The organism is Flavobacterium sp. NG2 (assembly GCF_034119845.1).
Classification (GTDB): domain Bacteria; phylum Bacteroidota; class Bacteroidia; order Flavobacteriales; family Flavobacteriaceae; genus Flavobacterium.
This window is the reverse complement of sequence record NZ_CP139420.1, coordinates 97,672-155,342: the sequence shown is the minus strand read 5'-3', so window position 1 is coordinate 155,342 and position 57,671 is coordinate 97,672. Positions and strand designations below refer to the sequence as shown.

The window sequence follows — 57,671 nt, the reverse complement described above, 5'->3', positions numbered from 1 at the left end:
TTATTTCTTTGACAAACAAAAAAGGTGAAGTTATTTCATGGTCTTCAGCTGGTAAAATGGGTTTCAGAGGTTCTAAAAAGAACACTCCATATGCAGCTCAAATGGCAGCAGAAGATTGTGGTAAAGTAGCTCTTGAAGCTGGATTGAAGAAAGTTAAGGTTTATGTAAAAGGACCAGGAAATGGACGTGAGTCTGCTATCCGTTCTTTGCATAATGGTGGAATTGAAGTTACAGAGATTATCGATGTTACTCCAATGCCTCACAACGGATGTCGTCCTCCAAAGAGACGTAGAGTTTAATAAATTAATTTAAGTATAACTAGGTGGAAATAACGATTATCGAAGGATATGACCTGAATTCATAATCTCCACCTTAATAATTCATAGAAATGGCAAGATATACTGGTCCAAAAACTAGAATTGCTCGTAAATTTGGCGAAGCAATTTTCGGAGATGATAAAGCTTTCGAAAAAAGAAATTACCCTCCTGGGCAACACGGGATGGCTAAAAAAAGAGGTAAAAAATCTGAATATGCTATCCAATTAATGGAGAAGCAAAAAGCTAAATATTCTTATGGAATTTTAGAAAAACAATTCAGAGGTTTATTTAAAAAAGCATCTGCTACTAAAGGTGTAACTGGTGAAGTTCTTTTACAATTATGTGAGGCAAGATTGGATAACGTTGTTTTTAGAATGGGTATCGCTCCTTCTAGAAGAGGTGCTAGACAAATCGTTTCTCACAGACACATCACTGTTAACGGTGAAATTGTAAATATTCCTTCTTACCACCTTAAGCCAGGTGATAAAGTTGCAGTTCGTGAAAAATCTAAATCTATAGAAGCTATCGAACGTTCTTTGTCTAATTCAAGTCAAGTTTATGAATGGATTACATGGAATAATGATGTTAAAGAGGGTACTTTTGTAAGTGTTCCTGCTAGACTTCAAATCCCAGAAAACATTAAAGAACAATTAATCGTAGAGTTGTACAACAAATAATAATTGACTTAGTCGAAATTTATGGCAATATTTAATTTTCAGAAGCCCGATAAAGTTATCATGATCGATTCAACCGATTTTGAAGGTAAATTTGAATTTAGACCTTTAGAACCTGGTTATGGATTGACTGTTGGTAATGCACTTAGAAGAGTTTTGCTTTCAGCATTAGAAGGTTATGCAATTACATCTGTCCGAATAGAGGGTGTAGATCATGAGTTTTCTACTATCTCAGGAGTTGTTGAAGATGTTACAGAAATTATTCTTAATCTTAAACAAGTACGTTTTAAACGTCAGATTGAGGATATAGATAATGAATCAGTATCTATTTCAGTTACTGGTAAAGATCAATTAACAGCTGGTGATTTTCAAAAATTCATTTCAGGTTTCCAAGTTTTGAATCCAGAACTAGTTATCTGTAATTTAGATAGTAAAATCAAATTGAACCTAGATTTAACAATCGAAAAAGGTAGAGGATATGTTCCTGCTGAGGAGAACAAAAAACAAAATGCTGCAATTGGAACCATTTTTACAGATTCAATTTTTACTCCGGTAAAAAATGTAAAATATGGAATTGAAAACTTCCGTGTAGAGCAAAAAACAGATTACGAAAAATTAGTTTTTGAAATCAAAACTGATGGTTCTATTAATCCAAAAGACGCTCTTACTGAAGCAGCAAAAGTTTTAATTCACCATTTCATGTTATTCTCTGACGAAAGAATTACACTCGAGGCTGATGAAATCGCACAAACAGAATCTTATGATGAGGAATCATTACATATGAGACAATTGCTTAAAACTAAGCTTGTTGATATGGATTTATCTGTTAGAGCATTAAATTGCTTGAAAGCGGCTGAAGTTGATACACTTGGTGATTTAGTATCGTTCAATAAAAATGACCTAATGAAATTCCGTAATTTTGGAAAAAAATCTTTAACTGAACTAGATGAACTAGTAGCTGTGAAGAATTTGACTTTCGGAATGGATTTAGCGAAATACAAATTAGATAAAGAATAATTTACTTCATATTTTGCTCTCCATAGTGGATTGTAGCAAGATGAAGTTAAAATAAATTGGTCATGAGACACGGAAAAAAATTCAATCACTTAAGCAGACAAACAGCACATAGAAAATCTATGTTGGCTAATATGGCTTGTTCTCTTATCGAGCACAAACGTATTAATACTACTGTTGCTAAAGCAAAAGCGCTTAAACAATTTGTTGAGCCTTTAATTACAAAATCAAAAAATGACACGACTCACAATCGTCGTATTGTTTTTGCTTACTTACGTAGCAAGTATACTGTAACTGATTTATTCAGAGATGTAGCTGCTAAAGTTGGTGACCGTCCAGGTGGATACACACGTATCATTAAAGTTGGAAATCGTTTAGGGGATAATGCTGATATGGCAATGATCGAATTAGTAGATTTCAATGAACTTTACAACGGAGGTAAAAAAGAAGTTAAAAAAGCTAAAAGCCGTCGTGGTGGAAAATCTAAAAAAGCAGAAGAGGCTACTGATGCTCCTGTTGCTGAAAATGATTCAGAAACTACAACTGAAGCTACTGAGTAATTATGAAAATAATCATTCAATAATATTAAAAAAGGATAAACTATTTATAGTTTATCCTTTTTTTTTGACCATTTGAATGAATCTATGTTTGGATTGGTTAACTAGACTTATTTTTTACATAACTATTCAAAAATTTGTTTCCATTGTATTAATGGATTAAATTTGCATCGTATTTATCTACAAATGAAATTTGCTGTGTGAATTTCACTAGGCTATTATAATATAAATCAAAGAATGAAATATACAACAAGACAGAGCGCCATACTTTTATTAAGTGATGGTACAATTTTTCACGGGAAATCTATTGGTATTAGTGGAACAACTTTTGGTGAAGTTTGTTTTAATACAGGTATGACTGGATATCAAGAAATATTTACTGACCCTTCTTATTTTGGTCAAATAATGGTGGCTACTAATCCTCATATTGGAAACTACGGTGTTAATGATAATGAAGTGGAGTCTGCTGGAATCAAAATTGCTGGTTTAGTTTGTAAAAACTTTAGTTTTAACTACTCAAGAGTAGATTCTGCAGGAAGTTTGGAAGATTATTTTGCTAAACAAAATTTGATCTGTATTTCAGATGTTGATACTCGTGCTTTGGTTAGTTATATCAGAGAAAATGGAGCTATGAATGCTGTTATTTGTACTGATGGTACTTCTGTAGAAGATTTAAAAATTGCTTTGGCAAATGTCCCAGATATGAAAGGTTTAGAGTTGGCTTCTAAAGTTTCAACAAAAGAACCTTACTTCTTCGGTGATGAAAATGCGAAATATAAGATTTCTGCTTTGGACTTAGGTATTAAAACAAATATCCTTAGAAACTTAGCTAATAGAGATTGTTATATTAAGGTTTTTCCTTTCAACTCTAGCTATGCTGATTTGGCTTCTTTTAATCCAGATGGATATTTCTTGTCTAATGGGCCTGGTGATCCAGAACCGCTTACAGGAGCTATTGAGGTAGCTAAAGAAATTTTGAAAAATGACAAGCCATTGTTTGGGATCTGTTTAGGACACCAAGTGATTGGTTTGGCAAATGGAATTTCGACTTATAAAATGTTTAATGGTCATAGAGGAATTAATCACCCAGTGAAAAATTTAGTGACTGGTAAAGGTGAAATTACTTCTCAAAATCATGGTTTTGCTGTGAACAAAGAAGAATTAGAAAAAAATCCAGAATTAGAAATTACACATTTGCATTTGAATGACGGAACTGTTGCGGGAATGCGTTTGAAAAACAAAAACTGTTTTTCAGTTCAGTATCACCCTGAGGCAAGTCCAGGACCACACGATTCATCGTATTTGTTTGATCAATTTGTGGCTAATTTAAAAGGATAATGATATCTTAATCAAGACTTGACTTTAAAGAAGTAGTTTTGTTTTTGAGTAAATAAGATGGTGTTATTAGATTAGGTGTTTTATTTTTTTTAAAATACTCAGGTTGTTTTGTTTAAAAAATGAGCATACATCGTTTTCGTTAATAACATTCAGAATTATTTGCATTATCATTAGAATAGATAGAATATATTTGCATATTAAAATTAAAAATTAAGAAGTATGAGCATAATTGTTAAAATTCACGCAAGACAAATTTTCGATTCAAGAGGAAATCCTACTATTGAAGTTGATGTAGTAACTGATAATGGTACTTTAGGTAGAGCTGCTGTTCCATCTGGAGCATCAACTGGTGAACACGAAGCGGTAGAATTACGTGATGGTGGAAAAGCCTATTTAGGAAAAGGAGTTTTGAATGCGGTGAAAAATGTTAACACACTTATTGCAGAAGAACTTGTAGGAACATCTGTTTTTGAACAAAATACTATTGATCAAATGATGATTGATTTGGATGGTACACCAAACAAATCAAAATTAGGAGCTAATGCTATTTTAGGAGTTTCTCTTGCAGTAGCAAAAGCAGCAGCTAATGAATTAGGATTGCCTTTATATAGATATGTTGGTGGAGTTTCTGCTAACACTTTACCAGTGCCAATGATGAATATCATCAATGGTGGGTCTCACTCTGATGCGCCTATCGCATTTCAAGAATTTATGATTTTCCCAGTAAAAGCAACTTCTTTTACACATGCTATGCAAATGGGTTCTGAAATTTTCCATTCTTTGAAAAAAGTATTGCACGATAGAGATTTGAGTACTGCAGTAGGTGATGAAGGTGGTTTTGCTCCAAATTTAGCTGGTGGTACAGAAGATGCTTTAGATACAATTAAAAAAGCAGTTGAAAATGCTGGATACACTTTTGGTGATGAAATCATGATTGCTTTGGATTGTGCTTCGGCTGAATTTTATGTAAACGGAAAATACGATTACTCTAAATTTGAAGGACCTACAGGTAAAATCAGAACTTCTGCTGAACAAGCGGAATATTTAGCAGAGTTAACATCTAAATATCCAATTATCTCAATTGAAGATGGTATGGATGAAAATGACTGGGATGGTTGGAAATTATTAACTGAGAAAATCGGTGATAAAGTTCAATTAGTAGGTGATGATTTGTTTGTTACTAATGTTGAGCGTTTGTCAACTGGTATCGAAAAAGGAATTGCTAACTCAATCCTTGTAAAAGTAAACCAAATTGGTACTTTGACAGAGACTATTGCAGCGGTTAATATGGCTAAAAATGCAGGCTATACTTCAGTAATGTCACACCGTTCAGGAGAGACTGAAGACAATACTATCGCAGACTTAGCTGTAGCATTAAACTGTGGTCAAATCAAAACTGGTTCTGCTTCACGTTCAGACCGTATGGCCAAGTATAATCAATTGATTCGTATTGAAGAAGAATTGGGTGATACTGCTTATTTCCCTGGAAAGAACGCATTCAAACAAAAATAATTCTTTTAAAGAATTTCTTTAAGCCATTTACTCAAAGTAAATGGCTTTTTTTTTGAGTTTTAACAATTTCATTGGATTATTCATTTTTTAATTAATTGGAAATTCATTAGATTTGGGCATTATTAAAATAAAGATTTATTTCCAAAGTATTATGTCAAAAACAGCTATATTAGAAATTGATGGTAAAAAATATGAGTTTCCTATTTTCAAAGGAAGCGAAAATGAAGAAGCCATTGATATTAAGAAATTACGAGATTTAACTGGAATGGTTACCCTTGATCCAGGTTATAAAAATTCAGGTTCTTGTACCAGTGGGATTACCTTTTTGGATGGAGAATTAGGAATTTTACGTTACAGAGGGTATGCAATTGAAGATTTAGCTGATAATGCAAATTTCTTAGAAGTATCTTATCTTTTAATTTTTGGTGAAATGCCAACTGCAGCTCAATTAGAGCAATTCGAAAATGACATTCGTAAGCATACACTTGTAAATGAGGAAATGAAGAGTATTTTGGATGGATTTCCAAAGACTGCACATCCAATGGGTATTTTAGCTGCCTTGACAAGTGCTTTGACTTCTTTTAATCCAAAATCAGTAGATGTTGAGAATGAAAAAGATGTTTACAATGCCGTATGTAAAACGATGGGTAAATTTCTTGTAATTGCTACTTGGACTTTTAGAAAAAATATGGGGTATCCATTGAATTATTATGATAATACAAAAGGATACGTTGAGAACTTTATGCGTTTGATGTTTGAAATTCCTACTGAGCCTTATAAAGTTAGTAAGAATGTTATCGACGCTTTGGATAAATTGTTTATTCTACATGCTGATCATGAGCAAAACTGTTCTACTTCTACAGTAAGAATGGTTGGTTCTTCGCATGCTGGTTTGTTTGCTTCTATTTCTGCTGGTGTATCTGCGTTGTGGGGGCCACTGCATGGTGGTGCTAATCAAGCAGTTCTTGAAATGCTAGAAGAAATTCATAATAATGGTGGTGATACTGAAAAGTATTTAGCTAAAGCAAAAGATAAAGCTGATCCATTTAGATTAATGGGCTTTGGTCATAGAGTGTATAAAAACTTTGATCCACGTGCAAAAATCATTAAAAAAGCTGCTAACGAAGTTTTAGAAACTTTAGGAATTGAAGATCCAATTCTTGATATTGCTAGAAAATTAGAAAAAGCAGCTCTTGAAGATGAATATTTCAAAGCTAGAAACTTATATCCAAATGTAGATTTCTATTCTGGAATTATTTACAGAGCATTAGGTATTCCAACGGATATGTTTACCGTAATGTTTGCTATTGGAAGATTACCAGGTTGGATAGCGCAATGGAAAGAAATGCGTGAAAACAAAGAGCCAATTGGAAGACCAAGACAAATATATACTGGTTCTGCTCTTAGAGAGTTTAAGAAATAATATACCGATTAAACCAATTTATAGAAAAGCTTCACTGAACTAGTGGAGCTTTTTTTTTAACTTTGTGTAAATAGGAAGGAATTCATGATAAAGCTTAATGTAAATAATGAAACTTCGCGGTTAAGAGCTGTAGTATTGGGGCTTGCGGAAAGTAATGGTCCAACACCACAGGTTGAGGAGGCCTATGATCCAAAATCTTTAGAGCATATTTTAAAAGGAACTTATCCTGTTGAAAAAGATATGATTTTTGAAATGGATGCTTTCCATAAAGTACTACAAAAATATGGGGTCAAAGTGTATCAGCCACAATTGATAGAAAATTACAATCAGATTTTTACCAGAGATATAGGTTTTGTTATTGATGATGTTTTCGTTAAGTCGAATATTTTACCTGAACGGGAACATGAATTAGATGCAATTCAATACATTATTGATGAAATAGATCCTCAAAAAGTAGTGCGTCCGCCAGTGGAAGCGCATATTGAAGGTGGAGATGTAATGTTGTGGAATGATCATATATTTATAGGTACGTATAAAGGGAGTGATTATAAAAACTATATCACGGCTCGTACGAATATGCAGGGCGTTCAGTTTATTAAAGAGTTGTTTCCTAATAAGATTGTAAAGGAGTTTGATTTAATTAAATCTAAGATTGAAGCACGTGATAATGCTTTGCATTTAGATTGCTGTTTTCAGCCTGTAGGGAAAGATAAAGGGATTATTTATAAAAGAGGTTTTCGTGAGGAAGCAGATTATGAGTATTTAGTTGCTCTTTTTGGTAAAGAGAATCTTTTCCATATAAAAAGGAATGAAATGTATAATATGAATTCAAATGTTTTTTCGATTGATACCAATGTGGTGGTTTCAGAGCGTAACTTTAAGCGTTTGAATAAGTGGTTGAGAGCACAGGGTTTTATTGTAGAAGAAGTTCCTTATGCAGAGATAGCAAAACAAGAGGGGTTATTGCGTTGTTCTACTTTGCCACTTATTAGAGATTAATTATTTAGTTATTTAAAATAGAATATGAAACAAATTACCAATTCAATAGTAATGATTCGTCCCGTGGCGTTTCGTATGAACGAACAAACGGCGGTCAATAATTATTACCAAAAGGTGTTAGATGGCTTGTTGCCAGCTACAGTTAATGCTAAGGCACAGCAAGAATTTGATGCTTTGGTGGAAAAATTAACTGCAGTAGGTGTGAATGTTGTAGTAGTGGAAGATACTCTAAGTCCTGATACACCAGATAGTATTTTTCCAAATAATTGGATTTCGTTTCATGAAAATGGCGATGTTGCTTTTTACCCTATGTATGCTGAAAATAGAAGAGCGGAACGTCGTGAAGATATTTTGGATATACTGGAAGATAAAGGATTTAAAATCGAGAATATAATTGATTATACTTCAGCAGAAGAGGATGGTTTTTTTCTGGAAGGAACAGGTAGTGTTGTTTTGGATAGGGCTAATGAAAAGGCGTATTGCGCCCTTTCGCCAAGAGCTGATGAAGAATTGTTTATCGAGTTTTGTGAAGATTTTGATTATGCGCCTGTCCTTTTTGAGGCCTTTCATACCGTTGATGGCGAGCGAAAGGCGATTTATCATACAAATGTGATGATGAGTGTAGGAGATAGTTTTGCCGTAATTTGTGCTGATGCCATTGATGATAAGCAAGAGCAAAAAATGGTTCTTGATAATCTAAAGAAAGACAATAAGGAGATCATTTTAATCACTGAAAAGCAGTTGAATAGTTTTGCGGGTAATATGTTAGAAGTTTTGGGTGCTGATGATAAAAAATATTTAGTTATGAGTACGGCGGCTTTAGATAGTTTGACACCAAAACAAATTGCACAAATCGAAAACCATGCTGCCATTATTAGTTCGAACTTGGATACTATTGAAGCTTGTGGTGGTGGAAGTGCACGTTGTATGATGGCTGAGATTTTTTTGGAAAAAGAATAATGTTTGGGAGTAGTCGTTCTGCCCCAGATAGCAACGGCAGCCCCGAATGATAAAAGGCTATTTTTTACGGGAATTGCAGAGCGACCGTAGGAAGCTCCTGCAATGACCTAGTAAAAAAAGCATTTTGAGTGAGGGCTAGAGTGAATAGCTGGATTAGGCTATTATAGAAGAATGGTGTATTGAGATGATTTATGGTATAAAAGGGTTACTTTTGTACTTCAAAAAAAGTGAAAATGAAAAATAAAAAAACATTAGTTCTAGGTGCTTCTACAAAACCTGAAAGAGCATCATATAGAGCTATAACTAATCTAGTGGGAAAAGGGCATTCGGTTCTTGCTATAGGTCAAAATGCTGGTGAAGTGGCGGGAATCAAGATTCAAACCAAGGCTATTCCATTGAAAAATATTGATACAGTTAGTTTGTATATGAATGCAGCACGTCAGCGCGATTACTATAATTATATTGTAGAGGTAGGGCCAAAACGTGTGATTTTTAATCCTGGTGCTGAAAATCCTGAGCTAGCACAGCTTTTAGAGTTGAATAATATCAAATCAGAGCAATCTTGTACGTTGGTATTATTGGCTACTAATCAATTTTAAATTTTCTTATTACCTTGATATTTTAGGGTATTATTCTCAGTATACCATCGTTTATTTATTGTTTCTATGGAATTTTCTTCAAAATTAATTGAAAAAGCGGTTAATGAAATTGCGCAATTGCCAGGAATCGGGAAGCGGTCAGCCTTGCGATTGGTGTTGCATTTGTTAAAGCAGCCAAAGGAACAAACTGAGTTTTTGTCTCAAGCCTTAGTGAATATGAGGGCTGATATAAAATATTGTAGCAGTTGTCACAATATATCAGACAGTGATATTTGTGAAATTTGTTCCAATGGAAATAGAAATCATCAGATTATTTGTGTTGTTGAAGACATTAGAGATGTGATGGCAATTGAAGGAACTGGGCAATTTCGTGGAATTTATCACGTTTTAGGCGGTAAGATATCTCCAGTAGAAGGTGTAGGGCCAAGTCAGTTGAAAATTTCTTCACTGGTAGAAAAAGTAAAATCAGGTAGTGTGTCAGAGATTATTTTTGCACTAAGTTCCACCATGGAGGGCGATACGACGAATTTTTATATCTACAAGCAAATAGCGGATTCCTCAGTTGTTATGTCAACGATTGCTAGAGGAATTGCGGTAGGAGATGAATTAGAATACGCTGACGAAGTAACTTTGGGACGAAGTATTTTACACCGAATTCCATTTGAAAAATCATTTAAGAATAATTAATTCGCTTAATAAAAAATCAAACTTTTAATATAGTAAATGAAAAGCTATATTTGTTGTCTAAAATAGAAAAATGAACAAGTATATTTTCTTCTTATTCTTGAATATAAGTCTGTTATTTACATCATGTATATCAACAAGAGATTTGATTTATTTGCAAAATAAAGATGGAAAGGATGTTGAACAGACCATTTCTGCTGTTGCAGCTAAGCCTTATCGATTGCAAACAAATGATGTCTTGAGTATTAGTATTAAAGCTATTGATCCCAATTTAGTATCTATTTTTAGTACAGTTAATGAAGGGGAGGCTGGTAAGTCGGCATCAGGATTGTATTTTAATGGTTTTACAGTTGATGACCATGGTAATATTAGAATCCCAATATTGGGAGAAATGAACGTGATGGGGTATACGCTTGATGAGATACGTCAAAAGATTGAAAATCAATTATTGGCGGAGTATTTTAAGAAAGAAGCCAATATTTTTGTAACCGTAAAACTCGCTGGTTTTAAATATACTATAAATGGGGAAATCGGGAACACTGGAACGAAGACATTATTCCAAGACAGGGTTACGATAATGGAAGCTATTGCTAATTCTGGAGATATTGCTTTAACAGGTGATCGAAAGGCGGTTAGAATTATGAGGCAAACGCCTACAGGAACTCAAATGCACGATATTGATTTGACAGATATTAATGTTATGCAATCGCCTTATTATTATTTGCAACCCAATGATTATATATATATAAAGCCTTTGAAACAGAAAACGTGGGGGACAGGAAAAACATTACTAGAGTCTTTTAGTACCTTTGTAACACTGCTGTCCTTCGCAACTACTACCTTTTTTCTGTTAAAAAACTAAAATTAGAAGAATGTTAGATATAAAAGATTTTTCAATTTTTGAAAACCAAGCAAGTTTTGACTTTAAAGGTTTCTTAATTAAAATATTAAGCTATTGGAAATGGTTTGTAATCAGTTTGGTTATAACTTTTACAGTTGCTTACCAAGTTAACATTCGGAAAGAGAAAATTTATGGGATGGAGACACTTATTTCTGTAAAAGAAGAAAGTAATCCACTTTTTACTTCAAATACCAGTTTGGTTTTTAACTGGGGAGGTGTTTCAGATCAAGTTAGTACGATTTCGACTATATTCCAATCAAGGTCTCATAATGAATTGGTTGTCGAGAAATTACAGTTTTATATTGATTATTTAGAACAGGGAAAGTACAATCTGGTTGATTCCTATGGTTCGGTTCCATTTTATGTTGTGATTAATAAAGCAAAAGGGCAACTTGCCAACACACTTATTGGAATCAAGTTTATATCTGAAAATGAATATGAAATTCGTATCCCTTTTGCGGGGACTAATGCGTCTCTAATAACCTATTCTGATAACTCATACAGTAATACTTCGGTTGTTGCTGGGGAATTTGTCAAAAGATATAAAGTAGGGCAATTAGTTTCTTTGCCTTTTTTAAATTGGAAATTACAGATTAAAGACAAGCCTGGTTTTTATACAGGGAATGAGTATTTCGTAAGGTTTAACAACTTTGATGGTACTGTTTCAAGGTATAAAGGAATTAATGTTCGTGCCGATGATAAAGGTGGTTCTATACTTACCCTAAGCATGCAGGGTACTAATAAAGCACGAATGGTTGAATATTTGAATTCAACAGTAAAAATGCTTATCAAAAGACAATTAGATGAGAAAAATCGATTTGCTACTAATACCATTAGTTTTATTGATAGTACTCTAGTTGCCATGGAATCTCAACTAAGAGAAACTGGAGACGAATTGAAAACTTTCAGGAAGAGTAAAAACATTTATGATGTTGAAGCTGGAGGGGAGAAGTTTGCAGATAAAATCTTTGAATATGATGTAAAAAAAGACGAGATAACGCGTAAAACAGCTTATTATAATTCGTTAAAAGCCTATTTAAAAAATAGTGTTGATTATTCTAAATTGCCAGCACCTTCTGTAGCTGGAATTGATGACCCCAATGTGGTAACTAATATATCAAAATTGATTTCGCTCTCAACCCAACGTTCCGAAATGGCTTACGCGGTTAAAAGTGATAAGATATTTAAAGATTTTGATAACCAAATGGAAGCTGTTAAAAATGTCCTTTTGGAGAATATTGCAACGGCAAAGTCAGGTTTGCAATATGAATTGCAGTTGATTAATAACAAAATCAATCAAGCCGAAAATACGATAAAAGAACTTCCCGATGATCAACAAGAGCTGATTAAGATTAAGCGAAAATACGATTTGAGTGATAATATCTATAATACTTTTTTGCAAAAAAGAAGTGAAGCCGATATCGTTAAAGCAGCAAATTTATCAGATATTCATTTTATTGACCCTGCCAAAGATATCGGTGGAGGATTATTGGGGCCTAAAACATCAGTCAACTATGTTTTGGCTTTATTCTTAGGGATATTATTTCCTTTATTGTTTGTATTTACCATTTTCTTTATAAATAATGCGATACAAAATACCGATGACATTAATAGCTTAACTCAAATTCCGTTGATTGGTGTAGTAGGCTTAAACAAAGAAGATTCTGATTTGGCTGTTTATGATAAACCTAAGTCAGCTTTGTCCGAGTCTTTCCGGGCGATTCGGTCTTCCTTACAATTTTTGTACAAACAACAAAATCTTGATGGAGCCAAAACGCTCATGATTACTTCGTCAATTAGTGGGGAAGGAAAAACGTTTTGTTCTGTAAATATTGCTACGGTTTTTGCTTTAAGCGAGAAAAAGACTATTATTTTGGGTCTGGATTTAAGAAAACCTAAGTTAGCTGATGAATTTGGGTTGACAAATGATGTGGGAATCGTGAATTATTTAATCAATCAAAAAGGTGTAGATGATATTATAAATAAAACCCATATTCCTTATTTGGATGTAGTTTTATCAGGTCCGATACCGCCAAATCCATCTGAGTTGATTTTAAGTGAGCGCATGGGGCAACTTATGGAAGAATTGAAGGAGAAATACGATTACATTATTTTGGATACTCCTCCAGTTGGATTAGTGTCTGATGCGTTGGAGTTATCCCAGTTTTCAGATGTTACGCTATATATTGTAAGACAAAATTTCTCTAAAAAGGAGATGATTACTTTGTTGAATAATAGAATAAAACGAGAAGAGTTAAGTAATACCAGTATTATATTTAATGGTTTTGAGAATAAAGCGAAATATGGTTCTGCCTATGGCTACGGCTATGGTTACGGCTATGGCTACGGTTACGGTTCGGCCTATTCAAATGGGTATCATGATGACGAAAAACCAAAGAGCTTTATAGATAAAATAGTAAGTAAGTTTCGAAAATCAAAGTCAAGTTAAATTAGATAAGATGGAGGTAGAATTGAATATGACATTATTGATTACTGGTGGAGCGGGCTTCATTGGTTCAAATTTATGTGAGCATTTTTTAGCAAAAGGCTACCGTGTGGTTTGCTTAGATAATTTTTCGACTGGGCATAGGCATAATTTAAAAGATTTTGAGAATCATAAGAATTTCCGATTAATAGTTGGTGATATTCGCAATCAAAAAGATTGTGAAGAAGCGGCTACAGGGGTCGATTATGTTTTGCATCAGGCTGCTTTAGGTTCGGTTCCGCGTTCTATAAAGGATCCTGTGACTACTAATGATGTTAATGTTTCTGGATTTTTGAATATGCTTACAGCAGCAAGAGATGCTAAAGTGAAAAGATTTATCTATGCAGCTAGTTCTTCAACTTATGGGGATTCAGAAGGATTGCCAAAGGTGGAAGAAGTAATAGGGAAACCATTATCGCCTTATGCCATTACAAAGTATGTCAATGAACTCTATGCTGAAATTTTCAGTAAAACCTACGGTATGGAAACCATTGGATTACGCTATTTTAATGTCTTTGGTAGAAAGCAAGACCCAAATGGGGCTTATGCAGCGGTAATTCCAAAGTTTGTTATGCAACTCATGCAGTTGCAAAGCCCTGTAATTAATGGTGATGGTAATTATTCTAGAGACTTTACTTATATCGATAATGTGATTTTGATGAATGAGCTGGCTATTACAACTAAGAATGAGTTGGCCGTCAATACGGTTTATAATACCGCTTATGGAGATAGAAATACTTTAAAGGATTTGGTAGGTTATCTTAAAGAATATTTGTCAAAATATGATAGTCGAATAGCTGAAGTTGCTATTGAGTATGGTCCCAACAGAGCAGGAGATATTCCGCATTCGTTGGCTAGTATTGAAAAAGCTAAGACATTATTGGGGTACCAACCTCAGTATTCCTTACAAAAAGGATTGCAAGAAGCAGTTGCTTGGTATTGGGATAATTTGAGAAAATAAAGAGAACAGAAAGAAGGGAATAGAAAAACGGAAGAATGAAAATTACAAAAATTTGTTGTATCGGAGCGGGATATGTGGGAGGGCCTACTATGGCAATTATAGCTCAAAAATGTCCACATATACAAGTGACGGTTGTCGATTTGAACGAAAATAGAATAGCAGCTTGGAATGATAAGAATGTCGAAAAAATTCCTATTTATGAGCCTGGACTTTCTGATATTGTAGCCGAGGCTAGAGGAAGAAATTTATTTTTTTCAACTGATGTAGATGCTGCTATCGATGAAGCACAATTGATTTTTATCTCAGTGAATACGCCAACTAAAACCTTTGGAAAAGGGAAGGGAATGGCGGCCGACTTGAAATATATAGAGTTGTGTGCTCGACAAATTGCAAAAGTGGCTAAAGACAATAAAATTGTTGTAGAAAAATCTACTTTACCGGTTAGAACGGCAGAGGCCATCAAAAGTATTTTAGATAATACGGGTAATGGTGTTCAATTTCAAATTTTATCTAATCCGGAGTTCTTGGCAGAAGGAACAGCCGTTACTGATTTGTTGTTTCCTGATCGAATACTAATTGGTGGGGATACTTCTGTTGAAGGACAGGATGCAATACAATCTTTGGTTGATGTTTATGCTAATTGGGTGTCAGAGGATAAAATATTAACGACGAATGTATGGTCTTCGGAATTGTCAAAATTGACAGCCAACGCCTTTTTAGCACAGCGAATTTCTTCGATTAACGCCATGTCTGAACTTTGTGAGAAAACAGGTGCCGATGTAAATGAGGTCGCTAGAGCTATTGGAATGGATAGCCGTATTGGACCAAAATTTTTGAAATCTTCAGTAGGTTTTGGAGGTTCTTGTTTTCAAAAAGACATTTTGAATTTAGTCTATATCGCTAAATCGTATGGATTGAATGAAGTAGCCGATTATTGGGAGCAAGTGATTATCATGAATGACCATCAAAAAAGACGTTTTTCTAGTAAAATAGTCCAAACCCTTTATAATACAGTAGCCGATAAAAAAATTGCTTTTTTAGGTTGGGCATTTAAGAAAGATACTAATGATACAAGAGAATCGGCGGCTATATATGTGGCTGATGATTTGATTAACGAGCAAGCCAATATAGCAGTATTTGATCCAAAGGTAGAGGCTGATAAAGTGCTTACTGATTTGAATTATTTGGATACCAGAACTGCTGATAAAAATAAAGAAAAACTAACAGTTGTTCCAAGTCCGTATGAAGCTTGTGCTAATGCCCATGCGATTGCGGTACTAACAGAATGGGATGAGTTTGTAACTTACGATTGGATAAGGATTTATAATTCCATGCAAAAACCAGCTTTTGTTTTTGATGGTCGAAATGTGTTGAATCGTGCTGAAATGGAAAAAATAGGATTTGTTTATCAGTCTGTTGGTTCTTAGTTGATTGTTGTTGAAGAAAGTTTGTTGAGAATAATTATTAAAATGGTTCTCGATACATTTTTTGTTCCGTTTTACTACACAAAAAACACTCGAACTGACGTTGTTAATAATTACACCTAAGAAGTTAAAACAAAGATTGATTTAGATTGATTTTTCAAAACAAAAAAGAGGATGAATTGGTATGTAGTGTATACAAAACCGAAGTGGGAGAAGAAAGTTGCAGAGCAATTAGTGAAATTAGGAATTGAATGCTATTGTCCTTTGATGGTAAAAATAAGACAATGGTCAGACAGAAAGAAAAAAGTCGAAGTTCCGTTGTTTAACTCCTATGTTTTTGTTCGTTTAGATGAGGCTGATAGAAACTTGGTTTTTCAATCTGTTGGTGCCGTTCGTTATTTGTTTTGGTTAGGGAAACCTGCCATTGTTCGGGATGAAGAAATCAATACGATTAAAAAATGGTTAGCAAAACCAGATGGATTTGATATTAGTGTATTGCCATATCAAATTGGGGATAAAATAAAATTAGAGTCAGGACCTTTTTTAGATCAAGAAGCCACTATTAAAGAAGTCAATAAAACATATTGTGTTCTTGTTTTGGAGTCGTTGGGTTGTGTCTTGAAGATGGATTTGAGTACAAAAAATTAACACGGTGGATGTAATTGGTTTTATATCGAATATTGTTCTGATTGTCACATTGAGCTTGTCCAAATGTGTCTTAACAGAAGTCTTCAACAGGCTCAGACTGACATTTGCTTAATTTTGACCTTTTGGTTGTAATTGAAATCATTCTTTTTTTTGATAAATTATACCTTTGAAGGCAATATGCATAGTATATAAAATAAAAAAATAAATAAAAATGAAAAAAATACTTATTACTGGAGGGGCAGGATTTATAGGGTCTCATGTAGTTAGACTTTTTGTTACGAAATACAGTAATTATCAAATTTATAATTTGGATGCCTTGACTTATGCGGGGAATCTGGAGAATCTAGTAGATATTGAAAATGCATCTAATTATACCTTTATTAAAGGGGATATTAGTGATGAACAATTTATTTCTAGTTTGTTTCAAAAACACCAATTTGATGGCGTGATTAATTTAGCTGCGGAGTCGCATGTGGATCGTTCTATCGAAGACCCGATGGCTTTTGTGAAAACGAATGTTATTGGAACGGTTAATTTGTTGAATGCTTCTCGAGCGATTTGGGGGGATAACTATGAGGGTAAACGTTTTTATCATATCAGCACTGACGAGGTTTATGGTTCTTTGGGCGCTGAAGGATTATTTACTGAGACAACCGCCTATGATCCTAATTCGCCATACTCAGCTTCAAAAGCGAGCTCAGACCATTTTGTGAGAGCTTATGGAGAGACTTATGGTTTGCCTTATGTGTTGACGAATTGTTCCAATAATTACGGGCCAAATCATTTTCCTGAAAAATTAATTCCTTTGTTTATTAATAATATCATTAATCATAAACCATTGCCCGTTTATGGAGATGGTAATTATACTAGAGATTGGCTTTTTGTTGTAGATCACGCTCGTGCTATTGATATGGTTTTTCATCAAGGAGTGAATCATGAGACTTATAATATTGGTGGATTTAACGAATGGAAAAACATCGATTTGGTTCGTTTGTTATGTGGGATTATGGACGTTAAGTTAGAACGTGAAGCAGGAGAGTCCGAAAAATTGATTACATATGTAAAAGATAGACCGGGGCATGATTTACGTTATGCTATTGATGCATCCAAGATTAAAGAAAAATTGGGTTGGGAGCCATCAGTGACCTTTGAACAAGGATTAGAGCTGACGGTTAATTGGTATTTGAATAACACAGATTGGTTGAAAAACGTGACTTCTGGGGCCTATGCGTCTTATTATGATAAACAGTATAAGGAGGTTAGAAGTTAGAAGTTGGGAGTTGGAAGAGATTGTGAATAAAATAACGATTTTTGATTTTAGAGTTTATTAGCAAATAAAAATCTGACGATTTTCAGGGTTAAGCACATCATGAATTAAAATTCGTTAATCAAAAATCTGCAATCATTTTATAGTAATAATATATAAAACAGTATTTTCGCTTTTTTATAAAAGTGTTGATTTAAAGACGATAAAAAAACAGAATGAATTCAGAGATTAAGATTGCGGTTATTGGTTTAGGATATGTTGGTTTGCCTTTGGCGAGACTTTTTGCTACGAAATATGCTGTAGTTGGTTTTGATATTAACCAAAATCGAATTGATGAATTGCGTTCTGGTATTGATAGTACACTCGAAATTAGCAATGAGGTGCTGCAAGGGGTGCTTTTGGATAAAAATCCTTGTTTGAACGAAGAAAGTACTTTAAAGACGGGTTTGTACTGTTCGTCAAGGATTACTGATATCGAGGATTGTAATTATTATATAGTGACAGTTCCTACACCTGTAGACAAGAATAACAGACCTGATTTGACTCCTTTGTATAAGTCATCTGAAACGGTGGCTCAGGTTTTGAAAAAAGGAGATACTGTTATTTATGAATCAACAGTTTATCCCGGAGTAACTGAAGAAGAATGTGTACCGGTTTTAGAAAAGATTTCGGGTTTGACATTCAATCAAGATTTTTTTGCGGGTTATTCTCCAGAAAGAATCAATCCTGGAGATAAAGAGCATACGGTTGATAAAATATTAAAAGTGACTTCGGGTTCAACTCCTGAAGTAGGACAAAAAGTGAATGAATTATATTTGTCTGTAATTACTGCGGGGACATATTTGGCTCCAAGTATAAAAGTGGCCGAAGCAGCTAAGGTTATTGAAAATTCGCAACGCGATATTAATATTGCCTTTGTCAATGAATTGGCTAAAATATTCAATTTGATGAATATTGATACGCATGAAGTTTTGGCAGCTGCGGGAACCAAATGGAATTTTTTACCTTTTAAGCCTGGTTTAGTGGGTGGGCATTGTATCGGTGTCGACCCGTATTATTTGGCACAAAAAGCACAAGAAATAGGGTATCATCCTGAAATTATTCTTGGAGGAAGGAGACTAAATGATAGCATGGGGGAATATGTGGCTTCTCAAATAGTGAAGTTGATGATTAAAAAAGGAATCACTGTTAATGAGGCCGATTTGTTAATGTTGGGCATCACTTTTAAAGAAAATTGTCCTGATGTTCGCAATACTAAAATAGTGGATTTGATACATGCATTAAAAGAATATGGAGTTAATGTAACGGTTTTCGATCCTTTAGCAAATCCAGAAGAAGTCATGCACGAATATAAAATTCAAACAACAGCTAGTGTGCCTAATCATAAATTTGATGCCCTAGTTTTAGGGGTGGCACATACTGATTTTTTGAATATGGACTTAGTGCAGTTTAGAAAAGAGAAGTCTGTGTTGTATGATGTTAAGGGCGTATTGAAAGAAGGAGTTGATGGACGATTGTAATAATATATGACGGGGTTCTCGATACAATTTTGAAAACCGCTGTCGCTATTTTCAAAATCACTCGAACTGACGGGGTTCTCGATACAATTTTGAAAACCGCTGTCGCTATTTTCAAAATCACTCGAACTGACGGGGTTCTCGATACAATTTTGAAAACCGCTAGCGCTACTTTCAAAATCACTCGAACTGACGGGGTTCTCGATACAATTTTGAAAACCGCTAGCGCTACTTTCAAAATCACTCGAACTGACGGGTTCTCGATACAATTTTGAAAACCGCTAGCGCTACTTTCAAAATCACTCGAACTGACGGGTTATAGATAAGAGGATATGTGCGTCACTTCGAGTGTTTTGATTTGAAAAATTTTGAATAAGAGTAGGATTTTGAATAAATCAAAATGTATCGAGAAGCGCTACTTTCAAAATCACTCGAACTGACGGTGCTAAATAATACGACATATTCGTCACTTCGAGTATTTTGATTTTAATGAGAAAAAGATAATCATAATTGAATTAAGAAATAATAGGAGTCTTAGTTGAGCTAAGATATTTTAAAATTTATAAAAAGAATATGGAAAACAAAAAATCAATCACACATGTTATCCTTACAGGAGGAATAGGGAGTCGTTTATGGCCGCTTTCGCGAAAGAGTCAACCGAAACAGTATTTAAACCTTTTTGAAGGGAAATCATTGTTTGAATTAACAGTGGAACGAAACCGTGCTATTGCCGATAAGATGATGGTGGTAGGGAATGTTGATAACTGTCACTTGAGTAAAAAAGTGATGGAAAAAGCGGCAATTCCTTATGTGAATATTGTGGAATCAACGCCAAGAAATACGGCTGCGGCAATTGCTTTTGCAGCTTTTGCTTCGCAACCAGATGATATTTTGATTGTTACTCCTTCGGATCATATTATTGATGCTATGGATAAATATGAGGAAGCCATACAAGAAGCTATCGAAAAAGCAGACAATGGTTTTATCGTAACTTTTGGAATTAGTCCTACAAAGCCTGAAACGGGTTATGGTTATATTGAACGTAAAGGAGATGTGGTAATTTCTTTTAGAGAAAAACCAAACCAAATTACAGCGATGAATTTTATTGCAAAAGGTAATTTCTTGTGGAATAGTGGCATGTTCTGTTTTAAAGCTAGTGTGTTTTTGGATGAGCTAAAAGCTTTTCAGCCTGATGTGTATGAAAAATCAAAAATAGCTTGGGAAAATAATAAAGAAGGGGAGTTGGATTTAGAACTTTCGTTAAATATTCCATCCATTAGTGTAGATTATGCGGTAATGGAACGCAGTAAAAAGATTAAAGTAGTAGCTTCTTCTTTTATTTGGTCTGATTTAGGTTCTTTTGAATCGGTTTATGATTATTTAAAATCAAAAGGACATCCTGTTGATGAAAATGGTAATATGGCTATTGGGACCAATAAGTTTACGGCTTTTGTTGGAACTAAGGATACTATTTTCGTTTTTACCGATGATGCGAATTTAATCTTAAAAAAGAAATCGTCGCAAGATGTAAAATATGTTTACAATGCTTTAGAAAAAGAGCAATCGGTACTATTGAATTAATTCATGTAAACTTAACGTTAAGATATCACTTTGTTTAGTGATATTTTTTTTGCTTTGTCTTGATTCAAAGCAAGATGAAGATGGTGGTGTTTTGAAAATCACCAAGTTGTTCAAACGAGTTTGTTTTTTTTTGGGATTAACCGAGATAAACTAACTATATTTGCCGCAAAAAAAATATCCGTTTCAGCTCTTAAAAATGGGAGTGTGAACGGCGAAGCCGTGGGATTGCACAAGATGTTTGAGGTTTAACAGCGCTTTTTTTTATAATTAAAAGAGTAAGAAAACAATGAATAAAGAAACTAAAATTTATATTGCTGGGCATAAAGGCATGGTGGGTAGTGCAATTTGGAGAGCATTATCAGCCAAAGGATATCAAAATTTGATAGGAGCCTCTAGTAAAGAATTGGATTTAAGAAACCAGCAAGCGGTCAAAGACTTTATTGCTACCGAAAAGCCTGAGGTTGTTATTGATGCTGCAGCCAAAGTGGGAGGTATTTTGGCCAACAATAATTATCCGTATCAATTTTTGATGGAGAATATGTTAATCCAAAATAATTTAATTGATTCGGCTCTACAAGCAGGTATTGAGAAGTTTATTTTCTTAGGAAGTTCTTGTATTTATCCCAAATTTGCGCCTCAACCTTTGAAGGAAGATTATTTACTAACCGATACTTTAGAGCCTACCAATGAATGGTATGCTATCGCTAAAATTTCGGGAGTAAAAGCCTGTGAAGCGATACGCAAACAATTCAATAAAGATTATGTGAGTTTGATGCCTACTAATTTATATGGTATTCACGATAATTTTGATTTAACCAGTTCGCATGTGTTACCAGCAATGATTCGTAAGTTTCATGAAGCTAAGGAAAATAATCATGCCCCTGTTAGTCTTTGGGGAAGCGGAACTCCTATGCGTGAATTTCTTTTTGTAGATGATATGGCTCAAGCAGTTGTTTTTGCTTTAGAAAATAGATTGCCAGAGCACTTATATAATGTAGGTACAGGAGAGGATTTAACCATCAAGCATTTGGCTGAAACGATTCAAAAAGCAGTGGGTCATCAAGGTGAAATCATTTGGGATGCCTCAAAACCTGATGGGACACCACGCAAGTTAATGGATATTTCAAAAATGCATGCCCTAGGCTGGAAACACGAAGTAGCGCTTGACAAAGGAATTACGTTAACGTATAAATGGTTTTTAGAGAATATAGACAGGTTTAAAGAAGTGAAGATGTAGTTTTTGGGTTTATCGGTTAGGAAAAGGTTAATCGGTTAGAAAAAGGTTAATCGTTTAATCGTTTAGAGAAAGGTTAATCGTTTAGAGTTTAATCGTTTAGGGTTTAACCGATTAACCAGTTAACCAATTAACCAAATTTTAGTCTTTTAGAGTTTAATCGTTTAGAGAAAGGTTAATCGTTTAGGGTTTAATCGATTAACCAGTTAACCAAATAATCGAATAACCAATTAACCAGTTAACCAAATAACCGAATAACCAATTAACCAAATAACAACAACATGAAATATCATATCTATTCATTTGAAAAATTAGAAGTATATCAGTTGGCAAGGAAGTTTAAAATTGATATCAAAAAAACAAGTCGGTTGTTTCCAAAAGAAGAGCGATTTGAGTTGATTAGCCAAATCAATAGGTCGTCATCGAGTATTTCAGCTAATTTGGCGGAGGGTTCAGGAAGAGCTTCTAATTTTGATCAAGCTCATTTTACCAATATTTCTTATTCCAGCGGGCTAGAAACGATAGACCACTTGAATACTGCTTTAGATATGGATTATATTGAAGAAGAGAAATATACAACACTCAGAATTCAATTAGATTCTATTTTGAATAAATTGAATGCACTATATAAATATCAAATTAACAATAAAGAGGTTTTGAAGAAGAAGGTTTAACTGTTTAATCGGTTAGTTGTTTAGAGTTTAATTGGTTAATTGTTTAGAGTTTAATCGTTTAGAGAAAAGTTTAATCGGTTAATTGTTTCGGGAAAGTTTAATTGGTTAATTGTTTAGGGTTTAACCGTTTAGAGAAAAGTTTAATTGGTTAATCGTTGAGAAAAAGTTTAATCGGTTAATCGTTTAGGGTTTAATCGTTGAGAAGAGTGTTAATCGATAAAGATTTAAACAATTAACCAGTTAACCCCTTAACCAATTAACCAATTAACCAAATAACCAGTTAACCCCTTAACCCCTTAACCAATTAACCATATAACCAATTAACCATATAACCAAATAACCATTTTCAAAAACAACAATAACGAAATAAAGAAATAACGAATATGAATACCAAGCAAAAAACAGCATTAGTTACAGGAATCACAGGTCAAGATGGTTCTTATTTAGCTGAATTATTATTAGAAAAAGGATATATGGTTCATGGTGTGAAACGCCGTGCTTCCTCATTCAATACGCAGAGAATTGACCATTTGTATGTGGACCAACATGAGAATCATGTGAATTTTAAATTGCATTATGGGGATTTGACGGATTCGACGAACTTAATTCGAATTATTCAGGAGGTACAACCGGATGAAATTTACAACCTTGGGGCAATGTCACATGTGAAAGTGTCTTTTGATTCTCCGGAATATGTGGGTAATGTGGATGGTTTAGGAACACTACGTATTTTAGAAGCCGTACGTATTTTGGGTCTTGAAAAGAAAACCAGAATCTATCAAGCTTCTACTTCTGAATTATATGGAGGTTTAGCTGAAAACAAAAACGAAAAAGGTTTTTATGATGAGAACTCTCCATTTTATCCACGTTCGCCTTATGGTGTGGCTAAAATTTATGGATTTTGGATTACCAAAAACTACCGTGAAGCTTATGATATGTATGCTTGTAACGGAATCTTATTCAACCACGAATCACCAAGACGCGGGGAGACTTTTGTAACCCGTAAAATCACGATGGCAACGGCGGCTATTGCATTAGGAAAACAGGACTGCTTGTACTTAGGAAACTTAAACTCTCAAAGAGACTGGGGACATGCCAAGGATTATGTAGAGGCCATGTGGAGAATCTTACAGCAAGACAAAGCCGAAGATTATGTAATTGCTACTGGAGTAACGACTTATATCCGTGATTTTGTGCGTTTGTCATTTGCTGAGGTAGGAATGGAATTGGCTTTTGAAGGTGAAAATGAAAATGAAATTGCTAAGGTTATAGCTTGTAATAATCCAGACTATCAGTTAGCAGTAGGTACTGTAGTGGTACGTGTAGATCCTCAATATTACCGCCCAACCGAAGTAGATTTGTTAATTGGAGACCCTACTAAGTCTAAAACACAATTGGGTTGGAAACCTCAATACGATTTGGCGGGATTAGTGAAGGAAATGGTAGCTAGTGATTTGGAGATTGCTAAAAAAAATAAGTAAGTAATATTGAATAATTGTTGAATTTTTTTAGGAAGGTACAATGAGTAAAGTATTTGTTAATGTAAAGTTATGCAGTACCGATTTTCTCGGTTTTAGGATTGGTGGAGCTGGTCTAGGAAACATATTGTTTCCTTGGGCTAGAGCTGTAATTTTTGCAAAAAAAAATAATTTAGAAATTATTGACCCTACTTGGTCAACGTATAAAATAGGAACTTATATACGAGGAGAGATAGATAAACGCACATATAAGGGGATTTTTTTATCAAAGAACATTAAAGGTTTTAAGAAATTTTTGCTACTTCTTTTTTCAAAAAAAATTAAAGAGAAAGAAGTTAATTCTAATACGATTTTTGAAGGTAAATGGTGGAAAGTTATAAATTTTGAAGGTATGTCTGATCAAATGACTGACATTATTGATGATTATGAGATTGTAAAAAAGGAATTGTATAAAATTGTAGAGCCTTCTCATTTAGTAGTGGGTAGTATTAATAAATCGGATCATATTGCTGTCCATATTAGACTTGGAGATTTTTATCTTCCACAAGATGAACAAGAAATACGAGATGGAGCTTTTAGTTGTAGATTGCCCTTGCAATGGTATATTGAAATTATTGATAAAATTCGAACTAAATTTAATGAAAATTTACTAGTAAAGGTTTTTTCAGACGGTAATGAAGATCAATTAAGAGACATATTAGTATTACCAAATGTTGAAAGAGTTTCTGGTGGATCTGCTATTTCAGATTTACTGTCATTGTCACAAAGTAAAATTCTTATTGCTTCAAATAGTACTTTTAGTTTATGGGCTTCTTATTTGGGCAGAAATAATACTATATGGTTTCCTGGGACACATCGAGTGAAATTATTTAAAGATTATGAAAATGTTTTCGAGGGAGAGGTAGATTATAATGACGATTTGTCAAAAGTGTTATTTAAAAATTAATTAAACTTTACCTTCATAATATTGATGAGTACTAAATTTAATATATCAGAATATGCTTCGCAAAAATTAGATATTAGTAGAGCTGTTGCTGCTCTTATGGTGTTGATAGGGCATTTTAGGGGGAGTTATTTTATGTCATTTAATGAGCTAGAAGAAAATTCTAAAAATATATTTAATTTTATATTATTTGCTTTTACTAGAATAGGTCATCAATGTGTAATTGTTTTTTTTGTATTGAGCGGTTTTTTAGTTGGAGGGATTTCAATATCAAAAGTTGCTTCTGGTTATTTTTCCGGTTTTGAATATTTATCAAAAAGACTTACTAGGATGTATGTTGTTTTAATACCAGCATTAATTTTTGGTGGGATACTAGATTATACATACATATTAAAAAATATGAATTTAGATGTTTCTCTAAAAACTTTTATTGGAAATGTTTTTTTTATGCAAACCATACTAGTTCCAGTATATGGGAGTAATGGACCTCTATGGAGTTTAGCTTATGAATTTTGGTACTATATTATGTTTTTAATAGTAATATTATGTTATTTAAGATTAAAAAATAATATTTGTAAATATATTGTGATTATAGGATGTCTTATTCTTTTTTCTATATTAGTTCCAAAAATAATGATTCTTTTCCCTATATGGTTATTAGGATGTGTTATCCCTTTAGTGCCGAAGTATAGTATTTTGAAAAAGAATTATTTATATGTTTTTTGGATGCTTTTTTTAGCTCCATTTATTTTATTTTGTAATTATTTTGAATCTATTTTTACAGATTACCTATTGGGCTTATATTTTTGTGTTTTGATCGTTTTATGGTTAAATAGGAAGAAAAAGGTAAATAAGAATTTATATTACTTCAAAATTATTGCAGATTTTTCATTTACAATGTATGCAATTCATAGTCCTGTTATTACCTTTTTTGAAAATTACTGTAATCAGATGTTTCCTAGTCAACGATTAACTACTGCTAATCTTTATAATTGGTTGGGGCTTATTTTATTTGTTTTTTTAATATGTATTATTTCATACTTAATATATTTTTTAACAGAAAAAAATACTTCAAAAGTTAGAGGTTATGTTGTTAAAAAATTAATATTTAATTCTGTTGTACATAAATTTAATAAAAACTATTATCGTTTTTAAGTTTACCTTAATTTTTATTACCAAATAAAAAAAATGTCTATAGAAATAAAGAATAATATAAAAAAAGGAATTGTATGGACTATAATCAATTCAATAGGGAATAAAATAGTAAATATTTTTTCACAATTAGTTCTTGCTTGGATTTTATTGCCTAGTGATTTCGGTAAGATTGGATTAATGTTTACTATTACTAGTTTTATTACTATTCTTCAAAATTTTGGGTTAACGGATGTTTTAATTAAGAAAGAAAAATCTTTTGATTTGTTTTTTCAGAATTCTACTTCTATTCTTACCATTCTATCAATTATTACATTCGTTTTATGTCTTTTAGGGGGAGTGATAGGTGGTATATTATATGATGATAATGAAATTATGTATTTAATTTTTATTTTTTCATTATCTATATTTCCAAATACTTTTAATGTTTTACCAGATGCGAAACTAAGAATTAATCTTCAGTTTAAAACGTTATCTCTTATCCAAATCTATTCAAGTATTGCAACTAATCTTTTAACTATAGTTTTCGCTTTACTTCATTTTGGAATATATAGTTTTGTAATTCCAATTGTTATTATATCCTACACACAATACTTCTATTGCTTAAAATTATCTAATTTAAAATTTAATATTTCATTTAAACTTTCAAAGTGGAGGGTTATTGTAGTAAATAGTTTTTATGGTTTTGCAAATTCATTTAATCAAAGAGTTATACAACAATCAGATGTATTAATATTGGGGCTTATTGCTACTAAGTCAGTAGTAGGAATTTACTATATGGCATTTACATTCAGTATTCAAGCTATTGGATTTGTTGTAGGAAGTATAGTTCCTGTACTTTATCCAACATTAAATAAAATACCTAAAAATCAATTTGAAGAGCAAAAGAATACACTATTGATTATTCTTAAATATTTATCATTTGTTGGGATGCCTTTTGCTTTTTGGCAAATATTAGCTACAAAACCATTAATATTAATTTTTTTATCTGATAAATGGGGAGATACTATTCAATTAACAGAAATATTATCCTTTGCTATTGGGTTTAAAGTGATTTCTTCAATATGGGAAGTTGCATTGCGCCTAAAAGGAGATTTTAAATTACAAGCTAAATATTCAAGCTATAATACTCTATTATTTATTGCTTTAATAGTTCCTTTTACTTTTTTTTTAAAAGAGAAAGGTGCAGCGATAGCTGTTACGCTTCATAATGTATCTAGTATTTTTTTGATTGTGATGTCTTTTAAAAAATATAATATCTCGGCTAGAGCCGTTTTGCAACCAATAATAAAATATTTTTTAATAGGATTTGTTACAGTGTTACTGTTTTTCTACCTAAGGGAAAATGTTGAAATGTCACTCTACTTAAATTTTGTGTTTTCAGTGTTTGTATATCCAATTTTCTATATGTTGGTTATCTTTTCTTATGATAAAGCAACCGTTTTAAATTTAAAAAGATTAGTATTTGAAAGAAAGCGTGTAAAAACGATATAGGAATCAAAATAATTGTTGGTTCGTATATTTATGTGCAGTTACTTTTAATCCAATCATAATTCAGTCATAATTTTAGTAGTAATAAATAAAAAAAAATTGAAAAACAATAAGTACCAAATTTCCATTTTACTGACAATGATAAGCTTATTATTGTTGTTGTCTAATAATTTATTTTTGTATAAAATATTTGCAGTTGGTTTGTCATTCATTGTTATTCGTACTTTTATTTCTAAAATAACTCAAGAGTTTGCTGTTTTTGAAGTTATTTTTTTTGTTACTGTTCTGCAATTATTCATTTTACCTATGATGGATAAAAACCTCTCGAATTTACAAGAATATTTGTTAATAATGGGAGGGGGGATTCTTTCATTTTATTATGCATGTAATTTGGGGAGAAAAAGGATAATATTTAAGAAAAATAGCATCGTATTATTTATAGGTAATAGGAAAAATTTTCTATTATTAAAAGGAATAATGTTGTTAGGTATTTGTTTTAAAATTCTAACAACTTATAAGTCTTTTAGTTTTGATTTGATTTTAAATCTAATAACTAGTGTAGGTTATGTTTTCTCTATTGTTTTGTTATATAAAGAAAAAAAGAAATACTTAATATATCCTATTATCTATTTTTTACTTTTTTTAAATGTTGCGATTAGAACAACTGTTTTTGCTGAATTCATTTTGTCAGGAATGTTGTTATTTGTTTTTATTCCAACCCTCTTTAATTTAAATAAAAAGCAAGTTTTGTTAGTGTTAATTTTTGGTTTTTTTGTTATTAGTTTTTTAAATACGGTAAAAACAGCTTACAGGTCTTTAGTATGGGTTGGTGATTCAAGAGGTTTTAGTTTGGAGCTTTTTATTGATTCGGTATTCGAAAATGAAAGAGAAAATGATGGGTATTCTTTTAGTGAAAGAGCTAGTGCAGGTTCTACCATTGCACAAATATATGATTATGTTCCTGACCACTATCCACATACTTTTGGGACGCAGTTTCTTTCTGACTTTACAAATTCAATAGTTCCTAGAGTACTTTTTCCAAGTAAAAAAGATATTGATACTCATACTAATTATACCCGTTATACTGGAAATTTACTTCCAGAAGATGTTTCTGTAGGGATTAATCCTTTTGGGATTGCCTATGCTGAATTTGGTGTTTTTGGTTCTTGGGTGTTTATGTTCTTGTTTGGTCGTGCATTATGCTTGCTAAATAATTATTTATATAAAATGATTAGTGAGCAAGGGAATACTCTTGTTTTAATTTTATATCCTTTATTTTATATTTCTTTTATAAAAATGGAAGAGGAATTTGTAGGGCAATTAAATGGTTGGATTAAAGGGATGTTATTTTTGTTATCCTTTGTCTATATGTATAAAATATATAAATTTAAATTAAATATAAAAAATGCTTAGAATTTTGTCTATTGGTAATTTTTCTGATTATGGAAATTCTAATACAGCTTTACATCGTCAAAATGTATTGTGTGAAATTGGAGAGGTTGAAAGTATAGATACTGTAATTCGTTTTAGTTTGATAAACCGAGTAATAAATTTAATTTTTAAATTTGGCATTAAAATTCCGTATAGGCATACCAGTGTATTCAATAATAAAGTTATACAAACTGTAATTAAAGGGACGTTTGATCTAGTTTGGATTGATAAAGGGATGGGGATTAAAGCCAAAACTTTAAAACGAATAAAAGAATTCAATCCGAATATTAAAATCGTAGGTTATTCACCTGACGAAATGACTCAAAAACATAATCAGTCCTATGATTTTATACATTCATTACCTTATTATGATGCATATGTTACTACAAAATCATATGCAGTTAATGATTTAAAAAAACTAGGTGCAAATAAAGTTTTGTTTGTCAATAATGCTTTTCAGGATGATTTTCATTATCCTAGAGAAATTACTGTTAAAGAACAGGATGTTTTAGGAGGAGATATTGGTTTTATAGGATCTTGGGAGGAGGATAGAGCTCGAATAATTCTTTATTTAGCCAAAAATGGTTTAAAGGTGAGGGTTTGGGGAACGGGATCTTGGATCCAGTACAAAGATAAATTTCCTAACCTTACTATAGAAGGTAAAGGGTTGTATAGTGAGGATTATTGTAAAGCATTAAAAGCGTTCAAAATTAATTTATGTTTTTTGAGAAAAATGAATCTGGATTTGCAAACTACTCGAACTATGGAGATACCTGCATGTGGAGGATTTATGTTAGCAGAAAGAACTAATGAACATTTAGCTTTATTTGAAGAAGATAAAGAAGCTTCATTTTTTTCTAGTCCTGCAGAATTACTCGAAAAATGTAAGTTTTATTTAGAGAATGAAGAAACTCGCAAAATGATTGCTGAGAATGGATATCAACGTTGTAAGAGTTCGGGATATTCAAATATTGAGACAATAAAATCAGTTATTCAATTAGTAATGTGTGAAAAATAATTTAAAAGGTGAAAGTTACTTATTTTTATAGACCAAAGAATGAAAGTGCTAATAGTATAGAGGCTGTTTTTGATATTATAAAAAAAAGTATGCCTTCGGATGTATGGCACACTGACTTTATATGTACACAAAAATTTAAAAGATTCCAGTCTTATTTTAAAGCGAGACATTTCCAAGGAGATATCAATCATATTACTGGTGACATTCATATTATTGCTCTCTTTTTAAAGTCAAAAAAAACAGTAGTAACAATTCACGATTTAGGACCTATTGATAGAGGATTCGGTGGAAGTGTCATTAAAAGAAAACTCTTTAAATTTTTTTGGCTTACTTTACCTTTTAAAAAGGTTGAACAAATTACAACCATATCTGATTTTACTAAAAGAAAAATTATAGAAACGTGTAAAATTAATCCAGATAAGATAGTAGTGATTCCTAATCCTGCTCCCTTAGATTTTTATTACTGTCCATATACTTTTAATGTTACTAATCCAATTATATTGCAAATAGGGTCTGACGATACAAAAAATTTGAATAGATTGATAGAGGCCATTAAAGGGACTTCATTCCAATTATTATTATTAAGAAGTCCAGATGATTCTATTAAAAAGAAATTAGATGCTTATAATATTAGTTATGAATGGAGATTTAATTTGACACGTGAAGAAGTTTTTGAATGTTATAAGAAATGTGATGTTTTATTTTTTGCCTCTGAGTACGAGGGGTTTGGAGTGCCTATTTTGGAAGCAAATGCAGTAGGGAGACCAGTTGTTACAAGTAATATAGCTTCAATGCCTTACGTTGCAGGGGATGCTGCAATATTAGTTGATCCGTATAATGTTGAAGAAATTAAAAAAGCTCTCAAAGAAATAAAAGACAATGCTCATCTTAGAGAACAATTAATAGAAAGAGGAATTCAAAATGTAAAACGTTTTTCTCCAGAAGAAATTGCTAAAAAGTATTATTCTGTCTACAAAACTATTTTGAATCAGTAATTAATAAAATATGGATTATATTTTTTGGCAAAACATATTGAGTATTCATCAGTCTGCATTCATTAGAAACTTGTCTATAAATAATAAGGTAGTTCTAGTGGTTGAGGAAAGTCTTAATGTAGAAAGACAAAAACATGGTTGGTTAGTTCCAGATTTTGGTAATACTAAGGTTATTGTTAGTCCACAAGAAGTACAAATAAAAGAATTATTAGCAATAAAAGGAGCAATTCACGTTTTTACTGGGATTGATTCTTTTCCCTTGCCTGCCAGTGTTTTTAAAATTGCTATTGGTTTAAGCTTAAATATTGGTGTTATGTTAGAACCCTTTAATACTTTAGGAATTAAAGGGAAGTTAAGATTTATTAAATACAAATTATTAGCCATTAAATATCGAAGTAAAATTGATTTTATATTAGCAATTAGTGATAATGCAATTGACTGTTATAAGAAAGTTGGATTTAATTCAGATATTATTTTTGATTGGATTTACTTCACTGAAAATAATACTTCTTTTGAGAAAATAAAAAATATTAGGACAAAACCAAAATTGTTATTTGTAGGTAGTATTGATATTCGCAAAAATATATTACCAATAGTTCAAGATGTTTTACTTTTAGCGGATAAAATTGATAGTTTTGAAATTATAGGAATTGGTCCATTAGAAAATGATCTAATGAATTTAATAAAAAATAATAAAATAATTAAATATATTGGGGGAGTTCCAAACCAAGATGTAAATAAGTATATTTTTGATGCGGATTTACTTATTTTACCTAGTATTTTTGATGGATGGGGTGCAGTAGTGAATGAAGCTGTACATGTTGGGACTCCTGTTTTGGTAAGTGAAAATGCAGGTGCTAGTTGTTTAATTAAGCCTCAAATAGGGAGAGTGTTTAGTAACCAAAAGAATAATTTTAAAGAGGTTTTAAATGATTATTTAATTGAGTTGCCAATTGATAAAACCAAAAGGATGGGGATTAAAAGTTGGGCAGATGTGAGTTTATCAGCTAAGAAAGGAAGTGATTATTTCTCTAGAATAATGGGACATATTTATGAGAATCAAAAGAGACCCATTGCACCATGGAAATTAACTTAATTGAAAAACAGTCTTTTGATTATAAAAAAAATTGTTTTTAGAGTTCTTTGTAAAATATATATAATAGAAGTGAATTTTTACTTGTCGTATTTTTAATATGAAAATAACACATTGCATATCTTCAATAGATAAATCAACGGGTGGACCTGCCGAGTATATACGTTTATTATTAAATAGACTAAGTAAAAATCAAAATGTTGAATTAACACTAGAGACATTGCAATCTGAGTTACCATATGATTTTAATTCAAAAGTAAAAGTTAAATTCCATTTTTTTAATAAAATAGGATACTCAAGGAGTTTAAAAAAAAGTTTAAAGAACTCACTTACTCACCTTTTTCATGGGAATGGATTATGGGGGCTTTCTGTACATCAGATGGCGAAAGTGGCTAGAATGAAAAAAATGCCCTATGTCTTGTCTGTACATGGTTGCCTCGATCCTATTTCATTAAACAATAAGTCTTATTGGAAAAAGTATTTAGCTTTAAAAATTTATCAACATAAAGATTTGAAATTAGCTACATGTCTACATGCTACAGCAAAAAAGGAAATGAATAATTTTCGAGCTTTAGGATATACTAATCCTATTGCAATTATTCCAAATGGAATTGATTTAAATGAATATCCATTAAAGAATAACAGTGTAATAAAAGGTAAACGAAAAGTTCTTTTTTTGTCGAGAATTCATGAGCAAAAAGGTATAGAATATCTAATTAAAGTGTGGGCTCAAATAGATTCAAATATTAGACAGAATTGGGAACTAGAGATAGCAGGTAATGGAGAATTAGTCTATATTGAACAACTAAACCAAATTATAAAAATACAGAGTCTACAAAAAGAGATTAAGATTGTGGGACCTAAATTTGGAAAGGATAAAATTGCAACTTATCATAGTGCTAGTTTGTTTGTATTGCCATCTTACAGTGAAAATTTTGGAATAGTTGTGGCTGAAGCTTTAGCTTCAGGTCTTCCGGTTATTACAACTATGGGGACACCCTGGGAAGAATTAGAAACGTATAGTGCAGGGAAATGGATCGAGCTAGTTGATGAAAATCTACTAGATTCTATGACTTTGTTAATGAAAATGGAAGAAAAAGAATTGCAGGAAATTGGAAAAAGAGGAAGAATGCTTATTGAGAAAAACTATTCTATTGATTCAGTGGGCGATAAGTTTTTGAAATTATATCAGTGGCTTTTACACAAAGGAGAAAAACCAGATTTTGTATATTTAAAATAATGGAAAATAATTTAATAGATTTATCGAAGTATCAAAATGCTATTAGTAGAAAAAACCAACTAGCACGTTTATTATGGTCTATAACTTGGATGTTACTGGCAAGACCATTACCTAGAAGCTTTTGCAATTCTTGGAAATTATTTCTATTGCGGTTATTTGGGGCTAAGGTTCATAGAACGGCTGTAGTATATTCAAGTGTTAAAATCTATATGCCTTGGAATTTAGAAATGGATGCTTATTCATGTTTGGCTCCGGAAGTTGATTGTTATAATGTTGATAAAATTAGAATAGGAGCTCATTCAACTGTTTCTCAAAAAACTTATTTGTGTTCCGCCTCTCATGATGTTCAATTATCTCATAACCCCTTAATACATGCTCCTATTGTTATTGAAGACCAAGTTTGGATTGGAGCAGCAGCTTTTGTTGGGATGGGAGTTACCGTTGGTCAAGGAGCTGTTGTTGGGGCTAATGCCTGTGTCTATAAGAATGTTGAAAACTGGTCAATAGTTGGGGGTAACCCCGCAAAATTTATTAAAAAAAGAATACTTAATAATGAATAATACTCCATCACTAACGGCGATTATTTTGACCTATAATGAAGAAATTCATTTACAACGCTGTATCAATTCAATAAAAGATGTATGTGAAAGAATTATTATTGTAGATTCTTTTTCAACAGATGGAACAGAACAAATAGCTAAGGAAAATCAGGTTGATTATTTTTCCAATAAATGGATTAATTATGCAACACAATTTAATTGGGGATTAGGTAATTGTAATATTACTACTGATTGGGTATTGAGACTAGATGCTGATGAATATTTATTAGAAGGCACAAAACAGGAATTAATAGACAACTTAGAATTATTAAAACCTGAAACCACAGGTGTCGAATTACCATTAAAGAGGGTTTTTATGGGTAGGCATATGAAGTATGGTTTAGGGCAAATATTTATGCTAAGGATTTTTAGAACTGGTAAAGCAAGATCGGAGAATAGATGGATGGACGAACATATTGAATTATTTGAAGGGAATTCAGTAAAGTTTGAAAATGGTTTTGCAGATGATAATTTAAATTCAATTGCATGGTGGACAACAAAACATAATGGTTATTCTATACGTGAAGCTATTGATTTGTTGGATATTGAATATAATTTGATTGGAGCTAGTCAGGAAGTTAAATTATCGAATCAAGCTTCTGTGAAAAGACGTGTAAAATTAAAATATGTTAAATCACCTCTTTTTCTTAGATCATTCACCTACTTTGTTTATAGATACGTTTTTAGATTAGGATTTTTGGATGGTAAAGAAGGTTTTTTATGGCACTTTCTACAGGGTTGGTGGTATAGAACTTTAGTTGATGCTAAAATTTATGAAATAAAAAAACATTGTGGCTCTGATGTCGACAAAATGAAACAATTTATTAAAGATGTTTATCAGATTGATTTAATAAATAATTCCTAATTGTATTAGAAAAAAATGAAAATCACCATCATAACGGTTTGCTACAACAGTGCGGCAACCATCGAAAAAACCATTCAATCAGTAGCCAATCAAACCTACAAGGATATTGAATATATTATTGTTGATGGAAAATCCAAAGACAATACCCTTGCAATAATTCAAGCTAATGAATCCATTATTACCAAATGGGTTTCAGAACCTGATAAAGGTCTGTACGATGCCATGAATAAAGGAATCGCTATGGCGAGTGGTGATATTATTGGTATTTTAAATTCTGATGATACTTTTCATTCGAATACCGTGTTGGAAGAAATAGCTGCTGTTCATCAAAATAATGTGATTGATGCTTCTGTGGGGAACATCATTCAGCACAATACTAAAGGCAAAATCATTAGGTTGTATTCGTCAAAAAGTTGGAAACCCGAAAAGTTGAAAATTGGCTTTATGCCTCCTCATCCTTCCATCTTTTTTAAGAAATCGTTGTTTCAAAAGTATGGTGATTACACACTAGATTTTAAAATTGGAGCCGATTACGAGTTGATAACGAGGTTCTTTTTGAAAAACAATATCAGTTGGAAATATTCGGGTATTACCACTACAGCTATGCTAGTAGGTGGGTTGAGTAGCTCAGGGACATCTTCTTATAAATTGATTACCAAAGAGATTCAAAAAGCTTTAGGGATGAATGGACAAACGTTTTCGCCATTCAAAATACAAACCCGTTTTATCTGGAAGAGCTTAGGCTTTTTAAAAATATAATGAAAAACATCTACATCACAGGTATCACAGGTTTTGTAGGGCAAAATCTGAACCATTTTTTAAAAAAAGACTATCAATTAAAAGGGATTTCAAGAGTAACAAGTCCTGAAAGTTTATCCTATACTGAATTTTTTCAAGGTAATAATTCCTATGATGCGATAGTGCATCTAGCTGGAAAAGCCCATGATTTAAAAAAGACAGCTGATGATGCGGCGTATTATGAGGTCAATTATGAATTGACCAAAAAATTATACGATCATTTTGTACAATCAACGGCTCAAAAATTCATTTACATCAGTTCTGTAAAAGCTGCGGCAGATGAAGTTGAAGGTATTTTGGACGAAAATGTAGTGCCTAAGCCTGTAACAGTTTACGGAAAATCGAAGTTAAAGGCCGAAGAATACATCATGCAAAATCTGCCTGAAGATAAGGAAGTGTATATCTTACGTCCTTGTATGATTCACGGCCCAGGGAATAAAGGAAATTTGAATTTATTATATAGTATTGTCGCCAAAGGGATTCCTTATCCTTTAGGTGCATACAAAAATGAACGCTCTTTTTTGAGTGTTGATAATCTTTGTTTTGTGATCGAACAGTTATTGCAAAAAAAAGTTCCTTCAGGGATTTACAATATAGCAGATGATTTTTCGTTAGCAACAACCGATATAGTAAGTCTGGCAGGAGAGTCGTTGGAGAGAAAAGCCACTATTTTGGCTGTTCCACAATTAGTTATTAAGGCTATTGCTAAACTGGGTGATATAGCACCATTACCGATTAATTCAGAGCGTTTGCAAAAACTCACTGAAAATTATGTAGTTAGCAATGCTAAAATTAAAAAAGCATTAGGGATTGAGTTGCCTTTGTCTTCACGAGAAGGGTTGATAAAAACGTTTCAGTCGTTTAGGAAGTAGTTCTCTGTTCTCGGTTCTCGGTTCTCGATACAATTTTGAAAAATGCTGTCGCTTTTTTCAAAATCACTCGAACTGACGGGTTCACGTTAAGATGATACGTTCGTCACTTCGAGTGTTTTGATTTGCAAGATTTTGAATAATGGCAGGATGTTCAATAAATCAAAATGTATCGAGAAGCGGTTCTCGATACGATTTTGAAAACCGCTAGCGCTACTTTCAAAATCACTCGAACTGACGCGTTCTCGATAATACGATATATTCGTCACTTCGAGTGTTTTGATTTGCAAGATTTTGAATAATAGCAGAATATTCAATAAATCAAAATGTATCGAGAAGTGGTTCTCGATATAATTTTGAAAAATGCTGTCGCTTTTTTCAAAATCACTCGAACTGACGGTGCTAAATAACACGACATGTTCGTCACTTCGAGTGTTTTGATTTGCAAGATTTTGAATAATGGCAGGATGTTCAATAAATCAAAATGTATCGAGAAGTGGTTCTCGATACGATTTTGAAAACCGCTAGCGCTACTTTCAAAATCACTCGAACTGACGGTGGTTTAATGATAGTTTGTTCGTCACTTCGAGTGTTTTGATTTGCAAGATTTTGAATAATATCAGCATGCCCAATAAATCAAAATGTATCGAGAAGTGGTTCTCGATACGATTTTGAAAACCGCTAGCGCTACTTTCAAAATCACTCGAACTGACGCGTTCTTGATACGATTATGCGTTCGTCACTTCGAGTGTTTTGATTTGCAAGATTTTGAATAATATCAGCATGCCCAATAAATCAAAATGTATCGAGAAGTGGTTCTCGATACGATTTTGAAAACCGCTAGCGCTACTTTCAAAATCACTCGAACTGACGGTGCTAAATGACACGACATGTTCGTCACTTCGAGTGTTTTGATTTGCAAGATTTTGAATAATGGCAGGATGTTCAATAAATCAAAATGTATCGAGAAGTGGTTCTCGATACGATTTTGAAAACCGCTAGCGCTTTTTTCAAAATCACTCGAACTGACGGTGCTAAATAACACGACATGTTCGTCACTTCGAGTATTTTGATTTGCAAGATTTTGAATAAGAGTAGGATTTTGAATAAATCAAAATGTATCGAGAAGTGGTTCTCGATACAAATTTTCAGAAAAAGCTATTCGCATTTTCTGAAAATTCACTCGAACTGACGGTGCTAAATAACACGACATGTTCGTCACTTCGAGTGTTTTGATTTGCAAGATTTTGAATAAGTGTAGGATTTTGAATAAATCAAAATGTATCGAGAAGTGCTACTTTTAAAATCACTCGAACTGGTGTAATTTGATTCATTTATTATAATAACCATTGAATAAAAAAAAAATATACCATTTCTCTCAAAATCTAATTTCCTTATTTACAGTAAAAGGATTGGAATTAGCATTGACTTTAGGGTTGATTCCTTATCTAATATTCAAGGTAGGGGTAGAGAATTATGGAAAATATGCTTTTGCGATGGCAATGGTATTGTTTTTCGTTAATTTCCTGAATTATGGTTTTGATTTATCGGCTGTTCGGGAACTGGCAAAAAACAAAAATAATTTAGAAAAGGTTGAACAATTGTTTAACGAAGTTTTCTCTGTAAAACTCTTTTTGATAGGGATTGCTTATTGTATTATTTTTATTCTAGTACTATTTATTCCTCGATTTGAGGAAGCTCGAAATTTGTTCCTTTTGGCTTCTTTGTTGTTAATTGGGGATTTGTTTTCACTACGTTGGTTCTTTTTGGGTTTGGAGAAAATGAAGTTTATTACTCTTATTAGTTTTCTTTCGACTTTGATTTATGTTGGGTTAGTTATAGTGTTTATCAAGCATAAAGAAGATTTTATATGGATTCCAGTAGCTGAGGCTATTGGGTTATTTGTAGTTTCAGGACTATCGTTTGTAGGGGTTCTAAAACAATTTAAAATCAAAGTTCAATTACTTTCATTTAGGGAAATTGGAGTTTATCTAAAGTCTCATTTTAATTCCTATATCAATTTATTGTTACCCTCTACAACAGGTGTTATCATGGTTTTTTTAGTAGGTTTATTTGGATTGCCTAATACTGTTGCACTCATGCAAATTGGGGTAAAATTTACCAGTGCTTTTTCGACAGTAAATACTATTTTAACTACGGTGTTTTATCCCATGGTGAATAGGGAACAAAGAAATATTAAAGCGTCCAGAATGGTTTTGTTAGGGATTGGATTTTGTTTGAGTTTGGTGATGTTTTTTGGGAGTCCTTTTTTGATTGCGCATTGGCTTAAATTGAAATCTGTAACCGATTTTGAGAATACAATTTATATCATCAAATATTTGAGTCCGATTCCTTTTTTGATGGGCGCAATTTCAGGTTATGGTGTTAATGGCTTACTAGTCTATTTTGAAGATCAATTATATAGTTGGATTACCATTGTAGCAACCTTATTTATGATTGTTTTAGGATGTGTTTTGATTCCAGTTTTAACTATAATTGGAGGGGCTATTGCCTTTGTGTCGGGTAGGCTATTATATGCTTTGTTGTCGTATTATTTTTTTAAATTAAAAGTAAGTGAAGTTCATTAAGGAAAATTATTTTTTGATGATAATGATGCTGTTTACATTTGTTTATACTTATGTAGATGTAGGAATACGATATAATTTCTTCCTACTGAGTCTTTTTTTAGGGATTGGGTTACTTTCTTTATATGGACTTTTCTTATCCGTTGATACCCATCCTATTTCATTAAACAAGACTTTTTGCCTTTTTAATTATTTTTTCTTTTCAATTGCTCCTACAACTCAGTTCAAACATAATTTGGTCTTTTTTGATAGCGTTAAGTCAATCAATGATACTCTTTATATCAAAGGAGCTACTCTATTATTAGGGATTTTGATTCTTTATTTGATTCTTTATCGTTTCCTGTATGTTTATTTTGACAAAATAAAATCTGAAGTTCAAAACAATGGTAAAGCAGTTTCTAAATTTGAGAATGGAATTTTACTCATTGGAATATCAGCAGTTTCAGTAGTTTTTTATTTGTATTTAATTAAATTCAATTGGGATTTATTAATTACGAGACCTTTTATATTTAGATTAAAGTATAATACTAATTTAGGATTAGTGGGTTATGCTATTTTATCAGTGGTACAGCTTCTCCCATTTGTTTGTTTTATGTATTATAAATTGAGAAATCCTATTAATGATAAGAAAACGTATATTTTATTGTTTATGATTTTGGTAATTTGTTTTCCTACATCACTTTCAAGAGGTATATTAGCGACACTCTATATTCCACTGTTTTTGGTGTTCATTCCTATTTTAAACGAGAAAAGGTATTATATTAAAATGTATTTATTTGGATTATTAGTCTTGTTTCCACTCTTTAATAATTTTAGAGATGTGTATAAAGGAAGCTATGATTTTAATTTTCATTTATTTAACACTGGACATTTTGATGCATTTCAAAATTTTGTGTTTTTATTAGACGAAAAGGTTGTAACTAATGGTAGGCAATTGTTAGGGAGCATTTTCTTTTTTATTCAAGAATCACAATGGAATAATCGTCCCATGGGAACAGGAACTTTAATCGCACAAAAACTTGGCTATAATTATACAAATGTATCGATGCCCTTTTTTGGAGAAGGCTATGCTAATTATGGGTATTTTGGCATTCTTTTATTTTTAATAATAATAACTTTTTTTAATGCTTTTTTAGATAATCGTTATGCTAAGGGGAGAATATCGTCCTTACTAAAGTTGATTTTTTATATTTTTTTGGGATTTGAGTTTTATCTTTTGAGAGGGGATTTATATAGTAGTATAAAGATACTCTCTAGTTTTGGTTTAGCACTTCTTATTATAGAATTGTTGAATTATTATAATAAAAAGGGGGCAAAAGTCTATGAATGAGAAAAAAAAAATATTGATGGTTGCCAATGTTGATTGGTTTTATATCATGCATAGACTTAGTATTGGTAAAAAAGCAAAACAAGAACATTATGAAGTTGTTGTAATTGCTAAAGATACCGGTAGGGCAAATGAAATTAAAGATTCAGGACTTGATTTTGTTAATATTGATATTTCTCGTTTTAGAATTAATTTTTTTCTTGAATTGAAATTGATTTTAAAGATTTTCCGTTTATACCAAACACAAAAACCATCCTTAATATATCATGTAACGATGAAACCAGTGATTTATGGTTCTTTGATAACAAGGCTTTTAAATATTAAAACGGTTAATGCAATTTGTGGATTAGGATATAATTTTTCAAAAAAAGGAGGTGGATTAGTGCAGTATATAATGGTAAAATTGATGAAAATTGGTTTTAATACTAAAAATAGTCATCTACTTTTTGAAAATAAGGAAGATTACAAAGAGCTCTGTAGGCTAGGTGTGATAAGTTCAAAAAACAAAATTAGTTTCACCAAAGGTATTGGTGCAGATTTGGAGAAATTTAAACCCCAAGAAATAGTTAATAAAGATAAGTTGGTAGTTGTTTTGCCAACAAGAATGCTATGGGACAAAGGAATTCGCGAATTTGTAGAAGCGGCTAGACTTTTAGAAGCAAAGTATTTTGGAAAAGTATGCTTTAAGTTAATAGGTATGGTTGATAATGGAAATAAAGACTGTGTTTCTGAAACCTACCTAAAGAGTATTGAAAAAGGTGATTATCTTAAATGGGAGGGATTTCATTCGGATATGGTCGAAGTTTATAAAAATGCTGATATTGTTGTATTGCCATCCTATTATAAGGAAGGTGTGCCTACTGTTTTGATAGAAGCCTGTGCCATGGGTAAACCTATTGTTACCACGGATGCCAATGGATGTAGGGAATGTGTTGAAGAGGGATTAAATGGTTATAAAGTACCTGTTAAGTCTGTCCAAGAACTAGCTGATGCCATCGAAAAACTGATTAATTCCCCAGAAGACAGAAAAAGAATGGGAAACTACTCGAGAATAAAAGCAGAAAAAGAATTTGACCAAAAGGATTTTCTCAAACTTCATATGAGTATTTTCGACTCTATGTTGAATGAGATAAGGTAGGTGTAAAGGAGTGGTTCTCGATACAAATTTTCAGAAAAAGCTATTCGCATTTTCTGAAAATTCACTCGAACTGACGGTGGTTTAATGATAGTTTGTTCGTCACTTCGAGTGTTTAGATTTGAAAGATTTTGAATAATAGTAGGGTGCTCAATAAATCAAAATGTATCGAGAAGTCTTATTGTTACTGTAATAGATATATTGAAAACAGATTATAATGAAACAGTCCTATGTTTACATATTAAAGTGTTCTGATGAGAGTTATTATGTAGGTGTGACTAGTGATCTAACAAATCGATTGTTTAAACATAATACAGGCTTTTATCCTACTTGTTATACTTTTAATAAGAGACCACTTGAATTGGTTTTCTATGCTGAATTTACCGATATAACTTTAGCAATTGAAAAAGAAAAGCAAATAAAAAAGTGGTCAAGAGCTAAGAAAGAAGCGTTAATCAATGGAGATTATGACTCCTTAGTAAATTTGGCTAAGAAAAACTTTGAATGACGATTATAGTTCTCGGTTCTCGATACAATTTTTAATAGTAAAGCTGTCGCATACTATTAAAAATCACTCGAACTGACGCGTTCTCGTTCTCGATACGATTTTGAAAACCGCTAGCGCTACTTTCAAAATCACTCGAACTGACGGGTTCTCGATAAGACTATACGTTCGTCACTTCGAGTGTTTTGATTTGAAAGATTTTGAATTATGGCAGAATGCTCAATAAATCAAAACGTATCGAGAAGCGCTATCGCTATTTCAAAATTACTCAAACTGACGGCTTTCACGATAATACGTCATGTTCGTCACTTCGAGTGTTTTGATTTGAAAGGTTTTGAATAAGTGTAGGATTTTGAATAAATCAAAATGTATCGAGAAGCGCTAGCGCTACTTTCAAAATCACTCGAACTGACGGCGTTCTTGATAATACGACATGTTCGTCACTTCGAGTGTTTAGATTTGAAAGATTTTGAATAATAGCAGGGTGCTCAATAAATCAAAACGTATCGAGAAGTCTTATTGTTACTGTTATAGATATATTGAAAACGGATTATAATGAAACAGTCCTATGTTTACATATTAAAGTGTTCTGATGATAGTTACTATACAGGTGTAACTAGTAATTTAACGGATCGATTGTTTAAACATAATTCAGGCTTTTATCCTACTTGTTATACTTTTAATAAAAGACCACTTGAATTGGTTTTCTATGCTGAATTTACAGATATAACTTTAGCAATTGAAAAAGAAAAGCAAATAAAAAAGTGGTCAAGAGCTAAGAAAGAAGCGTTAATCAATGGAGATTATGACTCCTTAGTAAATTTGGCTAAGAAAAAGTTTGAATGATGATTATAGTTCTCGGTTCTCGATACAATTTTTAATAGTAAAGCTGTCGCATACTATTAAAAATCACTCGAACTGACGCGTTCTCGTTCTCGATACGATTTTGAAAACCGCTAGCGCTACTTTCAAAATCACTCGAACTGACGGCGTTCACGATAATACGTCATGTTCGTCACTTCGAGTGTTTTGATTTGAAAGATTTTGAATAATAGCAGGGTGCTTAATAAATCAAAATTTATCGAGAAGTGGTTCTCGATACGATTTTTAATAGTAAAGCTGTCGCATACTATTAAAAATCACTCGAACTGACGGGTTCACGTTCTCGATACGATTTTGAAAACCGCTAGCGCTACTTTCAAAATCACTCGAACTGACGGCGTTCACGATAATACGTCATGTTTGTCACTTCGAGTGTTTTGATTTGAAAGATTTTGAATAATAGCAGGGTGCTCAATAAATCAAAATGTATCGAGAAGTGGTTCTCGATACGATTTTTAATAGTAAAGCTGTCGCATACTATTAAAAATCACTCGAACTGACGGGTTCTCGTTCTCGATACGATTTTGAAAACCGCTAGCGCTACTTTCAAAATCACTCGAACTGACGGCGTTCTCGATAATACGTAATGTTATGTTCGTCACTTCGAGTGTTTTGATTTGAAAGATTTTGAATAATAGCAGGGTGCTCAATAAATCAAAATGTATCGAGAAGCGCTACTTTCAAAATCACTCGAACTGACGTGTTTTCTTTAGCCAACATAATTCTATTACACAATACTATAATTTTAATAAATGATTTATTTAGTTGTTTTTGCACTCCTATTAATTATGGAGTTGGTTTTTTTTAAAGTTGCTGATAAGTACAATATCATTGACAAACCCAATCATCGAAGTGCGCATACTGAAATTACCTTGCGTGGTGGAGGTATTATTTTTTGGTTTGCGGCGTTGTTGTATTTCACCCAACATTACCAAGAGAATTATCTGTTTTTTATTGGGATAACGGCTGTTAGTTTGGTTAGCTTTTGGGACGATATTCAAAGTCTATCTACCAAAGTTCGTTTTTTTACTCATGTATTAGCGATTTCGATTCTGTTTGTCGATTTGGATATTTATGCCCTTTTTCCTTGGTACGGTGTTTTGTTTGCCTATTTCTTTTTTGTGGGTACTATTAACGCCTATAATTTTATGGATGGGATTAATGGAATTACGGGTTTGTATACTTTGGCTGTATTAGGTTCGCTTTGGTATGTAAATGAGAATATTCAAACTTATGTAGATTCAGATTTTATTATTTTTCCAATGATTGCGTCCTTTGTTTTTCTTTTGTTTAATTACAGAAAAAAAGCCAAGTGTTTTGCTGGGGATATCGGAAGTATTGCAGTTGCTTTCTGGATTGTGTATTTACTATTGAAGTTGTTTTTAATAACTCAATCAATAGTTTGGGTTTTGTTTTTAGTGATTTATGGTGTCGAAACGAGTTGTACTATTTTGCACCGTATCCAATTGAAAGAAAAATTGTCCGAAGCGCATCGTTGGCATTTTTATCAAATCTTATGTAATGAATACCAATTAGACCATCGATTAGTTTCTTTTATATATGCCGCATTGCAAATTGCAGTTTCAGCTTTTGTGTTTTGGGGATACCAACGCATTCCTGATATTGCTTTAATCGTTATGGTTTTAATTCCATTATTTGCACTCTATACCGTTAAGTTTTATTTGTTAAAAAGGGTCAGAAACGTTTAGCGATTTAATTGGTTTTTTATTTGAAATTTGTTGTAAAAAGGGACTTCGACAAGCTCAGTCTGACAAAGAGGTTTTTATTCAGGATTTGTTGTTAAAGGGGACTTCGACCCTTCGATACACTCAGGGCAGGCTAAGCACAGTCTGACAAAGAGGTTTTTATTTAGGATTTGTTGTTAAAATGGACTTCGACCCTTCGATATACTCAGGGCAGGCTAAGCTCAGTCTGACAAAGAGGTTTTTATTCAGGATTTGTTGTTAAAGGGGACTTCGACCCTTCGATACACTCAGGGCAGGCTAAGCTCAGTCTGACAAAGAGGTTTTTATTCAGGATTTGTTGTTAAAGGGGTCTTCGATAGGTAGAAGGTTTTTGTTTGTTAAGAAATTATTCCACTATTGTCACACTGAGCTTGTCGAAGTGGTTTTGGAAATGGACTTCGAGCTATCGATACACTCAGGGCAGGTTAAGCTCAGTCTGACAAAGAGGTTTTTATTAAGGATTTGTTGTTAAAGGGACTTCGGTAGGTAGAAGGTTTTGTTTGTTAAGAAATAATTCCACTATTGTCACACTGAGCTTGTCGAAGTGGTTTTGGAAATGGTCTTTAATCCATGGACGGTGTCCAGTTGTATTCAATATAATAGTAAAAATAATGAATGTTCAAGTTATTCAAGGCGATAGATTTGAAGACTATCGTGGTTCGGTGGCATTTGTAAATGATTTTAAATTTGATGGAATTGAGAGATTTTATGTGATTACCAATTCAGATGAAAATCCCGTTCGTGCTTGGCAAGGTCATAAGCTAGATTGTAAAAATTTTTATTGCGTATCAGGTTCTTTCCAAATTGGTTTTGTGGCAATTGATGATTGGATGAATCCTTCTAAAGATTTAAAAGTAGAATCGGTTGTGTTGCAAGCCTCCGAATCTAAGGTTTTGCATATACCAGCAGGCTATGCTAATGCGATTGTAGCTTTGGAGAAAGATTCCAAATTAATTTCATTTTCTACTTTACCATTAAGTAGGGTAAAAGAAGACGATGTTCGTTTTGATAAAGATACTTGGCAATTAAATGAATAAATCTAGGATCTATCTTTCCACCTCACATCAAGGAGGAGCCGAAAACGGTTATATTCAGGAGGCCTTGTTGCAAAATTCAATTTCGACAGGAGGGGAACAAGTAAATGGATTTGAAGAAGACTTGGAACAGTATTTAGGACAAGGTTCCTTTGTCGCAGGCTTAAATTCGGGTACTTCAGCCATTCATTTAGGATTGGTTTTGCTTGGAGTCCAAGCCGGTGATGAGGTACTATGTCAAAGTTTTACTTTTTCGGCTTCAGCCAATCCCATTTTATACCAAGGAGCCACTCCTGTATTTATAGATAGTGAAGCTGAAACCTGGAATCTATGTCCCAACGCTTTAGAAAAAGCAATCAAGGAGAGGATAGCAAAAGGTAAAAAACCAAAAGCCATTATTGCAGTTCACTTATATGGGGTTCCATACCACATAGAGGCCATTCATAGAGTAGCTAATGAGTATGAAATCCCAGTTTTGGAAGATGCGGCCGAAGCTTTAGGAAGTAGTTATAAAGGCCAACTTTGTGGTACTTTTGGAGCTTTAGGAGTTTTGTCTTTTAATGGCAATAAAATTATTACGACTTCTGGTGGCGGTGCTGTCATTAGCAAGTCCAAAGAAATAAAAGAAAAAGCAGTTTTTTACGCTACTCAATCTCGTGATCTAGCGGCTCATTATCAGCACAGCGAAATTGGATATAATTATAGGATGTCTAATATTTGTGCGGCTATAGGAAGAGGTCAAATACAGGTGTTGGACAGGCATGTAACTTTACGTCGTAAAATGCATGAATTTTATGTGTCTTTGTTTGCTGAAATTCCTTCAGTAACTGTTTTTACTGTTCCGAATGAAGATTTTCATTCAAATTATTGGTTGACTACTATACTAGTAGAACCTAATCCCGAATTAGGAATCAGTGCAGAAGGATTGCGGTTGGTTTTTGAACAAGAGAATGTTGAATCGCGTCCGTTATGGAAACCGATGCATTTACAACCCGTTTTTGAAAATTATCCTTATTATGGGAATGCAGTTTCTCAGTCTTTATTTGAGAAAGGCTTATGCTTACCCTCTAGTTCAAATTTGACAGTTAATGAAAAGGAAAGAATTGAAAGGGTGATTAGTAGTTTTTTTAGGGTGGATTAGGATTTGTTTTTAGGTAATTTAGGACAAGTTCAGCTTAGCCTGACAATAGGCATTTGATTTGTTTTTTTGTAAATATGGACTTTTACCCTTTGATACATTCAGGGCAGACATAGTTCTATTTGATAAGATGACGTCATTTTCATTCCTTTTTTGAGCTAAAAATTCACATCCCAAGCGGATAATTTATTTAAAATCACATTAGTTTTAAATTTAATAGGACAAATAGCATTATTTTAGATTAATTTCGCAGCAGGGTTTAATAACGAACAATAAAAATGAATTTAGAAACTACCGATATTAAAGATTTAGTAATTTTAACTCCAACCGTTTTTGCCGACGAAAGAGGATATTTTATGGAGTCTTTTAATGCTAATAAACTAAAAGAATTAGGGATTAATTTTGATTTTGTTCAGGACAATCAATCTTTTTCTCAAAAAGGAACATTAAGAGGGCTGCACTATCAAAACCCTCCTTATGCTCAAACGAAATTAGTTAGAGTATTAGAAGGTGAAATCCTAGATGTGGCGGTTGATTTACGCAAAGACTCACCTACTTACGGACAATCGTATAGTATTGTTTTAACAGCAGAGAATAAGAAGCAGTTGTTAGTTCCCCAAGGCTTTGCGCATGGTTTTTCGGTTTTGAGTGATACCGCTATCGTGTTGTATAAATGTGATCAGTTTTATCATAAAGAAAGTGAAGGTGGTATTCGGTTTGATGATTCGACCCTAAATATCGATTGGGGAATGGATTTAAAAGATGCCATTGTTTCTGAAAAAGATAAGGTATTGCCAAGTTTTGCAGAATGTAACAGTCAGTTTTAATGGAAAAGATTTTAGTAACAGGAGCCAATGGGCAGTTGGGGTCTGAGATACAAGTTTTAGCATCTCAATATTCTGATTTTGAATTTGTATTTACGGATATTGTTGATTTTCCTTTGGATGATGAATCTGTGATTATAGCTAATTTCGAAAAAATTCAGCCCAATATTGTTATCAATTGTGCAGCCTATACTGCAGTGGATAAAGCGGAAGAAGATAGCGTAACTGCTAATGTTGTGAATCATTTGGCAGTAGCTACTTTGGCGAAATTATGTCATGATAATCAATCAAAACTAATCCATATTTCCACCGATTATGTTTTTGATGGAAACTCTCCTATTGCTTATACCGAAGAAGATGTGCCGAATCCTCAAAGTGTTTATGGAGTTACCAAGTTGGCAGGAGAGCAAGCTTGTGCTTCTCTTTGTCCAGATAGTATCATTATTCGAACGGCATGGGTGTATTCAGAATTTGGTAATAATTTTGTGAAAACCATGTTGCGATTAATGAGAGAAAGAAAAGCAATTGGAGTGGTCATTGATCAAATAGGTGCACCAACCTATGCCGCTGATTTAGCCCAGGCCATTTTTACCATTTTGAATAGTGGGAAATGGGAATCAGGACTCTATCATTACTCTAATGCAGGAGAAATCAGTTGGTATGAATTTGCCAAAGATATAAAGGAAATTGCGCAACTTTCTTGTGAAGTTAATGGAATTCCAACTTCTAGTTATCCTACACCAGCACAAAGGCCTAGTTTCTCATTAATGGATACTTCCAAGATAAAAGAGAAATATGCTGTTCAGATTGTGCCGTATAAAGAAAGTTTAAAGAAAATGATGGCCAAATTATAATAGTAGAGATATGAAAGGAATTATTTTGGCAGGAGGTTCAGGTACACGATTACATCCTTTGACTCTTGCAATGAGTAAACAGATGATGCCTGTATATGATAAACCAATGATTTATTATCCTTTGTCAACATTAATGATGGCTGGGATTAATGAAATATTAATTATATCAACACCTCATGATTTACCGAATTTTAAGAGATTATTAGGGGATGGTTCAGCTATTGGCTGTAAGTTTAGTTATGCAGAGCAACCTATTCCAAATGGATTAGCACAAGCCTTTGTCATTGGAGAAGATTTTATTGGTAATGATTCTGTAGCTTTGGTATTGGGGGATAATATATTTTTTGGGTCTAATATGCATGAATTGTTGCAGTCCAATACCAATCCAGAGGGAGGTGTGGTTTTTGCATATCATGTGTCTGATCCAGAACGTTATGGTGTGGTAGAATTCGATAAGGATTTAAAAGCTGTTTCAATTGAAGAGAAGCCTTTAAAACCTAAATCGAATTATGCCGTGCCTGGTTTGTATTTTTATGACAATTCCGTTGTATCAATTGCTAAAAAAATTCAACCCTCTGCTAGAGGAGAATATGAAATAACAGATATAAATAAAGCGTATCTAGAACAAGGCAAACTTAAAGTAGGAATTTTAAGTAGAGGAACCGCTTGGTTGGATACGGGGACTTTTAACAGTTTAATGCAGGCTGGTCAATTTGTACAGGTGATTGAAGAAAGACAAGGATTGAAAATTGGCTGTATTGAAGAGATTGCTTGGAGGCAAGGTTTTATTAGTGATAAGGAATTGAAACTCCTAGCAGAGCCATTAAAAAAATCAGGTTATGGGGAATATCTGTTAAGTCTTTTTAAGAAATAATGAAGGTTTCTTATGGAATTGTTTTTTTGTCTGTTAAAGAGATAAGGAATGTAATTTTTTTAGGATAAAACATTGAAAAATTGGTAGTTAACCTGAATAATTGTGATGTTTATTCCATAAGTCAACTTTATTTGTATTTTTGCTAATCAGGAAAAAAAATTAATTAATAATAGTAATAACAATTTGAAGACAACTACTAATTCTAAATTAGAAAATTACTTTTCTAATCTAAGTTTGCGATTCAGAGTTTGTAACTTAAGTTATCTGCCTCGATGGATTATCGTGCTTTTTGATTTGTCGGTTTTGATTGCTGCCTTTTTAGCGACTTATTTGTTGTTTAAAGGGATGGGGTTGCGCTATATTAAGATTGATTCTGAATTAAGTTTTGTAGGTATTTTGCTTTTTACAAATCTATTTTTCTTTTGGGTGTTTCGAACCTATTCGGGAATTATTAGACATTCGTCCTATATAGATGCCGTGAAGCTTTTATTCTCACAATCTTCAGTATTGATATTATTTCTTGTGTTTAATTATACACATGAATTTGTATATGGTACTAAAGCATTTTTAAATACGTCTTTCTTTATTAATATCGTATTGTCATTTTGTGGTTTATTTTTGTACCGAGTAATTGTTAAGCAAACTTTTGAACTTTATTTTTCAGAAGGGAATAAAGAGGGGTTAACAAGAGCTGTAATTTATGGGGCTGACGCTAATGCTATTTCGGTTGCCAATGCTTTGAAGTTTGAGTCTCCTTCCCGTTTTAAGATTGTTGGTTTTATAGATAAGAACAAACAAAATGGGACTAAGAGGATGTTGAACCTTCCTATTTTGATACAAAAAAAACAAATTCCAACCATCATGCGTAGTGTTGGGGCACAGGGTTTAATTTTTGCCGATAAGAGTTTGTCAAAGCAGGAGCAATTAATTATTGTAGACCAATGTCTAGAATACAACTATAAGGTGTATAATGTGCCTGTGATTTCTGATTGGGAAAACCAAAAAGAGATTTCTCAAAAGATAAAGAAAATTCAAATTGAAGATTTATTAAATAGAAATCCCATTGTTCTAGATAATAAGGCTATTTCAAACCAATTGAAAGATAAAACAATTTTGATAACGGGAGCTGCTGGTTCTATCGGTAGTGAAATCACGCGTCAAGTATTAGGGTTTAATCCTAAAAAGGTGATTATTTTAGACCAAGCAGAAACTCCTTTGCATCATTTGAACTTGGAGACTGACACTTTAAAGTTGAAATCTAAAATTAAAACAGTTGTTGCAGATATTAGAAATTTCGCTGCTTTAAAAAGGGTTTTTAATAAGTATCATCCCGATGTAGTTTTTCATGCTGCGGCCTATAAACATGTGCCTTTGATGGAGAAAAATCCTTCGCAAGCCATTCATACTAATGTACAAGGAACTAAGAATTTAGCTGACTTATCCTGTGAATTTAAGGTTGAGAAATTTGTAATGATATCAACCGATAAAGCAGTTAATCCGTCTAATGTAATGGGAGCAAGTAAACGAATAGCAGAAAAGTATGTGCAATCCTTACATTTAAAAAATAAGGCGATAGGTGTTGCGGGGACTAAATTTATTACTACTCGTTTTGGTAATGTTTTAGGTTCTAATGGTTCAGTTGTTCCCTTGTTTACTAAGCAAATTGCCGAAGGAGGTCCGATTACGATAACTCATAGAGATATTATAAGGTATTTTATGACCATCCCAGAAGCTTGTCAACTGGTTTTGGAAGCAGGTGCGATGGGGAATGGAGGTGAGATTTATATCTTTGATATGGGAAAACCAGTTAAGATTATCGATTTGGCTAATAAAATGATTAAACTAGCGGGTTTTACTCCTGGAAAAGAAATTGAAATTCAAGAGATAGGATTGCGACCTGGAGAAAAATTATATGAGGAACTGTTGAATGACACCTCTAAGACTTTGCCTACTTACCATGACAAGATAATGATTGCTCAGGAAATACAAGAAGAATACACTCTTTTGCATCAGAATATTGAGGAATTAATTCAAATTGCTAATTCGTTTGACAATAAGAATATTGTTGCCAAAATGAAGTTCATCATTCCTGAATATAAGAGTATGAATTCTAATTATGAGGTCTTAGACAAAATTAGCTGTTAAGTTTTAATTAGAAAGAGCTTTTTAATTGGGATATTTATCCCTTAGTGAAAGTTTTTTTTTATATTCGCATTCGAAAAAAAAAAGTTATTTAATGAAATATTTATATCTAATAAAAAATAATTTAGTTTTATTTTTTATTTGTTTGTTCTTCTCATGTGGCTCCAAACAGGAAGTAGTGTATTATCAAAATAGTGATAATCTTGGGAAAGTTGAAAGTGTGAATTCCTATGAAATTAAGATTCAAGCCGATGATTTACTGATGATTATCGTTTCCGCTGAGGACCCAGAAGTAGCCGCTCCTTTTAATTTGAAGGCTATAAATGTTGTTAGTCCTACTGCTCAGGATTTAATAGGGCAACAATCTTCACAATTGTATTTAGTAGATTCTCAAGGTACAATTGATTTTCCTGTCTTAGGAAAGCAAAAAGTTAGTGGTAAAACGAGAACGGAAGTAGTTAGTATGCTTACTAAAAAAATCGCTACCTATATCAAAAATCCTATCGTAAATTTACGCATCATGAATTTTAAGGTTTCTGTACAAGGAGAAGTAGTAGCTCCAGGAACTTTTACTATTAATTCGGAGCGATTGACGTTGTTAGAAGCCTTAAGTATGGCCAAAGATTTAACTATTTACGGAAAAAGGGATAATATCTTAGTGATTAGAGAAGTTGATGGTAAAAAAACTTTTAATAGAGTAGATTTAACCAAAGCTGACATTGTGAATTCGCCTTTTTATTATTTGGCTCAAAATGATGTGGTCTATGTAGAGCCGAATAGGTCCAAAATAAATGCTTCAAAAATTGGACCTGATACAGGAGTGATAATTTCTGCTACTTCTATATTGGTTTCCTTAATTACCTTAATTATTTCTATTACAAAATAATCTTTTCATGCAAAATAATCTGTTAAACGAAGAAACGGAGAATGATTTTCAATTAAGAGTAATCATTGATCAATATGCTTCACATTGGAAATGGTTTTTGTTAAGTGTTTTCATTTGCCTTTCATTAGCTTTTGTATATTTAAAATTAGCAACACCGCAATACCAGTCCAATACTACTATTTTAGTAAAGGAGGATAAAAACAGTATGTTGTCTGAATTGTCTGCTTTTTCCGATATGGGATTTGGAGGTGGAATTAAAAATGACATCGATAACGAAATTGAAATTTTACGTTCAAGAACACTTGTTGAAAGTACGGTTAATGAATTAGATTTGAATGTGTCGTTGTTTGCAAAAAAGAAATTTGTAACAAGAGAATTGTATTCAAAAGCTCCAATTTTAGTACGTTTTGAAAATAGAAAACCTAAATATTACGAGTCAGAAGCTGAGCTAGTTTTTTTGAAAACGGGCAATAATAGTTTTTCATTGATAGAAAAAGTGGTCGAAGATCGTCCTTTAATACTTGTAAATTCTAAAAAAGAGTACCATTTTGGTGAAACGATACCTACTAGTTGTGGTGATTTAGTTATTGATAAATCGGTTGAACATTTTTCCACGAATAATTTATGGGATGGTGAGTCAGAAATTTTTATTCGATTAAACCCAATCGCTGATGTAGCCGAGGGATTTAGAAGTCAACTCAAAGTAAATCCTGTGAGCAAGCAAAGTAGTGTTTTAGAGCTGTCTTTGGTTGATGGAGTAGTTGAAAAGTCGGAGCAATTTTTAGATAATCTAGTTCGCATTTATAATAACAATGCGGTTGAAGATAAAAATTTAATATCGGGTAATACGTCAAAATTTATTGCGAAAAGATTAGCTCTGATTGCAGAAGAATTGGATGGGGTAGAACAAGATGGCGAAAGTTTTAAAACTTCAAATCGTTTAACAGATATTGAATCAGAGGCAAAACTTTTTATAGAGGGTTCTAGTGAATATGATAAAAAAGGTATTGAAACTGAGATTCAGTTAAACGTGGCCAATTCGATGTTAGATTTTATTAAAAAGAGTAATAATTCAGATTTATTACCTTCTAATATGATTTCAAAGGATGAGTCTTCAAGTACGATGGTGGATTCCTATAATGAGTTGGTGTTAGAGCGCAACCGATTATTAAAGTCAGCCACAGCTGAAAATCCTACTGTTATTAAGTTGGATCAGCAAATTGCTTCGCTTCGTGCGAATGTCATTTCTAGTTTAGAGCGTTTGCGTTCTAGTTTGACGATTCAAAAAAGAAATTTAAACAATCAAGAGGGCTTAATCGATAATAGAATCAAAAAAATCCCTTCTCAGGAAAGACAGTTTAGAGCCATTGCAAGACAACAAAAAGTTAAGGAAGAACTCTATTTGTATTTGTTGCAAAAGCGTGAAGAAACGGCAATTGCCTTGTCTGCTACTGAGCCAAATGCAAGAGTAATTGATGCTGCCAAAGCACAGAAACAACCGGTTTTCCCTAAGCGTGCAATGATTACATTAGTCGCATTGATTTTAGGATTATTGATTCCGTTTAGTATTTTGTATTTGATTGATTTATTGGATACAAAAGTAAAAACGCGTTTAGATATCGAGGGGAAAACATTGATTCCGTTTATTGGAGATTTGCCTACATCTGAATCTGATCACGAGGTGATGAATACGGGTAGCAGGTCTAGTTCGGCCGAGGCATTGCGTATCATCCGTACGAATTTAGAGTTCATGATTAGTAAAGCAAGTGATGATAAAGCTAAAACGATATTCTTAACGTCAACATTTCCTAAGGAAGGAAAGACCTTTGTTTCGGTTAATTTAGCCGCTACTTTTGCTTTATCAGGTAAAAAAGTATTGTTGATTGGTATGGATATTCGTAATCCAAGAATTGATGATTATTTGACATTGCCAGAAAGAGGGGTAACGAATTTCTTAAGTGATAAAAATATTGATTTGAATAGCCTGGTTGTGAAACAAGAAGGATATGATAATTTTTATGTATTGCCTTCAGGAGTTATTCCGCCAAACCCGGCTGAATTGTTAATGAGCAGTAGGGTAGATACTATATTTGAAACTTTAAAAGCACAGTACGATTATATAATTGTAGATACAGCCCCTGTAAGTTTGGTAACGGATACCTTGTTAATTGCAAAACATGCTGATTGTTTTGTTTATGTTGTTCGTGCTAATGTATTAGAAAAACGTATGTTGAATATTCCAAGTACGTTATACAGAGACAATAAATTACCTAATATGTGTATGCTATTGAATGATACCGATTCATCAAAAGGCTATGGCTATAGTTATGGTTATGGTGTTCATGCTCAAAATGAACCTTGGTATAAGAAATTAAAGAAATAATAACTACAGTTGTTATAAACAATAAAGTTTACATAGAAAATCAAATATTCTTTGTAAACTTTTTTGTTTTTTCTAAAGAGACTAGATTAAGTTTTGTTCTAAAAAGGGACTTCGACCCTTCGATACACTCAGGGCAGGCTTGGCTCAGTCTGACAGAGAGGTTTGCAAATATGATTTCGTTATAAGAGGACTTCGACCCTTCGATACACTCAGGGCAGGCTTGGCTCAGTATGATAATAGGTTTTTAATATGGTTTTGTTGAAAAAGGGACTTCGATCCTTCGATACACTCAGGGCAGGCTTGGCTCAGTCTGACAGAGAGGTTTGTAAATATGATTTCGTTAAAAAAGGGACTTCGACAGGCTCAGTCTGACAAAAGGTTTGTAATATGATTTTGTTGTCATAATGACATATAACTTTAGATGATTGGGGAGTTATGATAAATATAATCCCACTATTGTCAGACAGAGCTTGTCGAAGTCTAGTTATTTTCCTTTAACATTGTTTATTATATTGTTTTATGAACATTATTTTTTTGTATTTAAAAGGTATTTCGATCTATTCAAGGAAGAGTTAAGTTAATCAGATAAAGAATGTTTCGATATCGTTTTGTTCTCAAAAGGGACTTCGACCCTTCGATACACTCAGGGCAGGCTTGGCTCAGTCTGACAAAGAGGTTTGTAAGTATGATTTCGTTAAAAAAGGGACTTCGACAGGCTCAGTCTGACAAAAGGTTTGTAATATGATTTTGTTGTTATAATGACATATAACTTTAGATGATTGGGGAGTTATGATAAATATAATCCCACTATTGTCAGACAGAGCCTGTCGAAGTCTAGTTATTTTCCTTTAACATTGTTTATTATATTGTTTTATGAAAACTATTCTTTGGTGTTTAAATGGTATTTCGATAAACTCAAGGAAGATTTAAATTAGTCAGACAAAGATTGTTTCGATAAAGTTTTGTTCTAAAATGGGACTTCGACCCTTCGATACACTCAGGGCAGGCTTAGCTCAGTCTGACAAAGAGGTTTGTAAGTATGATTTTGTCGTTGTAAGGACTTCAAACTTTATAGGGTTATGATGTTGTGATAAATAGAATTCCACAATTGTCAGACTGAGTTTGTCGAAGTCCAGTTGAATTCCTTTAACATTATTTATTATATTGTTTTATGAAAACATATTTTGTCTATATTTTAAAATGTGCTGACGATTCTTTTTATACAGGAATAACAAATGATTTAGAGAGAAGATTATACGAACATAATGTAGGATTTAATAAAGATTCCTATACTTTTAAAAGAAGACCTGTAGAATTAGTTTGGTATGAAATGTTTACTGAACCTACACAAGCTATTATGATTGAAAAGAAAATAAAAGGTTGGAGTAGAAGAAAAAAGCAAGCATTAATTGATGAAGATTGGGATAAATTAGTGAGATATTCTAAAAATTATACAGAATACGGAAAAGATGATTCTTCCACAAGCTTGTAATAAGTTGTTATTCATGGTGGACTTTGAGCCTTCGATACACTCAGGGCAGGCTTAGCTCAGTCTGACAATAGGTTTTTAATATGGTTTTGTTGAAAAAGGGACTTCGACCCTTCGATACACTCAGGGCAGGCTTGGCTCAGTCTGACAAAGAGGTTTGCAAATATGATTTTGTCCTCAAAGGGGACTTCGACAGGCTCAGTCTGACAAAGAGGTTTGCAATTACGATTTTGTTGTAAATAGTGACTTCGTACTTTAGAAGGTTATGACGTTATGGTAAATTTAATTCCACTATTGTCAGACTGAGCTTGTCGAAGTCTAGTTATTTTCCTTTAACATTGTTTATTATATTGTTTTATGAAAACTATTCTTTGGTGTTTAAATGGTATTTCGATAAACTCAAGGAAGATTTAAATTAGTCAGACAGAGAAGGTTCCGATAAAGTTTTGTTCTAAAAAGGGACTTCGACCCTTCGATACACTCAGGGCAGGCTTGGCTCAGTCTGACAGAGAGGTTTGTAATATGATTTTGTTCTAAAAGGGGACTACCTTAACGCTGTTTATTAGATAGTTTTATTAATCTAATTTAAAAAATTGATTGTTAGCGATGATTTCTTTTAGGGGGTTTAAGTCTTTGATTTTTAATTTTTGATCAAAGGCTTTAATATGATTTGAATGATGAACATCAGAGCCCACAAAGTCATACATTCCTTTTTGAAGGAGTTCTTCAGCTTGAATAGTGACTTCTTTTCCGTAATAACCTACTGTTGCCAAGATATTCAGTTGAAATTTACAACCAGCTCTCTTGAGTTTTTGATATTCATTTTTGTTTTTATGATAAAATAAATAGCGTTCAGGATGTGCTAAAACCGGAATATAACCCGCTACTTGTAAGTCGAATAAAATAGAATATAATTGAATAGGGGCATTAATATAGGACATCTCGACCAATACATGTTTCCCTTTAAGAGTTAGAAGGTCGTTTGATTGAAAAAGTTTTACAAACTGATCGTCCATTAGATATTCAGCAGCTGCTTTAAAAGGCAATTGAATATTGTTTTTTTCTAATGCTACAACGGTTTGATTTCGGATGTCTTGAATTTGTTCATGTGTGTTTTCCCAAACGTG

General features: G+C 32.8%; 52 protein-coding genes (2 of these 52 only partly in view). 50 read left to right on the top strand and 2 right to left on the bottom strand.

Annotated features, from left to right (window positions below):
* The 34 genes from rpsK to SLW70_RS00515 form a co-directional block, all read left to right on the top strand.
* Positions 1 to 299, top strand: partial view of a 30S ribosomal protein S11 gene (gene rpsK / locus SLW70_RS00680; protein WP_320889950.1) — the 3' portion only. It extends 85 nt beyond the left edge of the window; only the last 299 of its 384 coding nucleotides appear in the window; its start codon lies off the left edge, out of view; its stop codon occupies positions 297 to 299.
* A gap of 89 nt (positions 300 to 388) precedes the next feature.
* Positions 389 to 994: a 30S ribosomal protein S4 gene (rpsD, locus tag SLW70_RS00675; RefSeq protein ID WP_320889949.1), complete on the top strand. Its 606-nt coding sequence runs from the start codon at positions 389 to 391 to the stop codon at positions 992 to 994.
* A gap of 21 nt (positions 995 to 1,015) precedes the next feature.
* On the top strand, positions 1,016 to 2,008 hold the full coding sequence (locus SLW70_RS00670; RefSeq protein ID WP_320889948.1) for a DNA-directed RNA polymerase subunit alpha: 993 nt from the start codon (positions 1,016 to 1,018) through the stop codon (positions 2,006 to 2,008).
* A gap of 62 nt (positions 2,009 to 2,070) precedes the next feature.
* Positions 2,071 to 2,565: a 50S ribosomal protein L17 gene (rplQ, locus tag SLW70_RS00665; protein WP_320889946.1), complete on the top strand. Its 495-nt coding sequence runs from the start codon at positions 2,071 to 2,073 to the stop codon at positions 2,563 to 2,565.
* A 234-nt stretch (positions 2,566 to 2,799) separates the two neighbouring features.
* Complete coding sequence (gene carA, locus SLW70_RS00660; RefSeq protein WP_320889945.1) at positions 2,800 to 3,900, top strand: glutamine-hydrolyzing carbamoyl-phosphate synthase small subunit; 1,101 nt, start codon at positions 2,800 to 2,802, stop codon at positions 3,898 to 3,900.
* A 219-nt stretch (positions 3,901 to 4,119) separates the two neighbouring features.
* A complete protein-coding gene (gene eno, locus SLW70_RS00655) occupies positions 4,120 to 5,412 on the top strand; it encodes a phosphopyruvate hydratase (RefSeq protein ID WP_320889944.1) in 1,293 nt (430 codons plus the stop codon).
* 151 nt (positions 5,413 to 5,563) lie between these two features.
* Positions 5,564 to 6,835, top strand: a complete 1,272-nt coding sequence (locus SLW70_RS00650; protein WP_320889943.1) for a citrate synthase — start codon at positions 5,564 to 5,566, stop codon at positions 6,833 to 6,835.
* Between the two features lie 84 nt (positions 6,836 to 6,919).
* Positions 6,920 to 7,834, top strand: a complete 915-nt coding sequence (locus tag SLW70_RS00645) for a dimethylarginine dimethylaminohydrolase family protein (protein ID WP_320889942.1) — start codon at positions 6,920 to 6,922, stop codon at positions 7,832 to 7,834.
* 24 nt (positions 7,835 to 7,858) lie between these two features.
* The gene (ctlX, locus tag SLW70_RS00640; protein ID WP_320889941.1) at positions 7,859 to 8,794 is read left to right on the top strand and encodes a citrulline utilization hydrolase CtlX; all 936 of its coding nucleotides are present in this window, start codon (positions 7,859 to 7,861) and stop codon (positions 8,792 to 8,794) included.
* A gap of 233 nt (positions 8,795 to 9,027) precedes the next feature.
* On the top strand, positions 9,028 to 9,393 hold the full coding sequence (locus tag SLW70_RS00635; protein WP_320889939.1) for a CoA-binding protein: 366 nt from the start codon (positions 9,028 to 9,030) through the stop codon (positions 9,391 to 9,393).
* Between the two features lie 66 nt (positions 9,394 to 9,459).
* Complete coding sequence (gene recR, locus SLW70_RS00630; RefSeq protein ID WP_320889937.1) at positions 9,460 to 10,080, top strand: recombination mediator RecR; 621 nt, start codon at positions 9,460 to 9,462, stop codon at positions 10,078 to 10,080.
* A gap of 70 nt (positions 10,081 to 10,150) precedes the next feature.
* Positions 10,151 to 10,939 carry a polysaccharide biosynthesis/export family protein gene (locus SLW70_RS00625; protein ID WP_320889936.1) on the top strand — a complete coding sequence of 263 codons (789 nt, stop codon included), beginning with the start codon at positions 10,151 to 10,153 and terminating at the stop codon, positions 10,937 to 10,939.
* Positions 10,940 to 10,949: 10 nt separating this feature from the next.
* Positions 10,950 to 13,427, top strand: coding sequence for a polysaccharide biosynthesis tyrosine autokinase (locus SLW70_RS00620; protein ID WP_320889935.1), 2,478 nt, complete (start codon positions 10,950 to 10,952; stop codon positions 13,425 to 13,427).
* Between the two features lie 10 nt (positions 13,428 to 13,437).
* The gene (locus SLW70_RS00615) at positions 13,438 to 14,424 is read left to right on the top strand and encodes an SDR family oxidoreductase (RefSeq protein WP_320889934.1); all 987 of its coding nucleotides are present in this window, start codon (positions 13,438 to 13,440) and stop codon (positions 14,422 to 14,424) included.
* Between the two features lie 35 nt (positions 14,425 to 14,459).
* Positions 14,460 to 15,851 carry a nucleotide sugar dehydrogenase gene (locus SLW70_RS00610; protein WP_320889933.1) on the top strand — a complete coding sequence of 464 codons (1,392 nt, stop codon included), beginning with the start codon at positions 14,460 to 14,462 and terminating at the stop codon, positions 15,849 to 15,851.
* A 171-nt stretch (positions 15,852 to 16,022) separates the two neighbouring features.
* On the top strand, positions 16,023 to 16,496 hold the full coding sequence (locus SLW70_RS00605; RefSeq protein WP_320889932.1) for a UpxY family transcription antiterminator: 474 nt from the start codon (positions 16,023 to 16,025) through the stop codon (positions 16,494 to 16,496).
* A 211-nt stretch (positions 16,497 to 16,707) separates the two neighbouring features.
* Entirely contained in the window at positions 16,708 to 17,766 is a 1,059-nt protein-coding gene (gene rfbB, locus SLW70_RS00600; RefSeq protein ID WP_320889931.1) for a dTDP-glucose 4,6-dehydratase, read from the top strand.
* Between the two features lie 212 nt (positions 17,767 to 17,978).
* Positions 17,979 to 19,283, top strand: coding sequence for a nucleotide sugar dehydrogenase (locus SLW70_RS00595; RefSeq protein ID WP_320889930.1), 1,305 nt, complete (start codon positions 17,979 to 17,981; stop codon positions 19,281 to 19,283).
* A 570-nt stretch (positions 19,284 to 19,853) separates the two neighbouring features.
* The gene (locus tag SLW70_RS00590; RefSeq protein ID WP_320889929.1) at positions 19,854 to 20,861 is read left to right on the top strand and encodes a mannose-1-phosphate guanylyltransferase; all 1,008 of its coding nucleotides are present in this window, start codon (positions 19,854 to 19,856) and stop codon (positions 20,859 to 20,861) included.
* A 286-nt stretch (positions 20,862 to 21,147) separates the two neighbouring features.
* The gene (locus SLW70_RS00585; RefSeq protein WP_320889928.1) at positions 21,148 to 22,098 is read left to right on the top strand and encodes a GDP-L-fucose synthase; all 951 of its coding nucleotides are present in this window, start codon (positions 21,148 to 21,150) and stop codon (positions 22,096 to 22,098) included.
* A 278-nt stretch (positions 22,099 to 22,376) separates the two neighbouring features.
* A complete protein-coding gene (locus SLW70_RS00580; protein ID WP_320889927.1) occupies positions 22,377 to 22,769 on the top strand; it encodes a four helix bundle protein in 393 nt (130 codons plus the stop codon).
* Positions 22,770 to 23,152: 383 nt separating this feature from the next.
* Positions 23,153 to 24,250 (top strand): GDP-mannose 4,6-dehydratase, encoded by a 1,098-nt coding sequence (gene gmd / locus SLW70_RS00575; RefSeq protein WP_320889926.1) that lies wholly within the window; start codon positions 23,153 to 23,155, stop codon positions 24,248 to 24,250.
* A 40-nt stretch (positions 24,251 to 24,290) separates the two neighbouring features.
* Positions 24,291 to 25,193 (top strand): alpha-1,2-fucosyltransferase, encoded by a 903-nt coding sequence (locus SLW70_RS00570; RefSeq protein WP_320889925.1) that lies wholly within the window; start codon positions 24,291 to 24,293, stop codon positions 25,191 to 25,193.
* 24 nt (positions 25,194 to 25,217) lie between these two features.
* Positions 25,218 to 26,345: an acyltransferase gene (locus SLW70_RS00565; RefSeq protein ID WP_320889923.1), complete on the top strand. Its 1,128-nt coding sequence runs from the start codon at positions 25,218 to 25,220 to the stop codon at positions 26,343 to 26,345.
* Between the two features lie 33 nt (positions 26,346 to 26,378).
* Entirely contained in the window at positions 26,379 to 27,836 is a 1,458-nt protein-coding gene (locus tag SLW70_RS00560; protein WP_320889922.1) for an oligosaccharide flippase family protein, read from the top strand.
* Between the two features lie 96 nt (positions 27,837 to 27,932).
* A complete protein-coding gene (locus SLW70_RS00555; RefSeq protein WP_320889921.1) occupies positions 27,933 to 29,246 on the top strand; it encodes a hypothetical protein in 1,314 nt (437 codons plus the stop codon).
* A 118-nt stretch (positions 29,247 to 29,364) separates the two neighbouring features.
* Positions 29,365 to 30,282, top strand: coding sequence for a glycosyltransferase (locus tag SLW70_RS00550; protein WP_320889920.1), 918 nt, complete (start codon positions 29,365 to 29,367; stop codon positions 30,280 to 30,282).
* Between the two features lie 8 nt (positions 30,283 to 30,290).
* Positions 30,291 to 31,277, top strand: a complete 987-nt coding sequence (locus tag SLW70_RS00545) for a glycosyltransferase family 1 protein (protein ID WP_320889919.1) — start codon at positions 30,291 to 30,293, stop codon at positions 31,275 to 31,277.
* A gap of 10 nt (positions 31,278 to 31,287) precedes the next feature.
* Entirely contained in the window at positions 31,288 to 32,373 is a 1,086-nt protein-coding gene (locus SLW70_RS00540; protein WP_320889918.1) for a glycosyltransferase family 4 protein, read from the top strand.
* Positions 32,374 to 32,470: 97 nt separating this feature from the next.
* A complete protein-coding gene (locus tag SLW70_RS00535) occupies positions 32,471 to 33,610 on the top strand; it encodes a glycosyltransferase (RefSeq protein ID WP_320889917.1) in 1,140 nt (379 codons plus the stop codon).
* Positions 33,610 to 34,170, top strand: coding sequence for a DapH/DapD/GlmU-related protein (locus tag SLW70_RS00530; protein WP_320889916.1), 561 nt, complete (start codon positions 33,610 to 33,612; stop codon positions 34,168 to 34,170). Before SLW70_RS00535 ends, SLW70_RS00530 begins: the two co-directional genes overlap by 1 nt.
* A complete protein-coding gene (locus tag SLW70_RS00525; RefSeq protein WP_320889915.1) occupies positions 34,118 to 35,074 on the top strand; it encodes a glycosyltransferase family 2 protein in 957 nt (318 codons plus the stop codon). The genes SLW70_RS00530 and SLW70_RS00525 overlap by 53 nt, the downstream gene beginning before the upstream one ends.
* Positions 35,075 to 35,089: 15 nt before the next feature.
* Complete coding sequence (locus SLW70_RS00520; protein WP_320889914.1) at positions 35,090 to 35,833, top strand: glycosyltransferase family 2 protein; 744 nt, start codon at positions 35,090 to 35,092, stop codon at positions 35,831 to 35,833.
* Positions 35,833 to 36,744 (top strand): NAD-dependent epimerase/dehydratase family protein, encoded by a 912-nt coding sequence (locus tag SLW70_RS00515; protein ID WP_320889912.1) that lies wholly within the window; start codon positions 35,833 to 35,835, stop codon positions 36,742 to 36,744. The genes SLW70_RS00520 and SLW70_RS00515 overlap by 1 nt, the downstream gene beginning before the upstream one ends.
* A gap of 86 nt (positions 36,745 to 36,830) precedes the next feature.
* Here SLW70_RS00515 and SLW70_RS00510 read toward each other — a convergent pair whose 3' ends face one another.
* Positions 36,831 to 37,031, bottom strand: coding sequence for a hypothetical protein (locus tag SLW70_RS00510; RefSeq protein WP_320889911.1), 201 nt, complete (start codon positions 37,029 to 37,031; stop codon positions 36,831 to 36,833).
* Between the two features lie 1,059 nt (positions 37,032 to 38,090).
* Here SLW70_RS00510 and SLW70_RS00505 point away from each other — a divergent pair.
* The 16 genes from SLW70_RS00505 to SLW70_RS00430 all read left to right on the top strand — a co-directional run bounded on the left by SLW70_RS00505 (position 38,091) and on the right by SLW70_RS00430 (position 56,547).
* A complete protein-coding gene (locus SLW70_RS00505) occupies positions 38,091 to 39,329 on the top strand; it encodes an oligosaccharide flippase family protein (protein WP_320889910.1) in 1,239 nt (412 codons plus the stop codon).
* Positions 39,316 to 40,656 (top strand): hypothetical protein, encoded by a 1,341-nt coding sequence (locus SLW70_RS00500; RefSeq protein ID WP_320889909.1) that lies wholly within the window; start codon positions 39,316 to 39,318, stop codon positions 40,654 to 40,656. Before SLW70_RS00505 ends, SLW70_RS00500 begins: the two co-directional genes overlap by 14 nt.
* Positions 40,649 to 41,791: a glycosyltransferase family 4 protein gene (locus SLW70_RS00495; protein ID WP_320889908.1), complete on the top strand. Its 1,143-nt coding sequence runs from the start codon at positions 40,649 to 40,651 to the stop codon at positions 41,789 to 41,791. Before SLW70_RS00500 ends, SLW70_RS00495 begins: the two co-directional genes overlap by 8 nt.
* Positions 41,792 to 42,005: 214 nt before the next feature.
* Entirely contained in the window at positions 42,006 to 42,296 is a 291-nt protein-coding gene (locus tag SLW70_RS00490) for a GIY-YIG nuclease family protein (RefSeq protein ID WP_320889906.1), read from the top strand.
* 204 nt (positions 42,297 to 42,500) lie between these two features.
* A complete protein-coding gene (locus SLW70_RS00485) occupies positions 42,501 to 42,635 on the top strand; it encodes a hypothetical protein (protein WP_320889905.1) in 135 nt (44 codons plus the stop codon).
* A gap of 213 nt (positions 42,636 to 42,848) precedes the next feature.
* Positions 42,849 to 43,139, top strand: a complete 291-nt coding sequence (locus SLW70_RS00480; RefSeq protein ID WP_320889904.1) for a GIY-YIG nuclease family protein — start codon at positions 42,849 to 42,851, stop codon at positions 43,137 to 43,139.
* Between the two features lie 788 nt (positions 43,140 to 43,927).
* Positions 43,928 to 44,884, top strand: coding sequence for a glycosyltransferase family 4 protein (locus SLW70_RS00475; RefSeq protein ID WP_320889903.1), 957 nt, complete (start codon positions 43,928 to 43,930; stop codon positions 44,882 to 44,884).
* A 647-nt stretch (positions 44,885 to 45,531) separates the two neighbouring features.
* Positions 45,532 to 45,957: a WxcM-like domain-containing protein gene (locus SLW70_RS00470; protein WP_320889902.1), complete on the top strand. Its 426-nt coding sequence runs from the start codon at positions 45,532 to 45,534 to the stop codon at positions 45,955 to 45,957.
* Complete coding sequence (locus SLW70_RS00465; protein ID WP_320889901.1) at positions 45,950 to 47,095, top strand: DegT/DnrJ/EryC1/StrS family aminotransferase; 1,146 nt, start codon at positions 45,950 to 45,952, stop codon at positions 47,093 to 47,095. The genes SLW70_RS00470 and SLW70_RS00465 overlap by 8 nt, the downstream gene beginning before the upstream one ends.
* 275 nt (positions 47,096 to 47,370) lie before the next feature.
* Positions 47,371 to 47,919 carry a dTDP-4-dehydrorhamnose 3,5-epimerase gene (gene rfbC, locus SLW70_RS00460; RefSeq protein ID WP_320889900.1) on the top strand — a complete coding sequence of 183 codons (549 nt, stop codon included), beginning with the start codon at positions 47,371 to 47,373 and terminating at the stop codon, positions 47,917 to 47,919.
* Positions 47,919 to 48,770, top strand: a complete 852-nt coding sequence (rfbD, locus tag SLW70_RS00455; RefSeq protein ID WP_320889899.1) for a dTDP-4-dehydrorhamnose reductase — start codon at positions 47,919 to 47,921, stop codon at positions 48,768 to 48,770. Before rfbC ends, rfbD begins: the two co-directional genes overlap by 1 nt.
* 10 nt (positions 48,771 to 48,780) lie before the next feature.
* The gene (gene rfbA / locus SLW70_RS00450) at positions 48,781 to 49,644 is read left to right on the top strand and encodes a glucose-1-phosphate thymidylyltransferase RfbA (protein ID WP_320889898.1); all 864 of its coding nucleotides are present in this window, start codon (positions 48,781 to 48,783) and stop codon (positions 49,642 to 49,644) included.
* A 183-nt stretch (positions 49,645 to 49,827) separates the two neighbouring features.
* Positions 49,828 to 51,789, top strand: coding sequence for a polysaccharide biosynthesis protein (locus SLW70_RS00445; RefSeq protein WP_414458234.1), 1,962 nt, complete (start codon positions 49,828 to 49,830; stop codon positions 51,787 to 51,789).
* Between the two features lie 91 nt (positions 51,790 to 51,880).
* On the top strand, positions 51,881 to 52,672 hold the full coding sequence (locus tag SLW70_RS00440) for a polysaccharide biosynthesis/export family protein (RefSeq protein WP_320889897.1): 792 nt from the start codon (positions 51,881 to 51,883) through the stop codon (positions 52,670 to 52,672).
* Between the two features lie 7 nt (positions 52,673 to 52,679).
* Positions 52,680 to 55,055, top strand: coding sequence for a polysaccharide biosynthesis tyrosine autokinase (locus SLW70_RS00435; protein WP_320889896.1), 2,376 nt, complete (start codon positions 52,680 to 52,682; stop codon positions 55,053 to 55,055).
* Positions 55,056 to 56,226: 1,171 nt separating this feature from the next.
* Positions 56,227 to 56,547 carry a GIY-YIG nuclease family protein gene (locus SLW70_RS00430; protein ID WP_320889895.1) on the top strand — a complete coding sequence of 107 codons (321 nt, stop codon included), beginning with the start codon at positions 56,227 to 56,229 and terminating at the stop codon, positions 56,545 to 56,547.
* A 572-nt stretch (positions 56,548 to 57,119) separates the two neighbouring features.
* Here the strand turns inward: SLW70_RS00430 and SLW70_RS00425 are convergent.
* A protein-coding gene (locus SLW70_RS00425) for a tyrosine-protein phosphatase (RefSeq protein WP_320889894.1) crosses the window boundary here: on the bottom strand, positions 57,120 to 57,671 show its 3' portion. Its footprint extends 189 nt past the window's final position; only the last 552 of its 741 coding nucleotides appear in the window; its start codon lies off the right edge, out of view; the stop codon is at positions 57,120 to 57,122.

Excerpts from the sequence above, each read along its gene's own strand:
- rpsD (WP_320889949.1), top strand. The coding sequence starts at position 389 with ATGGCAAGATATACTGGTCCAAAAACTAGAATTGCTCGTAAATTTGGC.
- SLW70_RS00670 (WP_320889948.1), top strand. The coding sequence starts at position 1,016 with ATGGCAATATTTAATTTTCAGAAGCCCGATAAAGTTATCATGATCGAT.
- rplQ (WP_320889946.1), top strand. The coding sequence starts at position 2,071 with ATGAGACACGGAAAAAAATTCAATCACTTAAGCAGACAAACAGCACAT.
- carA (WP_320889945.1), top strand. The coding sequence starts at position 2,800 with ATGAAATATACAACAAGACAGAGCGCCATACTTTTATTAAGTGATGGT.
- eno (WP_320889944.1), top strand. The coding sequence starts at position 4,120 with ATGAGCATAATTGTTAAAATTCACGCAAGACAAATTTTCGATTCAAGA.
- SLW70_RS00650 (WP_320889943.1), top strand. The coding sequence starts at position 5,564 with ATGTCAAAAACAGCTATATTAGAAATTGATGGTAAAAAATATGAGTTT.
- SLW70_RS00645 (WP_320889942.1), top strand. The coding sequence starts at position 6,920 with ATGATAAAGCTTAATGTAAATAATGAAACTTCGCGGTTAAGAGCTGTA.
- ctlX (WP_320889941.1), top strand. The coding sequence starts at position 7,859 with ATGAAACAAATTACCAATTCAATAGTAATGATTCGTCCCGTGGCGTTT.
- SLW70_RS00635 (WP_320889939.1), top strand. The coding sequence starts at position 9,028 with ATGAAAAATAAAAAAACATTAGTTCTAGGTGCTTCTACAAAACCTGAA.
- recR (WP_320889937.1), top strand. The coding sequence starts at position 9,460 with ATGGAATTTTCTTCAAAATTAATTGAAAAAGCGGTTAATGAAATTGCG.
- SLW70_RS00625 (WP_320889936.1), top strand. The coding sequence starts at position 10,151 with ATGAACAAGTATATTTTCTTCTTATTCTTGAATATAAGTCTGTTATTT.
- SLW70_RS00620 (WP_320889935.1), top strand. The coding sequence starts at position 10,950 with ATGTTAGATATAAAAGATTTTTCAATTTTTGAAAACCAAGCAAGTTTT.
- SLW70_RS00615 (WP_320889934.1), top strand. The coding sequence starts at position 13,438 with ATGGAGGTAGAATTGAATATGACATTATTGATTACTGGTGGAGCGGGC.
- SLW70_RS00610 (WP_320889933.1), top strand. The coding sequence starts at position 14,460 with ATGAAAATTACAAAAATTTGTTGTATCGGAGCGGGATATGTGGGAGGG.
- SLW70_RS00605 (WP_320889932.1), top strand. The coding sequence starts at position 16,023 with ATGAATTGGTATGTAGTGTATACAAAACCGAAGTGGGAGAAGAAAGTT.
- rfbB (WP_320889931.1), top strand. The coding sequence starts at position 16,708 with ATGAAAAAAATACTTATTACTGGAGGGGCAGGATTTATAGGGTCTCAT.
- SLW70_RS00595 (WP_320889930.1), top strand. The coding sequence starts at position 17,979 with ATGAATTCAGAGATTAAGATTGCGGTTATTGGTTTAGGATATGTTGGT.
- SLW70_RS00590 (WP_320889929.1), top strand. The coding sequence starts at position 19,854 with ATGGAAAACAAAAAATCAATCACACATGTTATCCTTACAGGAGGAATA.
- SLW70_RS00585 (WP_320889928.1), top strand. The coding sequence starts at position 21,148 with ATGAATAAAGAAACTAAAATTTATATTGCTGGGCATAAAGGCATGGTG.
- SLW70_RS00580 (WP_320889927.1), top strand. The coding sequence starts at position 22,377 with ATGAAATATCATATCTATTCATTTGAAAAATTAGAAGTATATCAGTTG.
- gmd (WP_320889926.1), top strand. The coding sequence starts at position 23,153 with ATGAATACCAAGCAAAAAACAGCATTAGTTACAGGAATCACAGGTCAA.
- SLW70_RS00570 (WP_320889925.1), top strand. The coding sequence starts at position 24,291 with ATGAGTAAAGTATTTGTTAATGTAAAGTTATGCAGTACCGATTTTCTC.
- SLW70_RS00565 (WP_320889923.1), top strand. The coding sequence starts at position 25,218 with ATGAGTACTAAATTTAATATATCAGAATATGCTTCGCAAAAATTAGAT.
- SLW70_RS00560 (WP_320889922.1), top strand. The coding sequence starts at position 26,379 with ATGTCTATAGAAATAAAGAATAATATAAAAAAAGGAATTGTATGGACT.
- SLW70_RS00540 (WP_320889918.1), top strand. The coding sequence starts at position 31,288 with ATGGATTATATTTTTTGGCAAAACATATTGAGTATTCATCAGTCTGCA.
- SLW70_RS00535 (WP_320889917.1), top strand. The coding sequence starts at position 32,471 with ATGAAAATAACACATTGCATATCTTCAATAGATAAATCAACGGGTGGA.
- SLW70_RS00530 (WP_320889916.1), top strand. The coding sequence starts at position 33,610 with ATGGAAAATAATTTAATAGATTTATCGAAGTATCAAAATGCTATTAGT.
- SLW70_RS00520 (WP_320889914.1), top strand. The coding sequence starts at position 35,090 with ATGAAAATCACCATCATAACGGTTTGCTACAACAGTGCGGCAACCATC.
- SLW70_RS00515 (WP_320889912.1), top strand. The coding sequence starts at position 35,833 with ATGAAAAACATCTACATCACAGGTATCACAGGTTTTGTAGGGCAAAAT.
- SLW70_RS00495 (WP_320889908.1), top strand. The coding sequence starts at position 40,649 with ATGAATGAGAAAAAAAAAATATTGATGGTTGCCAATGTTGATTGGTTT.
- SLW70_RS00490 (WP_320889906.1), top strand. The coding sequence starts at position 42,006 with ATGAAACAGTCCTATGTTTACATATTAAAGTGTTCTGATGAGAGTTAT.
- SLW70_RS00485 (WP_320889905.1), top strand. The coding sequence starts at position 42,501 with ATGGCAGAATGCTCAATAAATCAAAACGTATCGAGAAGCGCTATCGCT.
- SLW70_RS00480 (WP_320889904.1), top strand. The coding sequence starts at position 42,849 with ATGAAACAGTCCTATGTTTACATATTAAAGTGTTCTGATGATAGTTAC.
- SLW70_RS00475 (WP_320889903.1), top strand. The coding sequence starts at position 43,928 with ATGATTTATTTAGTTGTTTTTGCACTCCTATTAATTATGGAGTTGGTT.
- SLW70_RS00470 (WP_320889902.1), top strand. The coding sequence starts at position 45,532 with ATGAATGTTCAAGTTATTCAAGGCGATAGATTTGAAGACTATCGTGGT.
- SLW70_RS00465 (WP_320889901.1), top strand. The coding sequence starts at position 45,950 with ATGAATAAATCTAGGATCTATCTTTCCACCTCACATCAAGGAGGAGCC.
- rfbC (WP_320889900.1), top strand. The coding sequence starts at position 47,371 with ATGAATTTAGAAACTACCGATATTAAAGATTTAGTAATTTTAACTCCA.
- rfbD (WP_320889899.1), top strand. The coding sequence starts at position 47,919 with ATGGAAAAGATTTTAGTAACAGGAGCCAATGGGCAGTTGGGGTCTGAG.
- rfbA (WP_320889898.1), top strand. The coding sequence starts at position 48,781 with ATGAAAGGAATTATTTTGGCAGGAGGTTCAGGTACACGATTACATCCT.
- SLW70_RS00440 (WP_320889897.1), top strand. The coding sequence starts at position 51,881 with ATGAAATATTTATATCTAATAAAAAATAATTTAGTTTTATTTTTTATT.
- SLW70_RS00435 (WP_320889896.1), top strand. The coding sequence starts at position 52,680 with ATGCAAAATAATCTGTTAAACGAAGAAACGGAGAATGATTTTCAATTA.
- SLW70_RS00430 (WP_320889895.1), top strand. The coding sequence starts at position 56,227 with ATGAAAACATATTTTGTCTATATTTTAAAATGTGCTGACGATTCTTTT.